Origin of the sequence: Pseudooceanicola nanhaiensis (genome assembly GCF_020171315.1) — a bacterium.
GTDB lineage: Bacteria > Pseudomonadota > Alphaproteobacteria > Rhodobacterales > Rhodobacteraceae > Pseudooceanicola > Pseudooceanicola nanhaiensis_A.
Genome location: NZ_JAIUZP010000010.1, coordinates 1 through 56,567, shown reverse-complemented (window position 1 = coordinate 56,567; position 56,567 = coordinate 1). Strand labels below are relative to the sequence as shown.

Here is a 56,567-nt window from a genome sequence, read left to right as displayed (position 1 = left end):
CCTGTCGATGGAGGGCGCGGCCACCCTCGACGGGTTCATCGACGAGGCGCTCGCCGATGAGGCTGTGAAGGGCATCGTCATCACCTCCGCCAAGGACAGCTTCGCGGCCGGGATGGACCTGAACATCCTCGCTGACTTCCAGAAGAACGGCGCCGAGGGCGTCTTCGAGGGGATCATGTCGCTGCACAAGATCCTGCGGAAGATCGAGCGCGCGGGCATGGACCCCAAGACCCTGAAGGGCGGCAAGCCGATCGCGGCCGCCCTGCCCGGCACCGGGCTTGGCATCGGGTTCGAGCTGCCGCTGGCCTGCCACCGCATCTTTGTGGCCGACAACCCCAAGGCCAAGTTCGGCCTGCCCGAGATCAAGGTCGGCATCTTCCCCGGCGCGGGCGGCACCACCCGTGTCGTGCGCAAGCTGGGCGTGATGATGGCCGCGCCCTTCCTGCTGCAGGGCCAGCTGGTGGACCCGAAGAAGGCCAAGGGCGCCGGTCTGGTGGATGAGATCGCCGCCGATCCGGTGGCCGCGGCGAAGGAATGGGTGCTGGGCGCCAAGGACGCGGATATCGTCAAGCCGTGGGACGCCAAGGGCTACAAGATGCCCGGCGGCGCGCCCTATCACCCGGCGGGCTTCCAGACCATGGTGGGCGCCAACGCGATGATCATGGCCGAGACGTGGGGCGCCTACCCCGCGCCCAAGGCGATGCTCTCGGCGATCTACGAGGGCGCGCAGGTGCCCTTCGACACCGCGCTGAAGATCGAGGCGCGCTGGTTCACCCATATCATCATGAACCCCTCCTCGGGCGCGATGATCCGCTCGCTCTTCCTGAACAAGGAAGCGCTGGAGAAGGGCGCGAACCGGCCCGAGGCACCGGATCAGCGGGTGAAGAAGCTGGGCGTCATGGGCGCGGGCATGATGGGCGCGGGCATCGCGCTCGTCTCGGCGCAGGCCGGGATCGAGGTGGTGCTGATCGACCAGAAGCAGGAGGCCGCGGACAAGGGCAAAGCCTATACCGAGGCCTATCTCGACAAGGGCATCGCCCGGAAGAAGACCACGCCCGAGCAGAAGGAGGCCGTGCTGTCGCGCATCACCGCGACCACGGATTACGACGCGCTCAAGGACGCGGACCTGATCATCGAGGCGGTCTTCGAGGACCCGGGCGTGAAGGCCGAGGTCACCAAGAACGTCGAGGCGGTGATCCCGGCGGATTGCATCTATGCCTCCAACACCTCGACCCTGCCGATCTCGGGGCTGGCCAAGGCCTCCTCGCGGCCCGAGCAGTTCATCGGCATCCACTTCTTCTCGCCGGTCGAGAAAATGCTGCTGGTGGAGATCATCAAGGGCAAGCAGACCGGGGACCGGGCCGTGGCCAAGGCGCTCGACTACGTGCGCCAGATCCGCAAGACGCCTATCGTGGTGAACGACGCGCGCTTCTTCTATGCCAACCGCTGCATCATTCCCTACCTCAACGAGGGCGCGCGGATGGTCAGCGAAGGCATCAGCCCGGCGCTGGTGGAACATGCCGCCCGGATGCTGGGGATGCCCGTGGGCCCGCTGCAGCTGATCGACGAGACCTCCATCGACCTCGCGGTGAAGATCGCCAAGGCGACCAAGCAGGCCATGGGCGATGCCTATCCGGCCGATGCCAAGGGCGTCGATGACCTGATGTTCTGGCTCTACGACGAGGGCCGCCTGGGGCGGAAGGCCAAGGCGGGCTTCTATGCCTATGACGACAAGGGCAAGCGCGCCGGTCTCTGGGAGGGTCTGGCGGCGAAATACCCGCTGGCAGAAGACCAGCCCGACGTGATCGAGGTGCAGCACCGCCTGATGTTCGCGCAGGTGCTGGAGGCGGTCCGCGCGCTGGAGGAAGGCGTGCTGGAGGACATCCGCGAAGGCGACGTGGGCGCGATCCTCGGCTGGGGCTTTGCGCCGTGGTCGGGCGGTCCGTTCAGCTGGCTCGACATCGTGGGCACGCCCTTCGCGGCGGAAACCTGCGACCGGCTGGCCGAGACCTATGGCCCGCGCTTCGCCACGCCCGCGCTGCTGCGCGACATGGCCGAGGGGAACGAGAGCTTCTACAAGCGCTTCGGCCCGCAGGCCAAGGCGGCCTAAGCCACCGGCCCTGCCGCTGCCCGGCCCCGGTCAGGCACCGGCCGGGCGGCCTCTCTTCCAGAGTGACGACAAAAGCAAAGGCGCGGGGCCTTAGGGACCCGCGCCTTTTCCCCTCTCCTCCCCGAGGGGGGAAGGGGGCGGCGGCGCAACCGGGCTGCGGGCGACCATCCACTCCCTTCCGTTCAGCCCGCCGCATCAGCCGGGCTGAAACCTGTCAGCTCTCCGCGCGGCGGCTGGCAAGCCGCCTGTGCCACTGGGTGACCAGCTCGTCGCGGATGTTCTCGATCATGGCGCCATCGGTTTCGCCCGACAGCAGGCGATAGGCCGGTGCCTCGTCGAAGGCGCGGTGCACCATGTCCCCGGCCGCCGGGCAGACGCACATCGCGCCCGAGGCGGCAAAGAGGATCTCGTCATTGTCGAATTGCAGCATGTAGACCGCCACCGGCGTGTCGGGCAGCACGCGCTCGATGCCGCAGATACCGTCCAGCAGATGCACGGGCATCAGGGCAAAGGGATCGCCGTACTGCGCCTCGGAGACATCGCTTTCGACCATGACACCCTGCTGCGGCAGCGCGAGGAGTTCGTCGCTGTTGCCGATGGCGCCTGCGGGCACATGCAGCGGGCAGAAGCGGTCGGGGCAGTCATGGCTGCCGGACCAGAGCGGATCGGCATAGACCGCGCGCACCGTCTGAAGGCCGTTGTCGAAGGTCAGCACCGCATCCCCGGCGCGGATCGTCTCGATCCGCTGCCAGCCCACGGCGGTGGCCACCCGCGTGCCTTCGGTCAATCCGGTGGTGACGCCCGTCACCTCTTGCGCCGCGTCGGGGCCGGTGGTCAGGAAATCCGCATTCCGTGACCTGTCAGCGCCCCGCATCCATCCCTGCAGCATCATGTGTCCTTAGTCTTTCCCGTGATCGGGGCGTGTTGCCCCAGCTCTCCGATTTTCCCCTATCGGGAGAGTCGGGTCATCAATTGCGGCCCATTGCGGCAGGAACATGGCAGAAGGCCCGTTAGGTGATTATTAATGTATACTTTTCTGCAATCCCGCATCTACCCCTTGCAATGCGCATAGTCCTTGCGCAGGGCAGCGCGCCTTTCGGGGCGGATCAGGCCGTGAAGGGCTGTTCCCCGCGAGCGTCGCGAATCTCCCTAGGGTTGACCGAAGCGATAGCCGAACCGCGCGATATCCTCGGCGCAGTGCCGCGCCAGCAGGCCGGCATCCTCGGGGGTGTAATACTGGCGGTAGTCGGCGTCGCGCTCTGACGCATTGGCGCGCGGCAGTGCCAGTTCGAAGCCCAGATGATCCCACAGGCGCTGCGCATCCTGCTCCAGATGCTCGATACGGATGTAGAGCGAGGCCCGTTCGATCCCGTCCGGCCCGCGCATGTAGGCCCGCGCCGGGTTATCGGCAAAGCCGCGCGCGATGACCGGATGGCGCAGGAAGGCGGGGAAGGAGAGCGTCTGCGCCAGCGTCACCGCGGGGTGATCGAAGCTCTGGCCCTGCAACCAGTGATAGTAGCTCACCGCGCGGTCCCACGGGTTCCGCACGAGGGTGAAGGTGAAGAAGCGCGCGATCTCCTCGTCGGTGGCAAGGCCGCGGATGTCCGAGAGGGTGGAGTGTTTCCAGAGCCGCCCGGCCGTGGCCTGCCCCTTCACCCGGTGGCGGCGCTTGCGGGCCTTGGGGGTGTCGCCCAGCAGGATGTCATCCTTCATCGCCCGGTCTTCCAGCGCCAGCGCCATGGCCGTGCCGCCGGTCTTGGGGATGTGGATGAAGATATAGCGGCGGCCGCGCGACAGGATCATGGGCGGACGCTAGCCGATCGCCCGCGCCCGATCCAGAGGTCCCGTGGTGGCTTGTACCAGCCGCCTGCCCCCCCTTTTCCAACCCGATCCAGCCCCCTGCCCTGCCACGGAAAACCCCTGCGCGAAACGCCGCGTCCCTGCGGCAGGCTGGCTCTTGTGGCATGCCGCGCGGCGGCATACCGTTGCCCCCGAGGAACAAAGGAGGAGGCGCCCATGGGCTGGCTGAAGGACGAGACGGGACTCGAGCGGACACAGGCGAACCACGTACCCCTGACCCCGCTTTCCTGGCTGATCCGCGCGCGGGAGATCTGGCCGAACCACATGGCGGTCGTCTATGGCCCGCACCGCAAGACCTATGCCGAATACCACGCCCGCGTCACGCGGCTGGCCTCGGCACTTGCGAAGGCGGGGGTCGAGCCGGGCGACGTGGTCTCGACCCTGCTGCCCAACATCCCGGCCCAGGCCGAGGCGCATTTCGGCGTGCCCGCCTGTGGCGCGGTGCTGAACACGATCAACACCCGGCTCGAGGCGGACACGCTGTCCTATATCCTCGACCATGCCGACACCAAGGTCGTGCTCTGCGATCCGCAGTTCATCCCGGTGCTGGTGGCCGCGATGGAGGACATGGAGAACGAGCCGCCCCTCGTGATCGAGGTGGCCGATCCCCATGCCGGCGTGAACGCCTATGGCGATTACATGGAATACGAGGCCTTCCTCGACACCGGCGATCCCGATTTCGACTGGATCATGCCCGAGGACGAGTGGGAGAGCATCGCGCTCAACTACACCTCCGGCACCACCGGGCGGCCCAAGGGCGTGGTCTACCACCACCGCGGGGCCTATCTGAACGCCATGGGGCAGGTGATCTCGTGGCGGATGGTCCTGCATCCGCGCTACCTGACGATCGTGCCGCTCTTCCACTGCAACGGCTGGTGCCACACCTGGATGATGCCGCTTCTGGGCGGGACCGAGATCTGCTGCCGCGACATCACGCCCAAGGCGATCTTCGATGCCATCGCGGATGAGAAGGCGACCCATTTCGGCGGCGCGCCCATCGTGCTGAACCTGCTGGTGAATGCGCCCGAAGACCAGAAGCGCGACTTCGACCACGTGGTCGAGGTCTTCACCGCCGGGGCCCCGCCCGCCCCTGCCACGCTGGCCGCGATCGAGCCCATGGGCTTCAACGTCACGCAGGTCTATGGCCTGACCGAGACCTATGGCCCGGCCACGGAATGCTACTGGGACGAGAGCCGCTGGTCCGGCCTCGAAGGCGAGGCCCGCGCCGCGGTCAAGGCCCGGCAGGGCGTGCCCATGCCCGGCTGCGAGAACGTCGTCGTGATGGACGAGGGGCTGGCCCCGGTGCCCCGCGATGGCGCCACGGCGGGCGAGATCATGATGCGCGGCAACGGCGTGATGAAGGGCTACCTCAAGAACCCGCGCGCCACGCGCGAGGCCTTCAAGGGCGGCTATTTCCACTCCGGCGACATCGCCGTGCAGCATGACGACAGCTGGATCCAGATCTCCGACCGGGCCAAGGACATCATCATCTCGGGCGGCGAGAACATCTCCTCGGTCGAGGTCGAGGGCGTGCTCATGGGCCACCCCGACGTGATGCTCTGCGCCGTGGTGGCCAAGCCGGACGAGAAATGGGGCGAAGTGCCCTGCGCCTTCGTCGAGATGAAGGACGGCCATTCGGCAGGTGAAGAGGAGCTGATCGCCTTCGCCCGCGCGCGCCTTGCCGGCTTCAAGACGCCCAAGAAGGTGGTCTTTGCCGAGCTGCCCAAGACCTCCACCGGCAAGATCCAGAAGTTCGAACTTCGCAAGCTCGCCAAGGAGCTCTGACCCGTCAGCAGACAGTGAAAGGGGGGCACACCGCCCCCCTTCATCTTTCCCGAAATACTCCGGGGGAATTGGCCCCACAGGGGCCAAGGGGGCAGCGCCCCACCCCGGATTTTTCGAAAAATCCGGTCCGGAAAATGCGCATTTTCCGGTCCCCGCGCGCCTCACGGCGCCCGCTCCCGGTCGGGCACCCAAAATTCTTCGAAGAATTTTGGCAAGAATTTTCGAAAATTCTTGCTCGTCCCCCGCGCGTGCAGCCCCCGATCAGGCGGGCAGTTCGCTCCGCCACGGCGGGTTCGCCCCCGCCCGCGAGACGGTGACCGAGGCCGCCGCGATCCCCAGGCTCAGCGCCGCCTCCAGCGCCGCGTCGGATGCGCCGCGCACCGCATCGCGCCCGCGCAGGCCTTGCGCCTGAAGACTCGCCAGCACGCCCGCGTTGAAGGTGTCGCCCGCGCCCACGGTGTCGGCCACGATCACCGCCCGGGCGGGCACATGCAGCCTGCCGCGCGCGGTCACGGCCTCGGCCCCCTCCGCACCCCGGGTCAGGCAGAGCACGGCAGGCCCCTGCGCGAGGATATCCGCAGGCGCCGCCCCGGGACCGGCCAGCCAGAGCAGGTCTTCATCCGACAGCTTCACGATATCCGCCACCGCCATCATCCGCGCCAGCCGGGCGCGGTAGGCGGCCTCGTCCGCGATGAAACCGGGACGGATGTTGGGATCGAGGAAGATCGGTACGTCCTTGGCCGCCAGCGAGAGGCAGAGCGCCTCGAAGGCCGCGCCGCAGGGCTCCGCCATCAGCGAGATGCCCCCGAAGACCGCCATCTCGGGCAGCGGTTCGGGCGCTGTCAGCTCTGCCCCGGTCAGATCGTTCATCGCCGTGCCGCGCATGTAGAAGGCATAGCTGGCCTGCCCGCCGGTCAGCGTGACCATGGCCAGTGTCGTGGGCCGGTTCACCCGCGGAGAGGGTGCGCAATCCACGCCGGAAGCGGCGGCGACCTCTTCCAGCAGGGCCCCGAAGGCATCGGTGGAGAGCCCCGTCGCCAGCGAGACCTGCGCCCCCAACCGGCCCAGGGCGACCGCGGTGTTGTAGACCGCGCCCCCCGCCCGGGGCACGTAACCCGTTTCCCCGCCGGTGGTTTCCGCCGGAATCATGTCGATCAATGCCTCGCCTGCGCAGAGGATCATGGGCCCCTCCCTCGATGTTTGCGCTATCGTCCGTTTGGCCGCGCGCATAAAGGCTTCTCCGCCGCGCTGTCCAGAAGATTTCTGCACGTCACGCGCAGCAGCCATGCCGCCCACAGCCTTGACAGGGTCGGCCCTGCGCGGGGACATTGGGCGCCGCCGCGGGGTTTCCTGCGCCCAGCAGGAGGACGACCATGGACATGCCCGACCGCGCCACCAAGCGGCTTGACGATGCGGCGCGGGCGGCGTGGCTCTACTACATCGCGGGCAAGACGCAGGACGAGGTCGCGGGCATCCTCGGCGTCTCGCGCCAGTCGGCGCAGCGGATGGTCTCGCTCGCCATGTCCTCGGGCCTCGTGAAGGTGCGGATCGACCATCCCATCGGGCAGTGCATGTCGCTGGCCGCAGCCCTCAGCGAACGCTTCGGCCTCTCGCTCTGCGAGGTGGTGCCCAGCCTGCCGGGCAGCGACGCCTCGCTGCCGGTGGCCCATGCCACGGCGGATGTGATCGAACGCTGGCTCCTGCGGCCCGAGGCCGGCGTCATGGGTCTGGGGACCGGGCGCACCCTGCGTGCGGCGATCGAGGCCCTGCCCCGGATCGACTGCCCGCAGCACCGGATCGTCTCGCTCACCGGGAACATCGCGCCCGACGGCTCCACCGCCTTCTACAACGTGCTCTTCTCGATCTCCGACAAGGTGACCGCGCCGACCTATCCGCTGCCCATGCCCGTCATCGCGGCCAGCGCCGAGGAACGCGACATGCTCTTGACCCAGAAGACCATCGCCGCCGCCCGCGACCTTGCCGCGCGGGCCGATCTTGCCGTGGTCGGCGTGGGCCAGATGGACGCCGCCGCGCCGCTGCTGCTGGACGGGTTCATCACCCGGGCCGAGCTGGACGAGTTGCGCGCCGCCGGGGCCGTGGGCGAGATCCTCGGCTGGGCCTTTGATGCGCAGGGCAAGGTGATCGCGGGCCTGATGAACGACCGCGTCTCGGCCGCCGATCTCTGGGCGGGCGGGGCCGAGGGGCGCCAGATCCTCGGCGTGGCAGGCGGCGCGGGCAAGCTGCCCGCGATCCGCGGCGCGCTGGAGGGCGGTCTGCTCAACGGGCTCGTCACCGACGAGGAGACGGCCACCGCCCTGCTGGCCTGAGCCTTCTGGCCTGAGACTGCAGGACTGCGGCGGGCACCCCCACCCTTCAGGCCTGACGGTTCTGGCCCGATCCGCACGCATTGATTCGCCAGTCAACAACCCGCAGGCCCGCCGGGTTGCTGCGGCGCGGCGCGAAAACCACCGCCAATCCCCCGCGAAATCCCCCGATTTCCGGCAATTCCCCCGGTCGCGACACCAGCCGCCGACGCTGCGCCGCGGCGCAACCCCGGCTGCGACACGGCAATTAAACAACGATTAATCAATCCCTTAAAAAGATACATCTGCAGTTCTGCACTGCGGCTAGGCGCTTGGCTGTTGACTTGGCACAGCTCAATGTGAACATTTGCCCAAGCAATTAGCCATTGCTCAAATACTTCGGGAGGAGTTCCATGAACAAGCTGACCCGCGCCCTTCTGGGCGCCACTGCCACCTGCGCCCTCGCCGCGGCGGCCCATGCCGAGACGCTCACCATCGCCACCGTGAACAACGGCGACATGATCCGCATGCAGGGCCTGACCGAGGACTTCACCGCGTCCCATCCGGATATCGAACTGGAGTGGGTGACCCTTGAAGAGAACGTCCTGCGCCAGCGTGTCACCACCGACATCGCCACCAAGGGCGGCCAGTACGACGTCATGACCATCGGCAACTACGAAGTGCCGATCTGGGCCAAGCAGGGCTGGCTCGTCCCCCTGACCGACATGGGCGACGACTACGACGCGAATGACCTGCTGCCCGCCATCGCAGGCGGCCTCTCGGTCGACGGCACGCTCTACGCCGCGCCCTTCTATGGCGAAAGCGCCATGGTCATGTACCGCAAGGACCTTGTCGAGAAGGCCGGCGTGACGATCTCCGACGCCTCGACCTGGGCCGAGATCAAGGCCGCCGCCGAGGCGATGACCGACAAGGACGCGGGCGTCTACGGCATCTGCCTGCGCGGCAAGGCGGGCTGGGGCGAGAACATGGCCTTCATCTCCGCCATGGCGAACTCCTACGGCGCACGCTGGTTCGACATGGACTGGAAGCCCGAGTTCACCGGCCCGGAATGGACCGCGGCCCTGACCGACTACCTCGACCTGATGACCAACTACGGCCCGCCGGGTGCCTCCTCGAATGGCTTCAACGAGAACCTCGCGCTGTTCCAGCAGGGCAAGTGCGGCATGTGGATCGACGCCACCGTGGCGGCCTCCTTCGTGACCGATCCGAAAGATTCGACCGTCGCCGACAGCGTGGGCTTTGCCCAGTTCCCGGCCAAGGACGGCATGGACAACCGCGGCCACTGGCTGTGGTCGTGGAACCTGGCCGTGCCCGCGGGCACCAAGAACGAAGAGGCGGCCAAGGCTTTCGTGGCCTGGGCGACCTCCAAGCACTACACCGAAATCGTGGCCGAGGAAGAAGGCTGGCGCGCAGCGCCTCCCGGCACCCGCACCTCGCTCTATGAAAACAGCGATTACCAGGCCGCCGCGCCCTTCGCGGAAATGACGCTGAACTCGATCAACGCGGTCGACACCTCGGCGCCCTCGGTCAAGGAAATCCCCTACACCGGTGCACAATTCGTCTCGATCCCCGAATTCCAGGGCATCGGCACCGCGGTGGGTCAGCAATTCTCGGCGGCCCTCGCCGGGACCGTGTCGGGCGAACAGGCCCTGCAAAGCGCACAGGCTCTGACCGAGCGTGAGATGCGCAAGAGCGGTTACATCAAGTAAGCGCCGCCTTGCGGGGGCCAGCACCCACTCCACCGTGAGCCGGGCCCCCGCATTTCGTTAGTCCCTTTCAAACACCCGGGGCCGGCCGCCCGCGCGCGACCGGCCCCGTCCTTCCCCGCCTTGCAGGAGGTCCCGATGGCGACCGCCCATTCCAAAACCGCAGCCCGCCTGATGATCTCGCCCGCAGTCCTGCTGCTTCTGGGCTGGATGCTCGTGCCGCTCGGCATGACGATCTACTTCTCGCTGCTGCGTTACAACCTGCTGATGCCGGGGATGGAGAGCTTTACCGGGCTCGACAACTACCGCTATTTCCTGACCGATCCGGCGTTCTACGCCGCCTTCAAGAACACGCTGCTGCTGGTGGGCGGGGTCCTCCTGATCACCACCGTGGGCGGGGTGCTGCTGGCGCTGCTGCTGGATCAGGACTTCTGGGGCCAGGGCATCGTGCGCATCCTGACGATCGCGCCCTTCTTCGTCATGCCGACCGTCTCGGCACTGGTGTGGAAGAACATGTTCATGAACCCCGTGAACGGCCTCTTCGCCTATCTCTTCCAGGCCCTCGGGCTTGAACCCTATGACTGGCTGGGCAGTGCGCCGCTCTTCTCCATCATCTGGATGGTCAGCTGGACATGGCTGCCCTTCGCCACGCTGATCCTGCTGACCGCGCTGCAATCGCTCGACCGCGAGCAGATCGAGGCGGCCGAGATGGACGGCGCAGGCGCGCTTGCCCGCTTCTTCTACATCACCGTGCCGCACCTGAGCCGCGCCGCCACCGTCGTCGTGCTGATCGAGACGATCTTCCTGCTCTCGGTCTTTGCCGAGATCCTCGTCACCACCAACGGCGGCCCGGGCTATGCCTCGACCAACATCACCTACCTCGTCTATGCGCAGTCGCTGCTTCAGTTCGACGTGGGCGGGGGGGCCGCGGGCGGCATCGTCGCGGTGGTGCTGGCCAATATCGTCGCGATCTTCCTGATGCGGATGATCGGCAAGAACCTGGACGCATGATCATGCAGGCGCCTTCCATGACTTCTCTGACGATGACCTCTCTGACGATCCATATCGCCGGGATCGGCTTCCTGTCGGCTACGCTGGGCAGACCTGCGGACCTCCTCCGCACGGCTGCCGCCGCAGGGGCACAGGCCCGGCACCACGGGGGCGCCGCTGCGCCGACTGCTGGGGAAGACCCGGCGCATTCGGGAACACGATCGACACTCCAGTCGGGGGCATGGCCCCGTTCCGCGGCGTCCCCCGTCCAATTCTCGCTGATCGAGGGAGACCGCTGATGTCCCGCCGCAGCTCGACCCGCCGCAAGGCGCTGATGACCGTCCTGGCCTGGGCCGTGGGGCTTCTGCTCTTCTTCCCGATCCTCTGGACCGTGCTGACCTCCTTCAAGACCGAGGCCGTCGCGATCGCCGATCCGCCGGTCTGGTTCAACTTCGACTGGACGCTGGAAAACTACGCCACCGTGCAGGAGCGCTCCAACTACGGGCGGCATTTCTGGAACTCGGTCGTGGTCTCGGTCGGCTCCACCCTGCTGGGCGTGATCATCGCCGTGCCCGCCGCATGGGCCATGGCCTTCGTGCCCGGCAAGCGGACGCGCGACATCCTGATGTGGATGCTCTCCACCAAGATGCTGCCGCCCGTCGGCGTGCTGATCCCGATCTACCTGATCTTCCGCAACCTCGGCCTGCTCGACACCCGCATCGGCCTTGTCATCGTGCTGATGCTGATCAACCTGCCGATCATCGTCTGGATGCTCTACACCTACTTCAAGGAAATCCCCGGCGAGATCCTCGAGGCCAGCCGGATGGACGGCGCGGGCCTGCGCGAGGAAATCCTCTACGTTCTGACGCCGATGGCGGTGCCGGGCATCGCCTCGACCCTGCTACTGAACGTCATCCTCGCCTGGAACGAGGCCTTCTGGACGCTGAACCTGACCGCCGCCAAGGCGGCGCCGCTGACGGCCTTCATCGCCTCCTATTCCTCGCCAGAGGGGCTCTTCTACGCCAAGCTCTCGGCCGCCTCCACCATGGCCATCGCGCCGATCATGATCCTTGGCTGGTTCAGCCAGAAACAGCTGGTCCGGGGCCTGACCTTCGGCGCCGTGAAATAAGGACACCTGTCATGGGCAGCATCACCCTTTCCAAGATCACCAAGACCTTCGGTCCCAAGGAAGTCATCCCGCCGCTGGACCTGCAGATCAACGAGGGCGAATTCGTCGTCTTCGTCGGCCCCTCGGGCTGCGGCAAGTCCACCCTGCTGCGGCTGATCGCCGGGCTGGAGGACGTGACCTCGGGCCAGATCAGCATCAACGGCGAGGAGGTCACCCTCGCCCCGCCCGCCAAGCGCGGCCTTGCGATGGTGTTCCAGTCCTACGCGCTCTACCCGCATATGTCGGTGAAGAAGAACATCGCCTTCCCGCTGAAGATGGCCAAGAAGAGCCAGTCCGAAATCGACGAGAAGGTCACCAACGCCGCCAAGGTGCTGAACCTGACCGAGTACCTCGACCACCGGCCCGGCCAGCTGTCCGGCGGTCAGCGTCAGCGGGTCGCCATCGGGCGGGCCATCGTGCGCGAACCGGCGGCCTTCCTCTTCGACGAGCCGCTCTCGAACCTCGACGCCGCGCTGCGCGTCAACATGCGGGCCGAGATCAGCGACCTGCACCGCCAGCTGGAAACCACCATGATCTACGTGACCCACGATCAGGTCGAGGCCATGACCATGGCCGACAAGATCGTGGTGCTTCAGGCGGGCCGGATCGAACAGGTCGGCGCCCCGCTGGAGCTTTACGAGACCCCGCGCAACAAGTTCGTGGCGGGCTTCATCGGCAGCCCGCGGATGAACTTCATCGAAGGCCATGAGGCGGCCAAGCATGACGCCCACACCATCGGCATCCGGCCCGAACACCTGACCATTTCGACCGAGAGCGGCGCGTGGCAGGGCAAGGTCGGGCTGGCCGAACACCTCGGCTCGGACACCTTCCTGCGGGTCGATGCGGGCCCCCTGGGGGAGCTGACCGTGCGCGCCATCGGCGACGTGAAGGTCAAATACGGCGACACCGTCTTCCTCAGCCCCGATCCCTCCAAGATCCACCGTTTCGATGCCGGGGGGCTGGCGCTGCGCTGACGCGCGCCTGCCCCTGATCCCGCCCCCGCGACAGACCCCGTCCAAGGACCAATTCCATGGCAACCGAGCTTTCCCTTTCCACTCTCGCCGACCTGCCCGCCGCGGTCGCCCGTCCGGGCTACGCCCGCGAGGACCTTACCGCCGGCATCCTGCATTTCGGCGTTGGCAACTTCCACCGGGCGCATCAGGCGGTCTACCTCGACCGGCTCTTCACCCAAGGAGAAGGCCGCGACTTCGCCATCGTCGGTGCGGGTGTCATGCCAGGCGATGCCAAGGCGCGTGAGATCCTCAAGGCGCAGGACTACCTGACCACCGTGGTGGAACAGGAGGCGACGCTGTCCACCGCCCGCGTCACCGGCGCGATGATCGACTACATCGCCCCCGGTGACATCGACCAGCTCACCGCCACGATGGCCGATCCCGCGATCCGCATCGTCTCGCTGACGATCACCGAGGGCGGCTATTTTCTCGACAGCGACGACAACTTCGACCCGACGCATCCGGCCATCGTGGCCGATGCCGCCGCACCGGATGCGCCCAAGACGGTCTTCGGCCTGCTCCTCAAGGGGCTGCGGGCACGGCGCGACGCGGGGCACGCGCCTTTCACCATCATGTGCTGCGACAACATCCCCCACAACGGGTCGGTGACGAAACGCACGCTGACCGGGCTGGCGCGGCTCTCGGACCCGGCGCTTGCGGACTGGGTGTCGGAGACTGTCGCCTTCCCCAACGCCATGGTGGACCGGATCACCCCCGCCACCTCGGACCGCGAACGCGGCATCGCGCGGGACGAGTTCGGCGTGGCCGATCAATGGCCGGTCTTCTGCGAGAATTTCATCCAGTGGGTGCTGGAGGACAATTTCCCCGCAGGCCGCCCGGCGCTGGAACAGGTCGGCGTGCAGTTCGTCCCCGACGTGACGCCCTACGAACTGATGAAGCTGCGCATCCTGAACGGCGGCCATGCGGTCATCGCCTACCCGGGCGGGCTGATGGACATCCACTTCGTCCACGAGGCGATGGAACATCCGCTGATCCGCGCCTTCCTCGACAAGATCGAGCGGGAGGAGATCATCCCCGGCGTGCCGCCGGTGCCCGATACGGATACCTCGGCCTATTACGACCTGATCGCCTCGCGCTTCGCCAACCCCAAGATCGGCGACACGATCCGCAGGCTCTGCCTCGACGGGTCCAACCGCCAGCCCAAGTTCATCATCCCCTCCATCGCGGATGCGCTGAAGCGGAAGGGCAAGATCACCGGGCTGGCGCTGGAAAGCGCGCTCTGGTGCCGCTACTGCGCCGGGGTTTCCGACAGCGGGGCCGAGATCGCGCCGAACGATCCCAACTGGGACCGGCTGCAGCCGGTGGCGCAGGAGGCCAAGACACGTCCGCAGGTCTGGCTTGAGATGCGCGACATCTACGGCGATCTGGGCAGTGATCCGGTCTTTGCCGCCGCCTTCGCCAATGCGCTGACCGCGCTCTGGTCCGAGGGCACCGCCGCCGTGCTGACCCGCTATGTCGAGGACACGCTCTGACATGGCTTGGCCGGGGCTGGTGATCTTCGATTGTGACGGCGTCCTCGTCGACAGCGAGCCGATCTCGACCGAGGTCCTCGCCGAGGTGCTGGCCGAGGCCGGTTGCCCGATCGACGCCGCCACGATCTATGATCGCTTCCTCGGCCGGTCGCTGGCCAGCACCCTGCAGGTGCTGCGCGACGATTTCGCCATGGAGCTGACCGAGGCCCACCTCGCGCAGATGCGCGAGAGGCTCCATGCCCGGTTCCGCAGCGACCTGCGACCGATCGAGGGCGTGGCAGAGGCGATCCGCGCCCTGCCCTGCAAGGTCTGCGTCGCCTCCTCGTCGCAGCCCGACCGCATCCGCCTCTCGCTGGAACTGACCGGGCTGGCGCCGCTCTTCGGGCCGCATGTCTTCTCGGCCACGATGGTGGAGCGCGGCAAACCCTTCCCCGATCTCTTCCTGCACGCCGCGCGTGAAATGGGTGTTGCGCCCGAAGCCTGCGCCGTGGTGGAGGACAGCCTCGCCGGGGTCAGCGCGGCGCAGGCGGCAGGCATGCCCGTCTTCGCCTTCACCGGCGGGGGCCATGCCGGGCCTGCCCGGCTGGCCGACCGCATCCGCCCGCTGGGCCCCGCCGCCCTGCTGGACAAGATGCGCGACTTGCCCGACAGTCTGCAGGCGCAGTTCTGATCCGGGAGCCCCAAATGGATCGCTATGTCTGTGCCGTCGATGTCGGGACGCGCTCTGCACGGGCGGGCGTGTTCACGACGGACGGAACGGCCCTCTCCCACCATGTCCGCCCCATCGCGCTCTGGGAAAAACCCGGCGGCGGCGGCGAACATGCCTCCGAGGATATCTGGCGCGCGGTCTGCGCGGCGGTCCGCGATGCGGTGACTGGCGCGCGGGTGGACCCGGCGGCGATCTGCGCCATCGGTTTCGACGCGACCTGCTCGCTGGTGCTGCAGGACCGGGACGGCGCCCCGCTGCCGCTTGGCGACGAGGGGCAGGACACCATCGCCTGGTTCGATCACCGCGCCGTGGCGCAGGCCGCGCGCTGCACCGCCTCGGGCCACCGGGTGCTGGACCACATCGGAGGCGCCATGTCGCCCGAGATGCAGACGCCCAAGCTGATGTGGCTGAAAGAGGTCCGGCCCGATCTCTGGTCCCGCCTCGGCGCGGCCCGGGACCTGACGGATTTTCTGACCTGGCGGGCCAGCGGCAGCAACGCCCGCTCGCTCTGCACGCTGACGGCGAAATGGACCTACCTCGCCCATGACGGCGGCTGGCAGGCGGATTTCCTCGACGCCATGGGCCTCGAAGACCTGCGCTCCCGCGCCGCCCTGCCCGATGCGGGCACGCCGGTGGGGGCCTCGCTGGGCCCGCTCACGGCACAGGCGGCGGCGGAACTGGGGCTAAGCGAGACCTGCCAGGTGGCCAGCGGCATGATCGACGCCTTCGCCGGGGCGCTCGGGGTGCTGGGCAGCCAGCCTGCGGGCTCGGGCGATCTGGCGCTGATCGCCGGCACCTCCTCCTGCATCATGGCGCTGACGCCCGAGCCCTGGCAGGCCCCCGGCATCTGGGGCCCCTACCACGAGGCGATCCTGCCCGGCGCATGGGTGGCCGAGGGCGGGCAATCCGCCACCGGCGCCCTGCTGGACCACGTGCTGCGGGTCTTTGCCCCGGACAAGACCCCTGACAAGGCCACCACGATCTCGGCCCACAACCGGGTCATGGCGCAGCTGACCGAGACGCTGGCGCGCGAGGGCGCCGGTTTCGCCCGTGACCTCCACGTGCTGCCCGATTTCAATGGCAACCGGACACCGCTGGCGGACCCGCTGCTGCGCGGCGTGATCAGCGGCCTGTCGCTGGACACCACGGGGCACGAATTGCTCCGCGTCTACTGGCGCGCCTCGGTGGCCATCGCCCTCGGCCTGCGCCAGATCATCGAGCAGATGGAGGGCGCGGGCACGCCCGTGCACCGGCTGATGATCACCGGCGGGCACACCCGCTCGCCCCTGTTGCTGCAACTCTATGCCGATGTGACAGGCCGCGAGGTGCACCTGCGCGATGCGCCCGACGGGGTCCTCCTCGGCAGTGCCATCGCCGCCGCCATGGCCGGCGGGCTGGCGCCCGATCTCTCCACCGCGGCACGGGCCATGCAGGGCCACTGCCGCAGCCTCTCGCCCGATCCGGGGCGGCAGGCGATCTACGACCGTGACTATGCCATCTTCCGGCGGATGCAGGCGCATCGGGCGGAGCTGGCGCAGATGAATTGAGACCTCCCATGTATCTTGGCATCGACCTCGGAACCTCGGGCGTGAAGGCGCTCCTGATCGACGACGCGCAACGCGCCGTCGCCTCGCGCACCGCGCCGCTCGACGTCTCGCGGCCCCATGACGGCTGGTCGGAGCAGGACCCCGCCGCCTGGATCGTCGCCTGCGAGGTCGCGCTGGATGGGTTGAAGGCCGAGGCGCCCGAGGCCCTGTCGGCCGTCACGGGCATCGGCCTCTCGGGCCAGATGCACGGGGCGACGCTGGTGGATGCGGCGGATCAGGTGCTGCGGCCCTGTATCCTGTGGAACGACACCCGCGCCCATGCGGAGGCCGCGGCGCTGGACGCCGATCCGCTCTTCCACAAGGTCTCGGGCAACCTCGTCTTCCCCGGCTTCACCGCGCCCAAGCTGGTCTGGCTGAAGGCCCATGAGCCCGACATCTTCGGCCGCGTCGCCAAGGTGCTGCTGCCCAAGGATTACCTGCGTCTCTGGCTGACGGGCGAGCATGTCTCGGAGATGTCGGATGCCTCGGGCACCAGCTGGCTCGACGTGGGCGCGCGGGACTGGTCGGATGATCTGCTGGCGGCCAGCGGCATGGACCGCGCCCAGATGCCCGCGCTGGTCGAGGGCTCCGCCCCCTCCGGCGGTCTCAGGGCCGAGCTGGCGGGCCGCTGGGGCATGGCGCCCGGCACCGTCGTGGCCGGGGGTGCGGGCGACAATGCGGCGGCGGGTGTCGGCACGGGCATCGTGACGCCGGGCCATGGCTTCGTCTCGCTGGGGACCTCGGGTGTGATCTTTGCCGCCTCCGACGGTTTCGCCCCCCTGCCCGAAAGCGCGGTCCATGCCTTCTGCCACGCCCTGCCTGACAGCTGGCACCAGATGGGCGTGATCCTTTCGGCCGCCTCGGCGATCACGTGGTACGCGGGGCTGGTCGGCCAGTCGCCCGAGGCGCTGACCGGGGACCTCGGCGCTGCGCTTCAGGCGCCCGGGCCGGTGACCTTCCTGCCCTATCTCTCGGGCGAGCGGACGCCGCACAACGACGCCGCCCTGCGCGGGTCGTTCCACGGGCTGTCGCATTCCACCGATCGCGCCGCGCTGACCCGCGCGGTGCTGGAGGGCGTGACCTTCGCGCTTGCGGACAACCAGCGGGCGCTGCGGCAGGCGGGGACCGAGCTGACCTCGCTCACCGCGGTGGGGGGAGGCAGCCGGTCGCGCTACTGGCTGGAGATGATCGCCACGGTGCTGGACCTGCCGGTCGAGATCCCGGCGGACGGGGACTATGGCGCGGCCTTCGGGGCGGCGCGGCTGGGGGCGATGGCGGCGGGTCGCAGCGTGGAGGAGGTCTGCACCCGGCCCGCCACGGCCGAGGTGATCGCGCCTGTTACGGCGGTGCAGCCGGCGTTCGCGGAGGCCTTGGAGCTGTTCCGCGGGTTGCGGTGAGCCGGGTGACGCGGTGAACGGCGGGGACTTGGAGCGGGGACTTGCCGCTTGGGAGCGCACTCAAGGGGCTTTCCCTGTACGATCTGCCTTACGATCACGCGTCGGAAAGGTTGCCGACCGACAAAGAACAGAGCTCCAAGAAGCATCCCATCCGTCTGTCACATAGGGCTGCGCCGTCCCGCGGGGTGGCGCAATAGCGCCGCCCCAGGGGGGCGGGTCGGCGCTGCCCGGCCTCTCGGCCGGGCGGGTGGTAGAAGGATGGCACACCGCGTCCTGGCGCTGATCTAGGCGAGTGGAGAGCCGATAGCCTGGCACGCCGCGCAACTTGATTAACGCCCGCAGCCATGCGGCATTTGGCAATCGCTGCACCTTACACGGCGGTGCAAGGTAACGGGGACATCCCCACGCCGCCCCCTTTGCGCATCCACCACCGACCTCGCCGAGATCGCCCTCCCACAGCCCTCCCCCCACGTCGTCCCCCCCGCTCAAAAGGTCGCTCCCAGCCTTGCACCCACAGGCCCGATCTGCGCCTGATGGGGCCAACTGCTCCCCGGAGGCCCCGCATGTTCCTCTCCGTTTTCGACGTCTTCAAGATCGGCGTCGGCCCCTCCTCCTCGCACACCATGGGCCCCATGGTCGCCGCCGCGCGCTTCCTCGACCGGCTCCGCGCCGCGCCCTTCAGCGCGAAGGGCCTCAAGGTCCGGCTGCACGGCTCACTTGCCTTCACCGGCAAGGGCCATGCCACGGACCGGGCCTCGATCCTCGGCCTCGCGGGGTTCACGCCGCTGGCCTATGACGCGGAAGAGGCGGAGAAGGCCCTCGCCCTCATCACAGAGACCCGGCAAGTCCGGCCGGAGGGTCTGGGCGTGCTTTCCTTCGATCCCAACAACGATCTGGTCTTCGACTTCGGCCCCGCCCTGCCCGGTCATGCCAATGGCATGGTGCTGATGGCCACCGACGCGCAGGGCGACGTGATCCTGCAGGAAACCTATTATTCCATCGGCGGCGGCTTCGTCATGACCGAGGCCGAACTGGCCGCCGGCAAGGACACCGACGAGGGCACGCCGGTGCCCTACCCGTTCAAATCCGCAGCCGAAATGCTGGAGATGTCGGCCCATTCCGGCCTGACCATCGCCCAGATGAAACGCGCCAACGAGGTGGCCCGGGGCGCGCGCGACCTCGACGCCGGTATCCAGCGGGTCTGGCACGTGATGCGCGACTGCATCAACCGCGGCTTCGAGGGCGAGGGCATTCTGCCCGGCGGGCTGGGCGTGAAGCGCCGCGCGCGCGGCATCCACGAGTCCCTGCTGGCCGAGCGCGGCATGAACCTCTCGGCGCCCCATGTGGTGAATGACTGGCTCTCGGCCTATGCCATGGCGGTGAACGAGGAAAACGCCGCCGGCGGGCAGGTCGTGACCGCCCCCACCAACGGCGCGGCGGGCGTGGTGCCCGCGGTGATCCGCTACTGGCTGGACCACGTCCCCGGCGCGACCGAGACGCGCGTGCCCGAGTTCCTGCTGACGGCCGCGGCCATCGGTGGGCTGGTGAAGTTCAACGCCTCGATCTCGGGGGCCGAGGCAGGCTGTCAGGCCGAGGTCGGCTCGGCCGCGGCCATGGCGGCGGCGGGCTTCTGCGCCGTGCTGGGCGGCTCGCCCGCGCAGATCGAGAATGCGGCGGAGATCGCCTTGGAGCATCACCTTGGCATGACCTGCGACCCGGTGAAGGGGCTGGTGCAGGTGCCCTGCATCGAGCGCAACGGGCTGGGGGCGATCAAGGCAGTCTCCGCCGCGAGCCTCTCGATGCGCGGCGACGGCACGCATTTCGTGCCGCTGGATGCCGCGATCGAGACCATGCGTCAGACCGGCCAGGACATGCACGAGAAGTACAAGGAGACCTCCCTTGGCGGTCTCGCGGTGAACGTGCCGAACTGCTGAGCCGCTGAGCCGCTGAGCCGCTGAACCGCTGAACCGCTGAACCGCTGAACCGCTGAACCGCTGAACCGCTGAACCGCTGAACGCGCAGCCCCTAATGCCGCCAACAGGGCAATCCCCCACGAAGCTCAGCGCCTGCCGGGGGGGCAGGCAGGCGCTGCCCGGCCTGAGGCCGGGCGGGAGGCATCTGGAAAGCGCAGCGTGGTTGGTGAGGCTTGTGGCGTGAGGGCCCGTCGCCTCTGCCGCACGGATCATTCCGCCGCGCCAGAACCCCGCCGCCGGGGCGCCTCGCAAGGATCGAAACCCGCCGTCAGGGGTCAGCGTCCCTGACGGCAGTTCCTCCCCTATCCTGCCCTTGTCCTGCCCCTATCCCGCCGGGAACATCAGCTCCAGCCGCTCGCGCCAGAGCTTGCCCGTGGTCCAGCCTTCGAGGTCATGGCCCGACAGCTCCTCCCACGGCTTGCACTGTACGCAGCCCCAGACCAGCGCCACGTTGCAGGAGACCGAGGGGATCAGCCCCTCCTCCGCCCCGGCGATCATCGGGTAGAGCGTGGCCATGCCGGTCCCCAGCATCAGCACCGCATCCGCGCCGCTGCGCGACAGCTCGCGGTAGGCCTGCAACACGCCCGGGCCGGTCATGGCATAGATCGGGTGGAAGGCCTCGGTCTCCAGCGCGGGACCGGACTTGGCCACCACCTCGAAGCCGAAGCTCTCCCAGTAGGGCGTGGACTTCTCGTTGAGGCTCTCGGGGTACGGCGTCAGCAGGGCGATCTTCTTTGCCCCCATCTCGCGCAGCGCCGCGACCGAGGCGAGCGCTGCCGTCAGGAAGGGCAGCCCCCGGGCGGTCTGGACCTCGTCGACACGCTTGGCCTCTTCCGCCCCGCCGATCAGGTAGGACGCCCCGGTGCAGGCCGCGGCCAGCACGTCGACCGGCGCATTGGCGAACTGGCCCGAGGTCTCGGTGAACTTGGTGGTGTAATCCACCAGCCGCTTCTCGATCGTGTCCTTGTCCGAGGTCAGCCGCGCGTTCAGCATCGACCAGTGGGCCGGCAGCAGGGACCAGAGCTCGGGCTCGACCGTGGTATTGGCCTGCGGGGTCAGGACCCCGATGGTGCCCGCGTTACCGTATTCTCTCACAGCCATCCCATTGCTCCCGGAAGCCAGAGGCTGAGCGCCGGGAAGGTGATCAGGACCACCAGACGCGCGACGTCAGCGAAGATGAAGGGCACCACGCCCCGGAAGATCGTGCTGAGCGGCAGGTCCTTGGCCATGCCGTGCAGGACGAAGACGTTGATCCCGATGGGCGGGGTGATCATGCCCAGTTCGATCACCACGATGTTGATCACGCCCCACCAGACCGGATCGTAGCCGAGGCCGAGGATCAGCGGGTAGACGAAGGGCAGCGTCAGCACCATGGCGGCGATCGTGTCGAAGATCGCGCCGAGGATCAGGTAGAAGAGCATCAGCAGCATCAGCACGAGGAAGGGCGGCAGGCCGAGGCCCTGGATCCAGCTCACCGTTGCCGCGGGCAGGCCCGACAGCGTGGCGAAGTAGGAAAAGACCGAGGCGCCGATGATCATGACGAAGATCATGCCGGTGTTGGCCGCCGTGTCGCCAAGCGCCGCGAGGAAGTTCTTCACCGTCAGGCGGCGCCGGAAGATCGCCAGCAGCAGCGCGACGGAGGCCCCGACCGAGGCCGCCTCGGACACGGTGAAGATGCCGGAGTAGATGCCGCCCGACACCATGACCGCCAGCAGGACCACGGCCCAGCTCTGGATCGTCACCCGGCGGCGTTCAGCCCAAGGGGCCTTCTCGCCCACGGGGGCGGCCTCGGGGTTGCGGCGCACGACGATGAAGACGGCGATGAAATAGAAGACCACCGCGATGACGCCCGGCACGATGGCCGCGAGGAAGAGCGCGATGATCGAGTTCTCGGTCAGGATGCCGTAGAGGATCATCACCACCGAAGGCGGCACGATCATGCCCAGCGTCCCGCCGGCAGCGATGGAGCCCGCGGCCAGCGACTTGGCATAGCCGCGTTCCAGCATCTCGGGCAGCGCGATGCGCGCCATGGTCGCCGCCGTCGCCACGGAGGAGCCGCAGATCGCGCCGAAGCCCGCGCAGGCCCCCACCGTGGCAAAGACGAGGCCGCCGCGCAGGTGGCCGAGGTAGACATAGGCGAGCTTGTAGAGTTCGCGCGAGAGGCCGCCCACATGGGCGAAGTTGCCCATCAGCAGGAACATGGCGATCACGGCATAGCCCTCGGAGGACATGGCCGAGGAGGGCTCGGTCGCCAGCAGGGTCAGCGCGGGGCCGAAGCCGATGATCAGGCCGCAGCCCACCACGCCGGTCAGCCCCATGGCGATGCCCACGGGCACCTGCAGGACGATCAGCGCGAACATGGCGGCCAGCCCGAGCAGGCCGGTCACGAATGGATCGGAAAACATGAGGGCTTATCCTTCGAAATCGGCGAGGTCTTCTTCGGCATCGCGCAGGGCGGCGATGTCGGGCGTGTCCCCGCGCAGCGCGGCCTTGATCCACGACCAGGCCACGTAGACCTGCACCGGGACACAGACGGCCATGATGGCGGTGACGACGTACCAGTAGGGTGCCAGCGGCAGGCCGATGGTGCGGGTCGTGCGCCCGCCGCTTTCGAACTGGCCGGTGAGGCGGATGAACTGCCAGGTCAGCAGGCCAAAGAAGGCCAGCGTCAGCAGCGCGCCGAAGGCTTCCAGCGCGGCGTGCAGGCGCGGCCCGCCCAGCGTGCCGAAGACCCGGACGGTGACGTTGGTCTGGCGCAGCAGACCGGCCGGGAAGCAGCTTGCGATGACGATGGGGAAGACGACCTCCCCATAGTCCGAGAAGCCCGAGATCCGGGGCAGCCACAGGTAGCGTGCCGCCCCGTCCCAGGTGATGAGAAGCGCCATGACCACGAGCCCGGAAAAGCCGATGACGGCCGCGTTCTGGGTGATCCGGTCGATCTTCTGAGCGGTGTTCATGACGCCCTCTCTCAGCTTTCGCCGCGCATGTCGGCCAGCAGCTTGACCGCCGCGTCATAGACCGCCTGCCCGTTGGGGGTGCTGGCGATCCATTCGTCGTGGATCGGCTTGGCGGCCTCTTCGTACTTGGCCAGCTCTTCGTCGCTCAGCTCCATGATCGCGATCCGGCCCTCGGCCTTGACCTCTTCACGGATCGCGGCCCCGGCCGAGGCATAGGCCTCACCACCGGCCTCGGCGAAGGCCATGCCGCCGTGCTTCATGACGATCTCCTGCAGCTCGGGCGTCAGGCCTTCCCACTTGCGTTCGTTCATCAGCAGCAGGAAGGGGATCGCGCCGGCGGGGGCTTCGATCGCCTGATCGACCAGCGGCAGCGACTTGAAGGTCTTCATGCCGGTCCAGCCCTGGATCGCGCCATCGACCGTCCCGCGCGAGATGCCCTCGTTGAACTCGGCCGAGCTCAGCGTCTGGGGTGCCGCGCCGAGGCTTTCCAGCCACTTGGCCTGGATCGCACCGGCCGAGCGGACCTTGAGGTTGGCCAGCCCGTCGAGGCTCTCGACCGTGGTCTTCATGAAGATCGCGTTGGGTTCGGCGGCGAAGAAGCCGACGACATGCACGCCGTCAAAGCCGGTCAGCAGGCCCATCTCGTTCAGCTTCCAGCCGACGGTCGAGGCTTCCTGCGCGGTGCGGAAGAAGAAGGGCAGCTCGAAGAGGCCCATTTCCGGGAACTGGCCTGCGGTGTAGCCGGGCAGCACCCAGGTCACGTCAGCCACGCCGTTCTGCACCAGCTCGAACTGCTTGAACGGGTCCTTGCCCAGGGTGCCGCCCCAGAAGGGCTGCATCTTGACGGTGTCGCCCGCCTCGGCCTGCACGGCTTCGAGCCAGGGCTTGATGACCTTGGCCACGCCGGTGGATTGCTCGGGCACGAAGGCACCGACCTTGATCATGTCGGCGGCGACGGCGGGCGTGGACATGGCCGCGACCGCAAGGGCGACAGAGCCCGCGAAGGTTTTGAAGTAAGACATGTTTCGTTTCCCTGTTGGTTATTTATGAGGTCTTCCGATCAGGCCCAGATTGAGGCCCACATTCAGGCCCCGAAGCGTCGCAGCGCCGGCGGGATCGTCGGAATGGTCGTGGTCTTTTCTTCTGTATAGAACGCCTCGCACGAAGCGCCGCCCTCACGGCCCACGCCGGAGGTCTTGTAGCCGCCGAAGGGTGCGCGCAGCTCGCGCATCATCGGCGTGTTGACCCAGACCACGCCGGAGCGCAGGCGCGGGGTCGTCGCCATGACCGTCGGCAGGTGATCCGACCAGACATAGCTGACCAGCCCGAAGGCCGTGTCATTGGCAATCGCCACGGCCTCGTCCGCCGTGTCGAAGGGAATGAAGGTGGCGAAGGGGCCAAAGATCTCGTCCTGCGCGCAGCGGTCGGCGTTGGAATTCGCCAGCACCGCCGTGGGGGAGATGAAATAGCCCTCGCCCAGATCCTCGCGCCGGGCGCCACCCACCAGCAGCTGGCCACCGTCCTCGCGCGCCTTGTCGACGAAGCCCAGCACCCGGTTCATATGCGCCAGCGACGCCAGCGGCCCGACCTCGGTATCCCCGGCCAGCGGATCGCCGACACGGACCTTGGCCGCCCGTTCCCGGAACCGGCCCACGAAATCGTCGAAGATCGTGCGTTCCACCAGCACGCGGGAGCCGGCGAGGCACTGCTGCCCGTTGTTGGAGAAGATGCCCTGAAGCGCGCCGTCCAGCGCGCGCTCCTGATCGGCGGAGGCGAAGATGATGTTGGCCGACTTGCCGCCCAGCTCCATCGTGCAGGGCACGAGGTTGCGCCCGGCGGAGGACATGATCGCCCGGCCCGTTTCCGTCCCGCCGGTGAAGCTGACGAGGTCGACGCCGGGATGCGCGACCAGCGCGGCACCGGTCACGGCCCCGCGCCCGTTGACGATGTTCAGCACGCCCTCGGGCAGGACCTCCTGCAGCAGCTCGACCAGACGGGCTAGTGCCATCGGCGTCTGCTCGGAGGGTTTCAGCACGGCCGTGTTCCCGAAGGCGAGGGAGGCGGCGATCTTCATCGTGGCCAGTGCCACCGGCGCGTTCCACGGGGCGATCAGGGCGGCGACGCCGACCGGCTCGCGGGTCACGGTCGTCAGGTAACCCTCGGTCTGGGTATAGCTCTGCCCCGCCGACTGGCTGATGTATTCGGCGAAGAAGCGGAAGTTGTAGGCCGCCCGCGTCATGTGGCGCGCCCGCAGCTCTTCAAGGACGAGGCCGGTGGCAGCGCATTCGAGGCGGGCGAGTTCGTCCACGTTGGCGAGGATCACGGCGCGGCAGGCTTCCAGCGCCTCGATCCGCTTGGCCGTGCTCAGGCCCGGCCAGGGGCCCTTGTCGAAGGCGGCGCGGGCCGCTTCCACCGCGCGGGCGACGGAGGTTTCGTCATCCTCGGTCAGCGTGGCGATCTGGGCCCCGGTGGCCGGGTAGAAGACCGGCAGGTCGATCCCGCCGCCGAGGCTGGCCGTCCCGTTCACGAGGCCGGTGATGCGTTCGGGCGGCTGGATGGGAAGGTCAAAACTCATGTCAGGTCTTTCATGGCATGTAGGCGCCGCCGTTGATGTGCAGGATCTGGCCCGTGATGTAGCCAGCCGCATCCGACAGCAGGAAGAGAATGGGTTGAGTGATGTCCGCGGGCTGCGCGATGCGGCCCATGGGAATGTTCGCGCCGTAGGCCTTGGTGTCGAACCGGCTGGGCGCCGCCTCGTCCGAGCGGCCCGTGCCGCCGGTGAGGAAGGCGGTTTCCACCGCCGAGGGCGCGACGCAATTGACCCGCACGTCGGGGGCCAGTTCCAGCGCCAGTTGCTTGGTCAGCATGGCGACGCCCGCCTTGGAAAGCGCATAGGGCCCGTAGCCCGGGCGCGCGAAGTGACCGAGGCCAGAGCCCGTCATCACCAGCGCGCCGCCCGGCGCGATATGGGGCACCAGCGCCTTGGCCGCGAGGAAGGCCGAGTGCAGGTTGCCCTCCATCGCCGCGGCCCAGTCGGCGGCGTCGTGGTCCATCACCGGCAGCGCCTCGGTCACGTAGCCACAGAGGTTCACGACCCCGGCCAGCTGAGGCAGCTGCGCGGCGGCGGCGGCGAGGCTGTCCTCGCTGGTGGCATCGACGGCGATGCAGGTGACGCCCTCCAGCGGGTGGGCCTCGATCGAACGCGGCAGGTCCAGCACGATGGGCGTGTAGCCTGCCGCCTGTGCGTCGCGCACCAGCTGGCGGCCGATGCCGCCGCAGCCGCCAAGGATGGCCAATGCGCGGGTCATGCCAGCTCTGCCATGCGGCGCAGCCCGCTGATCATGGAGGAGCGCAGCAGGAACTCCCGCGCCTTCGCCGGGTCGGCCGAGATGCCCTGAAGCCGGCGCAGGTGGTTGAGGCGCTCTTCCGGGTCGGTGGTGTTCATGCGGCGGCGGTTCTCGTCCGCCTGCGCGAGGATGTCATCCCGGGCGATCGGGCGGCGCTGCGCCTCGTAGAGGTCGAGCAGCGCGTCGCTCTCGCCCGCCGCCACGGCGGCCAGCTTCTCGGCGAGGTTGAAGGCGTCATGCACGCCGCCGTTCAGCCCCATGCCGCCCTTGGGGCTGTTGAGGTGCGCCGCATCCCCGCAGAGGAACATCATCCCCTTGCGGTAGGTCGATGCGACGCGACGATGGACGCGGTAGACGCGTTTCTCCTCGATATCGATGTCCCCGGCCTCGGGCACCACGGCGCGGGTCTGGGCGCGGATGGATGCGTCGGACAGCGCGTCCTCGACGTCCTGCCCCTCCTGCGGATGCAGCGAGACGCGCCAGAGATCGGGCAGACGCAGCAGCGAATAGGTGCCGCCCGGCTTCCAGATGTAGTTCACGCCCGACAGCCCTTCGAGGTGTTCTTCGAAGGGGAAATGCGTGGTCACGAGGATCGTGCTTTCCGGGTAGGTCGTACCTTCGAACTCGGCCCCCACGGCCTTGCGCACGAGGCTGCGCGCCCCGTCACAGCCGACGATGGCCCAACCGCGATGCTCCTCGCCATTGGCCACCAGCCGCACGCCCGAGGCATCCTGCGACACTTCCGTCACCTCGGCGCCGAACTGCACCGTGCCTTCGGGTAGCAGGGCGTAGACGGCGCGGCTCAGCTCGGCCTGGCGGCACTGCAGGCGATAGGGATGGTCGGTGTCATCCTTCAACACGGCAAGATCGAATTCCGCCTTCTCGCCGGTGGACTGCATGCGGATCTGCCAGGTCGGCGTGATCCGCCCCTTGTCGATCAGCTTTTGCGTGATTCCCGCGGGCGCCAGCATGTCCAGCGTCGGCGGATGGAAGGTGGAGGCCCGGAGCTGGTCGGAAATCTCGGCATCTGCCTCGAAAACCTTCACGTCGAGCCCGGCCTCGACCAGACGCCATGCAAGGGTCAGCCCCACCGGCCCTGCGCCCACGATCAGGATTGTCTTCTGCGCCAAGGGCCTCTTTCCTCTAATTTTCAGGCATCCGGCTGGGCCGGCACCAGTTTGTCATAATGTTATGCCAATAAGCCATTTCATTTGGTCTATAGATATATCATTATGTCAACGATAAAGATGAGACAGGCAGACAGCTTCAGCAGGGACAGATCGTGACAGCCCAAAATAGCGCCACCCTCGATCCGGGCTCTCCGGTCCCGCTCTACCAGCAGCTCTACCTCCTGCTGCGCAGCCAGATACATGGCGGCGCCCTGCAGCCCGGCGACAAGATCATGGGCGAGGCGGAGCTCTGCGAGGCCTATGACGTGTCGCGGATCACGGCCAAGCGGGCGCTCAACGAGCTGGCCGATACCGGGCTGGTGATCCGCAAGCGCGGCAGCGGCACGCGGGTGACCGACCGGCTGCCGCCGCAGCCGCTGAAGGCCAGTATCGACGGGCTGCTGGAAAAGGTGGGCGAGATGGGGCGCAACACCGCCGTGCGCGTCCTCTCCTCTGCCCTGATGCCTGCCCCGCCTGAAATCCGCGCGGCGCTCAACCTGCCCGAGGGCGCGCGCGCCCTGCAATCGCGCCGCGTCCGCTCGCTGAACGATCAGAGCGTCTCCTTCCTCGAGGCCTGGATCCCCGAGGATGTGGCCGAGGGCGCCGCGCTGGAGGCCGAAAGCCCCACGCCGATGCTGTTGCAGTTGGAGCGCGCGGGGATTTCCGTCAGCTCCGCCACCCAGACGATCACCGCCACGCTGGCCGACGCGCTGAGTGCCGCCGCGCTGGATGTGCCCATGGGTGCGCCGCTCATCGACACGCGGCGCGTGGTCTTCGATGCGCAGGACCGCCCGGTGGAATTCATCCGCGTCCTCTACCGGCCCGAGCTCTACCAGATCGAAGTGGCGATGCGCCGGGTGCAGGGCGACAACGGCGCCGCCTGGGTGCCCCGCCCCACCGGACGCCCGGAAGGACGCCCCGACCGCCCCGGCGCGCCCGCGGCAAAGGCCCCTAAGACGCCATAACCCGGTCCGCGCCGGGGGGCGTCGCGTCTTCCGGGCGCAGCGCCACGACGCGCGGCCACGAAAAACGCCTCTCCCAACAAGGACCCCGACCATGAGCCACGCCATCGACCCGGCCCGCACCGCGGTGCTGACCATCGACCTGCAGAACGATTTCCTCCACCCCGAGGGGGCCTATGGCCGCGGCGGCCAGAGCGCGCCCGAGATCGCGGCCCTGCCCGACCGGGTGAAGCCGGTGATCGACGCGCTGCGGGCCAAGGGGGGCAGCTATGTCTCGGCCCAGTTCACGCTGGTGCCGCACCACGGGCGCGAGCCGCTGATCGCCCCGCACCTGAAGGCGCTGCGCCCCTTCCTCGGCCGCGGCGATTTCGAGCCGGGCAGTTTTGGCCATGACCTCGTCGACAGCCTGAAGCCCGCCGATTTCACGGTCGAGAAGATCAACTACTCCGCCTTCTACCAGACCCGGCTGGAATACGTGCTGAAGGCCATCGGGGTGGACACGCTGATCGTCGGCGGGATCGTCACCAACGGCGGCGTCGCCTCCACCCTGCGCGATGCGCACCTGCGCGGCATTCACACCGTACTGCTGTCGGATGGCTGCGCGGCGTTCTCGCAGAAGGTCCACGACGCGACGCTGGTCTCGCTGGGGTCGGTCACCGACGTGATGACCTGCGCCGAGGCGGTCGAGAAGATCACCGCCGCCTGACACTGCCCCAAATGGCCGGGGCTCCACGCGAGGCCTCGTCCCGCCGCAGCAGGGGGCATCGACCGGAGCGCCGGGCCGGGTACCCTGCCCCTAGGATGCGCATTGCCAAAGCTCTGCGCCCTGCCTAGCGTCCCGGCCATGCGCCAAGCCCCCGCCCACACCGAAGACCGCCCCCTGCTCGGCATCCTGCTGATGCTGGGCTTCTGCATCACCGCGCCGCTCGGCGATGCGCTTGCCAAGATCCTCGGCGCCTATGCGCCGCTCTGGCCGCTGGTCTTCCTGCGGTTCTTCCTGCAGGCGGTCTTCCTGACGCCCGTGGTGCTGATCACCGGGCGCGACTGGCGCTATCGCGGGCGGCTGCTGAAGCTCTCGGTGTTGCGGACGCTGCTGCATATCGTGGGCATCACCATGATGTTCACGGCCCTGCGCTACATGCCGCTGGCCGATACGATCGCGATTGCCTTCGTCATGCCCTTCATCCTGCTGCTGCTCGGCAAGGTCTTCCTGAACGAGGAAGTCGGGCCGCGCCGCCTGATCGCCTGCGCCGTGGGCTTTGCCGGCACGCTGCTGGTGATCCAGCCCAGCTTTGCCGAGGTCGGGCTGATCGCCCTGCTGCCGCTGGGGGTCGCGGTGAGCTTTGCGCTCTTCATGCTGGTGACGCGGCAGGTGGCGAAACAGACCGACGCGGTGACGCTGCAGGTCGTCTCGGGCTGGATCGCCTGCCTCGTGACGCTGCCGCCGGTGCTTGCGGGAAGCGTCTTTGGCGTCGAGTCGCTGGCGCTGCCGATGCCCGACCTGACGACCGGCGCCCTGATCCTGCTGCTGGGGCTACTGGGCACCGGCGGGCACCTGCTGATGACCAGCTCGCTCAAGTTCGCCCCGGCCGCCACGCTGGCGCCGATGCAGTACCTCGAGATCCCGATGGCGACGCTCTACGGGCTGATCCTCTTCAGCGACCTGCCGGACGGGCGGGCCGCCGTCGGCATCGCGATCACCGTGGGCGCCGGCCTCTATGTCATCTGGCGCGAGCGGGCCATTGCGCAGGCGCGGCCATCAGCGCCCGGGCCGATCCCGCCAGCGCCGCCCGCGGCCTGATCAGCAGCATCAGGGGTGCGTCGACCTCGATCACCACGCGCCCTGCCGTCACCCGGTTCGAGGTGCCGCCGCGCCCGGCGGGCGTCATGGCGATGCCGTCGATGGGCCATTCCAGCCCCTCCGAGCGGCCCATTACCGGCCCCAGCGGAAACAGTGAAAGGAACTCGCCCGGGGTCGCCTCCAGCTCCAGCCGGGGGGGCATCAGGCAGACGCAATCCTCGGGCCCGGCCAGCAGGCAGCGCCGGTCCGCGTGGCGCGCCAGCACGGTAAACGCGGCCAGCTGGTGATCCATCCGCGCTCCATGAAATCCGACACCGATGATCAGCGGCGCCGCGATGCTGCGCAGGGCCTTGTCGAAGTCCGTGGTCTCCTGCTCGGTGATTCCGTGAATCGATCCGGGCGGAATTGCGGCACGTCCGGCGGCACTTAGGCTGTCCATGTCGCCGATGACCGCCTGCGGCACGACCCCGTGGGCCAGCGCCACGTCGGCCCCGCCATCGGCGGCGGCCACCGGACCGCAGAGCGCCAGAACGTCATTAACCACGGTTTTTTCGGCACCGGCGCCGCCGAAAAGAGCCACGGGCCGGTCAGAAGTCACGATCGCGTTGGGCATGGCCCTTCCTGCCCTCAATGGACTCGAAACACAATATCGTCACAAAATGACACCGGATGCACCATAGATTCGGGCAGGTTGGACAGCATTGTCCTCGCTATCGAAACCGGACGTTGAAGTCGCGGATTGTTCCAAGAAACGCATTAGAAGCGAGATTGAACAGTGGTAGAGTCAAACAAGATCCTCACGGTGTCGTATGGCACGTTCTCGTGCACCCTCGAGGGGTTTGACGACGCCTTCGACATGATGAAATCCATCGCGGAATACTTCCGTGATCTGGCAGCGGACGACCGGTATTTCGGTGCGGAACCGCCGACCCCCGACCCCGAGCTGATCGCCCGTATCGCCGCCCGTGACGGCCACCGCGTCGAAGCCCGCGCCCAGGAAGGCGGCATCCTGCTGCGTCCCGGCCTGGCCGCTGCGGCTCCGGTGGCTGAACCGGCGGCAGAGGCCCCCGTGTCTCAGGCACCCGTGTCTCAGGCCCCGGTTTCGCAGCCTGCCCCCGCCCAACCTGCCGCAGAGCCCGTGGCGGAGGCCCCGGCCGAAGCCGAGGTTGCCGAGGCCGAGGTGGTCACCGAGGTCGCCACTGTCGCGGAGATCGCCGAAGAGGCCATCGCGGAGGACATCGCCGAGGCGCTGATCGAAGAGGTCACCGAAGAGACCGCCGAAGCAGACGATCTGCCCGAAGTGCCCGAGGAAGACGTCGTCGCAGAGGCCGCCATCGCCGATGCGCAGGAAGACGTCCTCGAAGACACCGCGCAGGACGACGCGATCTTCAGCGCCGCCATCGAAAGCGCCCTGTCCGAAAGCACCGACAACCTCTGGGATGACGCCCTCGCCCACAGCGCCGAGGACGACACCGCCGAGGAAGAAGACTTCGACGCCCTCGATGCCGAGGACGACCTGCTCTTCGGCGACGATGACGAAGAGGAGAACGTGCTTGCCGCGGCGCTCGAGGAAGAGGCCGCCCCGGCCCCGGCCATCGACAATTCCGTCGCCGCCAAGCTGCAGCGCATCCGCGCCGTGGTGGCCCGTCAGCCCGCCGAGATCACCGAGGCCGAAGCCTATATCGAGGACGAGGACGCCGAGGAGATCGAGGACGAGGTCGCCGTTGCCGCCATGCAGGCCGCCGAGACGATGGACATGGTCGAGGCCGAGGAGGAGATCCTCTCCGTCGAGACCGAAGAGGTGATCGAAGAGGACGACCTCGAGGAGGCCGAACTGGCCGGTGACGACGGCTTCTTCGACGAGGACGACTACGAAGAGATCGACGCCGAAGCCGACTACGAGGAAGACATCGCCGCTGCCGAGGAAGCCCCGGCACCGGACGAGGATCCCGCCACCGGCTGGGCCCGCGTGATGAAGGTCAAGCGCAGCGATCTGGAAGGCGGCGCTCCGCGTGCCAGCCGCCCCGTCGTCGTGCCCGCCGTCGCCGCCCCGGTTGTCGAGGAAACGATCGAAGAGCCGGTCGCCGAGGAGATGATCGCCGAGGCAGTCGCCGAGGAACTGGTCGCTGAAGAGATGATCGCCGAGGAAGAGGTGCTGGCCGATGAGGCCCCCGTCTTCGCGGAAGAGATGACCGAGGTCGACGCCGTCGAGGAGGCGCCCGAGGCGCTGCCCGAAACGCTTGAGGCCGAGGAAGAGGTCGAAGCCGCCTTCGACGACGAAGCCGAAGACGAGGATGCGTTCGAAGGCTACGACGCCGAGATCAGCACCCTCTCCTCCGAGGACGAGGCCGAGCTGCGCGAAGCCCTGCGTCACATCCACGAAGACTCGCTGGCCGCCGAGACCCCCGACCTGGTCGAGGAAGAGCTCTACGCCGAGGACCTCGAGGAAGACGACGCCTACGCCGAGGACGAGATCGTCGCGGAAGACGAGAACGCGGATGAGGCCGTCGCAGAGGAAGTCGCAGAGGAAGAAGCCTACGACGACACGCCCTTCGTGGCGACGCAGGACAGCCGCATCGACGCATGGGCCGAGGAAGACGAAGCCTACGATGAGGCTGACGCGGACTATGACGACGAGGATGACCTTGCCGCCGAGGCTGAGGACGACATCGAGGCCGAAGCACCGCTTGCCGCGGAGGCAGAGCCCGAGGAGGCCCTCGAAGAGGACGCCCCCGTGGCCGAGGAGCCCGTGGCCGAAGAAGAGCTGGCACCCGTGTCCCCGCGCCGTCCGGTTCTGGCCCGTCGCGCCCGTCTCAGCGAAGCCGCCACCGACGGCGACATGGATCGTATCCTCGCCGAGACCAACAACCAGCTGGGCGAGAGCGAAGGCAACCGCCGTCGCAGCGCCATCGCCCACCTGCGGGCGGCCGTCGCCGCGACCCGCGCCGAGAAGCAGGCCGGTTCCGATCTGGCCGCCGCGCCGAAGAAGACCGACGCCTACCGCGATGACCTCGCCCAGGTCGTGCGCCCCCGCCGCGCCCGTCCCACCGGCCAGACGCCCACGCGCCGCGCCGAGGACCGTCCCGCGCCGCTCAAGCTGGTGGCCGAGCAGCGCATCGACACGCTGGATGCCTCCCAGAAGGCCCCGGTGCGTCCGCGCCGTGTGACCATCGCCGACCTCGCCCGCCGGGTCGAGGAAGAGAACGAGGCCGAGCGTCACGAGGACGTCTCCGTCGAAGCGGCACAGGCCGGCTCCTTCTCGGAGTTCGCGGAGACCATGGGCGCCGTCGCCCTGCCCGACGTGCTGGAGGCCGCAGCCTCCTACCTGTCTTTCATCGAAGGGCGGGACCAGTTCTCGCGTCCGCAGCTGATGACCAAGGTGCGTCAGGTGGAAATGGAGGGCTTCTCCCGCGAGGACGGCCTGCGCTCCTTCGGCCAGCTGCTGCGCGAAGGCAAGATCCGCAAGGTCAAGGGCGGCCGGTTCACGGTCTCCGACCGGATCAGCTTCCGCCCGGATCAGCGCGCCGCGGGCTGAACCCCCCGATCCTTGCGAAAGGGCGCGTCCTGACGGGCGCGCCCTTTCGCATTTCCGGCTATAGCAGTCGGGCCTGCCGCAGTCTCGGCGCCAGCAATCTCTGCGGCCCTTCCGGGCAACAGCCGCCGCAGGACCGTGTCACCCCCGCAGCGACGCCATTCCCCAAGGAAAGGGCGGGCGAACAGCCGCTATCCGAACACCGGCGCGCGCCCGGCCATGTTGGCCGCGACGACCTCGCGCTGGTCACTGCCGCCAATCAGGCCAACCTGCGCGCGGCTCTCTTCCAGCAGAACCTCCTCCATCCCGGCGCCGCTCTCGGCATAGCCGATCAGCGCCTTGGCCGCGCGGATCGCGGAGGGGCTGCGCCCGGCGATGCCCTCGGCCATGGCGCGGGCGGCGGCCAGCGGGTCCTCGGCCAGCTCGGTCACAAGCCCCATGGCGAGGCCCTGCTCTGCGCTCACCGGATCGGCCGTGTAGGTCAGGCGGCGGATCACGTCGGAGCGGCAGAGCCGCGGCAGCAGGACCATGCCGCCCATGTCGGGCACGAGGCCCCATTTCATCTCCATCACGGCCAGCTTGCAGGCCGGATGGGCGATGCGGATATCCGCGCCGAGCGCCAGCTGGAAGCCCGCCCCGAAGGCCACGCCCTGAAGCGCCGCGATCACCGGCACCGGCATCTCGTGCCAGACCATCGCCACCCGCTGCATCAGGTTCGAGGCACCGTGGCTGCGCGGCATCAGCCAGTCGGAACTGTCCCGCATCAGCGCCGCCCCGAAGGAGGCCACGTCGAGCCCGGCACAGAAGGCCCGCCCCTCACCCGAAAGCACCACGGCGCGGATGTCGTCGCGCGGCAACAGCGCCTCTCCGGCCTCGACGATGGCCTCGGCCATGGCACTGTCGACGGCATTCATCTTGTCGCCCCGGGTCAGGGTGACATGGGCGACGTGATCGGTGATCTCGACGGAAACGCGGGTCATCTGGGTCCTCCTCCCGATGGGCTCAACTTGGGCGGAGCCTGTCACGGGCACCGCCGGGCGGTCCACCGGGACGTGACGGCAGAACGGTTTGTTGCAGAATGTGAACATGCCGGGGGACGAATCCGCTTGCCCGGAACGGACCTTCGGGCGTATCGCGCCTGCCATGTCTGGACCTCGTTATACCGATCTGGTTGCCGCTCTGCCCGCTTCCGTGCCCTTCGTGGGACCGGAGGAGATGGAACGCCTGCGCGGCGCGCCCTTCACCGCCCGTCTGGGCGCGAACGAGAACGTCTTCGGCCCCTCGCCCAAGGCGATTGCCGCGATGCAGGCGACCTCGGGCGAGATTTGGATGTACGGCGATCCGCTGTCGTGGGAGCTGCGTCAGGCACTGGCCGCGCACATCGGCTGCGGGGTCGAGAATATCGTCGTGGGCGAAGGCATCGACGCGCTGCTGGGCTACCTCGTGCGGCTGCTGGTGGGCCCAGGCGACGTGGTCGTCACCTCGCAGGGCGCCTATCCGACCTTCAACTACCACGTCACCGGCTTTGGCGGGACACTGGAGATGGTGCCCTACCTCGGCGACAGCGAAGACCTGCGCGCCCTGATCGCGCGCGGTGCCGAGGTGAAGGCCAAGCTGGTCTATTTCGCCAACCCCGACAACCCGATGGGCAGCTACCTGCCCGGCGCGGAGATTGCCGAGGCGCTCTCGGCCCTGCCCGAGGACACACTGCTGATCCTCGACGAGGCCTATGGTGAGTTCGCCCCCGAGGATGCCGCCCTGCCCCTGCCGATCGACGATCCGCGGGTGATCCGCATGCGGACCTTCTCCAAGGCCTATGGGATGGCCGGCGCGCGGGTGGGCTATGCCCTCGGCGCGGCGGAGCTGATCCGCAGCTTCGACAAGATCCGCAACCATTTCGGCATGAACCGGGCCGCGCAGGCCGGGGCCCTCGCGGCCCTTCAGGATGCCGACTGGCTGGCGCAGACCCGCGCTTCCGTCGCCGCGTCCCGGACGCGTATCGGCGAGATCGCCGCGGCAAACGGGCTGAGTGCCCTGCCCTCGGCCACGAACTTCGTCGCGGTGGACTGCGGCGCGGACGGGGCCTTTGCCAAGGCCGTGCTGGACGCGCTGGTTGCGCAGGGGGTCTTCGTGCGGATGCCCTTCGTGGCGCCGCAGAACCGCTGCATCCGGATTTCCTGTGGCACGCCCGCCCAGATGGACCTGCTGGCCGAGGCCCTGCCCGGCGCGCTGGACACCGCCCGCCATGCGCGGGCCGCAGAACGGACCTGAGCGATCAGCGCAGCCCCGGCACTTGATCCGGGGCCGCCTGCGGGCTTCAATCGGGCTCTCCCCTCGAAAGTCCGACCATGCACGATTCCTCCCACGCATCCGCCCCCGATTACACCACCGCGACCCTCTGGATGGGGTTCATCAACCTGCTCTGGATGCTCGGCGTCGTCTCTGCGCTCTGGGGTCTGCCGGGGCTGCTGCTGGCCGGTCTGGGGCTGAACCACCTCATCACCCTGCTGGACCGCCGCCGGTCCGCGCGCGACTGAGGCCTGCGCCACCAAGAATTTTCGAAAATTCTTGGGAAAAGTCTTCGAAGAGTTTTCTGCGCTTGCGGTACGTGATGCGCCCCTGGCGGGGGTCTCCGGAAAATGCGCATTTTCCGGTCCGGAATTTTGAAAATTTCCGGGGGCTCTGCCCCCTTGCTCCGCAGGGCGGCGTACTTCCCCGGAGTATCTGACGAAAGATGAAGGGGGGCGGCGTGCCCCCCTCTATGCTGTCAGCCCGCGGCGATGACCTTGGCGGCGGCACTCAGCGCGCCTGCGCCATGGGGGATGTCGAGCGCGGTGAGACCCGCCTCGATCGTGCCCAGCGTGCCCAGCATCACGTGGGCGTTCAGGTGCCCCATATGGCCGATGCGGAAGAAGCCCGCCGCCTCGGCGCTGCCGCGCGGGGCCATGCCAAGGCCGATGCCGAGCGTCAGGCCCGCCTCCTCCGCGCACCATTTGCGCAGCCGTTCGCCCTTGTCACCGCCCAGCGACAGCGCGGTCACCGCGCGGGAGCGGTGCGCGGGATCGGCCACGTTCATGGTGAGCGGGCCACCCTGGCCCCAGGCATCGCAGGCGGCCCAGAGGGCGCGGGCAAGGCTGTCGTGGCGGGCCCAAACGTTCTCCATCCCCTCGCCATGCATGATGTCGAGCGCGGCGCGCAGGCCGAAGAGGTGGTGGGTGGGCGAGGTGCCGCCGAAGTATTCGGCCACGTAGGCCGGCTCGGAGCGCGGCTTCCAGTCCCAGTAAAGCGACACGCGCTCGACTTTCTCGCGTGCTTCCTTGGCCTTGGGGCCGAAGAAGACGAAGCCGAGGCCCGGGGGCACCATGAGGCCCTTCTGGGACCCGGTGATCGCGATATCCACGCCCCAGGCGTCCATTTCGAACCGGTCGCAGGCCATGGAGGCGATGCAATCGGCCATCAGCAGCGCCGGGTGGCCAGCGGCGTCGATGGCGGCGCGGACCGAGGGCACATCGTTCAGGATCGAGGTGGCGGTGTCCACGTGGTTCACCAGCACGGCCTTGATCTCGTGGTTGGTGTCGGCGCGCAGGGCATCCTCGATCTTCTGGGCGTCGAGCGGCGCCTTGAGCCCGAAGTCGAGCACCTGCACATCGGCCCCCACGCCTGCCGCCTGCCCGGCCCAGCCGTGGCCGAAACGGCCCGTGGCCGCCACCAGCACCTTGTCACCGGGGTTGATGACGTTGACGAGCGAGGCTTCCCAGACCGCGTGACCGTTGCCGATATAGATCGTCGCCGCGTGTTCCGTGCGGGCCACCTTGCGCAGGTCGGGGATCAGCCCTTCGACGAGGGTGACAATATCGCCTTCGTAGATGTTGGGCGCGGCGCGGTGCATGGCCTGCAGCACTGCATCGGGCATGATCGAGGGACCCGGGATGGCAAGATGCGTGCGGCCGTTGGCAAGAGACATTTCAACCTCGTGGAAATCATGGAGCGCGGACACCATTAGCCCGAAGCGGCGCCGCGTCAATCGCCCGCGCCATGCTTGCCATGCAGGGCAGCCTTCCTTAGATGGATGCAGCCCGTCAGAGGGCAGAAGCAGCCACGGGACTCAAAATGAACCCCTTCGCCAGATTGCAACGCTGGGAGAAGGAGCTGCGACGCTCCTACAACACCGATCTGTCGACCCCCGAGAACCGCCGCAAGGCGGAGATCTACAATCTCTGGTTCGATCACGCGGTCCTGCGGTGCGTCTGGACGAACTTCTTCGAGATCGCCCCGGGCGTCTGGCGGTCGAACCACCCGACGCGGAAGCGGTTCGAGAAGATGAAGGCCATGGGGATCCGTACGGTGCTGAACCTGCGCGGCTCCGGCACGCAGGCGCATTACCTGACCGAGGCGGAAACCTGCGAGCAGCTCGGGCTGACGCTCGTCTCCTCCCGGCTCTACGCGCGCAAGGCGGCCTCACGCGAGGAAATCCTCGGGCTGATCGACGTGCTGAAGCGGATCGAGCCGCCCTTCGTGATGCACTGCAAATCGGGGGCGGATCGTGCGGGCTTTGCCTCGGCGGTCTATCTCATGGTGGTGAAGGGCGTCCCTGTTGAGCAGGCCCGCCGAATGCTTTCGGTGAAATACGTCCATTTCCGCTGGACCAAGACCGGCGTGCTCGATCACATCCTCGACCTCTATGCCACGCGCAACGCCGAGGCCCCCATCGGTTTCGAGGAGTGGATCGCCACGGAATACGATCAGGAGGCCGCGCAGGTCTCCTTCGACGCCGCGCCGAAGAAGCTGTTCTGATGACGACGCCCGAGAAGACCCCGGCTGCCGCGCCCGCCTCACAGTCGCCCGCCCCGGCCACGCCTGCCGCAGCGACGCCTCCGGCTCCGGCTCCGGCGCTCGCATCGGATCACGCCAAGGGGCTTCTGACCTGGCTCTGGCAGGGCTACCTGCGTCACCACATCCTGCTTCTCGTCCTCGCGGTGGTCTTCATGGCGCTGGAGGGCTCCATGCTGGGCGCGCTCAGCTGGATGATGAAGCCGATGTTCGACAACGTCTTCCTTGAAGGCAACTCCGGCGCGATGACCGGCGTGGCGCTGGCGATCCTCGCGATCTTCCTGACCCGGGCCTTCGCCTCGGTCGCGCAGAAGGGCCTGCTGGCGACGATCTCGCAGAAGTCCTCGGCCAAGATGCGGCGTGATCTGCTCGACGGGCTGATGACGCAGGACGGCTCCTTCCACCAGAGCCACCCGCCCGGCTTCCTGATCCAGCGGGTGCAGAGCGACGTGCAGCAGATCAACAACGTCTGGTCCTCGGTGCTGACCGGGGCGGGCCGTGACGCGGTGGCGCTGGTGATCCTGATGGGTGTGGCCGTCTCGGTCGACTGGCGCTGGACGCTGATCGCCTGCATTGGCGCGCCCGTCATGGTGGCCCCTTCGGCGGTGGTGCAGAAATTCGTGCGCCGCCGGGCGCGGGAAGCCCGCGATCTGGGCGCCAAGCTGGCCACCCGGCTGGACGAGGTGTTCCACGGCATTGTCCCGGTGAAGCTGAACCGGCTGGAACGCTACCAGTCCGAACGCTACGGCGCGCTGACCGATCAACTGGTGCGGGCCGAGGTGCGCGCCACGCTGGGCGCCGCCTCGATCCCCGGGCTGATCGACATCATGGCCGGTGTCGGCTTCGTCGGCGTGCTGATCTTCGGCGGCGGCGAGATCATCGCGGGCGAGAAGACCGTGGGCCAGTTCATGTCCTTCTTCACCGCCATCGGCTTTGCCTTCGAGCCGCTGCGCCGCCTCGGGGCGGTCAGCGGCCAGTGGCAGGTGGCGGCCGCCGCGATGGAACGGCTGCGCGAACTGCTGGAGACCAAGCCCTCCATCGTCTCGCCCACCAAGCCGGTGCAGGCCCCAACTGGCGTGCCGGGCGTAGTGCTGGAGGATGTGCGCCTCTCCTACGGTGAGACGGAAGTGCTGCGCGGCGCGAGTTTCACTGCGGAGCCGGGCCAGACCACGGCACTTGTGGGCGCGTCCGGTGCGGGGAAATCGACGATCTTCAACCTGCTGACGCGGCTGGTGGACCCGGCCTCGGGCAAGGTGGCACTGGGCGGCGTGCCCGTCTCGGCCATGGCGCTTGGCGATCTGCGCGACCGCTTCTCGGTCGTGTCGCAGGATGCCGCGCTCTTCGACGAGACGCTGCGTGAGAACATCCTACTGGGGCGCACCGATGTCCCCGAGGCGCGCTTGAAAGAGGTGCTGGAGGCCGCCCACGTGGCCGATTTTGTGGCCAAGCTGCCGCTGGGGCTGGAAACGCCCGTGGGCCCGCGCGGCTCGGCGCTGTCCGGTGGGCAACGGCAGCGGGTGGCGATCGCGCGGGCGCTGCTGCGCGACACGCCGGTGCTGCTGCTGGACGAGGCGACCTCGGCGCTGGACGCGCAGAGCGAGGCCGTGGTGCAGGGCGCGTTGGAGAAGCTGGCCAAGGGCCGCACGACGCTGGTGATCGCGCACCGCCTCTCGACCGTGCGCAGCGCGGACAAGATCGTGGTAATGGACCGCGGACAGGTGGTGGATCAGGGCCGCCACGAGGAGTTGCTGGCGCGGGGCGGCATCTATGCCAAGCTGCATGACCTGCAGTTCCGCACCGACGGGCCCTCGGCCGATGCCATGGCGCGGGACAAGGCCGCGCGGGCCCGTGCCGCGAAGGAGGCCGCGGGCGACCGGGCCGAGGCAGGGTTCTGGCGTCGGCTGGCAACAGGCGTCTTCGGACGGCGCGGCTGAGCGACAGCGGTCAGCCGGTCACGCGGATCTCCGCAGGCAGGCTGCCCACCCCCGTCACCCGGCGAAAGAGCCCGGCCATGGGATCGCGGCCCCCGGGCACACCGGCCTTTTCCACCACCCGGCGGGGCGCCAGCAGGCCCTGAAGCGGCACGGCCCGTCCCGTCAGCCCACTGCGCAGGTTGGTGAGCGATGCAGAGAGCCGCACCCCCAGCCCCGGCGCGTCATGCACGATGCGGAAATGCGCAGGCCGCTGCCCGGCGGAGAGGTGATCGGCCACCGGCACCGTCCAGCCCCGCGCCAGCCGCGTCTCGGGCCGCAGGAGGAGCAGCCACTGCCCCTTGGCCTGCGCCACCGCATCGCCAAGCGCCTGGGGCCCGCGCACGGCCTCGCCGCCCATGGCGTCTGCGATCCGCAGGCTGTCATCCTCGCTCCCCATGTCGGCCACCAGCAACTCGCGCAGCAGGCCTTCCTCCAGCCCCTCCATGAGCGCGGCACAGCAGCCCGGCAGGCTGCGGGCGGCATTGCCCACGGGAATGATGACGCTGATGGCTGCTGGCATGATCGGCCCCTGTTGTCCCTGCGCCCCAACCCTATATTACGGTGCGAAGCAGGAAAGGAAGACGACATGACGCGCAGCATCCTCCGCCTCACCGGACCCGACACCCGGGACTTCCTTCAGGGGCTGGTCACCAATGACATCGCGGGCCTCGACCGGGGCGCGGTCTATGCCGCGCTGCTGACGCCGCAGGGCAAGTACCTCGCGGATTTCTTCCTCGTGGCCGAGGGCGAGGCCGTGCTGCTGGACGTGGACAGCGCACTGGCCCCCGGGCTGCTGCAACGGCTGAAGATGTACAAGCTGCGCGCCAAGGTCGAGATCGAGGAGACCGACCTGCAGGTGAAACGCGGCACCGGCCCGGCACCCGAGGGCGCGGTGGCCGATCCCCGGCACGACGCGCTCGGCTGGCGGCTCTACGGTGCCGAGGGCGGCGATGACGGCAGCGACTGGGACGCGATCCGCGTGGCCCATTGCATCCCCGAGACCGGGATCGAACTGACGCCGGAGAGCTATATCCTCGAAAACGGTTTCGAGCGGCTGCACGGCGTGGATTTCCGCAAGGGCTGCTACGTGGGGCAGGAGGTCACCGCGCGGATGAAGCACAAGACGGAACTGCGCAAGGGCCTGGCCCTCGTGACCGTCGAGGGCCCCGCCGAACCGGGCACCGAGATCACCGCGGGCGACAAGGTGGCGGGCGTCCTGATGACCCGTTCAGGCGATCGCGCCATCGCCTGGCTGCGTTTCGACCGGGCCGAGGGCGCCATGCAGGCGGGCGATGCAGTGGTCGCGAAGGCTGAGTGAGGCCCGCGCCCCCTGCCCCATCGGTCACGTCTGCGTGACATGAAAAAGGCCGGGTCACGAGGACCCGGCCTTTTCGATTCCCGTGACGCAGCGTCAGGCGCGTTCGGAATATTCCATGGTTTCGGTGTTGACGATGATGTCCTCGTCCTGACCGATGAAGGGGGGCACCATGACCTTGACGCCGTTGTCGAGGGTCGCGGGCTTGAAGGAGTTGGCAGCCGTCTGCCCCTTCACCACCGGCTCGGTCTCGACGATCTTGCAGGTGACCTTCTGCGGCAGGGTCGCGTTGAGCGCCTCGCTGTCGTAGAATTCCACCACGATGGTCATGCCGTCCTGCAGGAACGGGCGACGCTCGCCCAGAAGATCTGCAGGAAGTTCAATCTGTTCGTAGGTTTCGGTGTCCATGAACACCAGCATCCCGTCGGTCTCGTAGAGGAATTGCTGGTCTTTCTGTTCAAGGCGCACGCGCTCGACCTTGTCCGCGGAACGGAAGCGTTCGTTCAGCTTCGAGCCGTTGCGCAGGTTCTTCATCTCGACCTGCGCGAAAGCGCCGCCCTTGCCGGGCTTCACGTGGTCGACCTTCACCGCGGCCCAGAGGCCGCCATTATGCTCCAGCACGTTGCCGGGGCGAATCTCATTGCCGTTGATCTTGGGCATGACGGAGTCCGCTGCTCTGGTTGATAGAAAATTCGTGCCCCCTATATATGCGGGCAGAGCGGCTGGCAAGGAGACCGGAGATATGCGACGCCCCTCCCGTGCCATGCAAATAAAGCATGACGGACTTGCGTGAGAACGCTATCCGAATCGCATCTAATTCGCCATAAAGCGCGTCGCCCCAGAAGCACAAGAGCAAAAACAAAAGGACGAATCATGAAAGATTTCGTTGACGGCACGGCCTTCAATAATGAGCAGGGCAACCGTGCACGTAAACTGTTCGCAGCCGTTGTACTGGCTGCACTCGACGACGCCATCGCGGATGACAAGAAATACGGCAACGGTCCTGAGCAGATCGCTCGTTGGGCCCGGTCGCGCGATGGTCGGGAAGTTCTAAGCTGCGCCGGTATCGATCCCAATGAACGGGTCGTGTCCGGTCTCATGGAATTCGTGTCCAAAGGTGTCCGTACCTCCGTGGCTCTCTCGCGCGAGGAAAGCGAACGCCGGCACGCCGCCGAGCAGGCCGAAGCGGCCTGATCCGAACAGACGAAAAGCCCTCCGACAAAAACGCGCCCCCTTGCGGGGCGCGTTTTTTCTTGGCCGTCGCTTCGCGTTGGAGGCGCCCTGCGGAAATTGCCATTGCGCCGCGCCCCCTGCCCCGCCAAGACGGGGGACAGGAGGATGACCATGGCCCGCGCACTCATGATCCAGGGGACTGGCTCCAACGCCGGCAAGTCGATGATCGTCGCGGGGCTGGCCCGGGCCTTTGCCAACCGCGGCCTGCGGGTCCGGCCCTTCAAGCCGCAGAACATGTCCAACAACGCCGCCGTCACCCCCGAGGGCGGAGAGATCGGCCGCGCGCAGGCCCTGCAGGCCCGCGCCGCCCGCGTGGCATCCCACGTGGACATGAACCCCGTGCTCCTGAAACCCGAGAGCGAGACCGGCGCACAGATCATCCTGCACGGCAAGCGGCTGGCCCAGTGGGAGGCGCGCGACTTCACCGGCAAACGGCAGAGCCTGCTGCCGCAGGTGCTGGATAGCTTTCACAGGCTGGCGGCCGGGGCCGACCTCGTGCTCGTCGAGGGGGCGGGCAGCCCGGCAGAGGTGAACCTGCGCGCAGGCGACATCGCCAACATGGGCTTTGCCCGGGCCGCAGACGTGCCGGTGATCCTTCTGGGGGACATCGACCGGGGCGGCGTCATCGCGCAGCTGGTCGGCACGCAGGTCGTGCTGGAGCCCGGCGACAGCGCGATGATCGCGGGCTTTGCCGTGAACAAGTTCCGGGGCGATCCGCGCCTCTTCGAGGACGGTGTGCGCATCGTGGAGACGGCGACCCGCTGGCCCTCACTTGGCGTGATCCCGTGGTTCGATGCGGCCTGGCGGCTGCCGGCGGAGGATGTGCTGGACCTCGCGCAGCGCCCGGGCGGCCCGGTCAGGATCGCGGTGCCCTGCCTGCCGCGGATTGCGAATTTCGATGACCTCGACCCGCTGGTCGCGGAGCCGGAGGTGGAGGTTCAGCTGATCCGGCGCGGCCGGCCCCTGCCCGGCGATGCCGCGCTTGTCCTGATCCCGGGCAGCAAGTCCACCATCGCCGATCTGGCCGCCTTCCGGGCCGAGGGTTGGGACATCGACCTTGCCGCCCACGTCCGGCGCGGCGGCCATGTGCTGGGCCTCTGTGGCGGCTACCAGATGCTTGGGCGGCGGATCTCGGACCCCGAGGGGCTGGAGGGCGCCCCGGCGCAGGTGGAGGGGCTGGGCCTTCTGGACGTGGAGACGATCCTGCGGCCCGCCAAGCGGCTGGGGCTGGTGGAGGCGCATCACCCCGAGAGCGGATCGGAGCTGACGGGATATGAGATCCACCTGGGCGAGACCACGGGGGCCGACGCGGAACGCCCCTGGCTGACGGTGGCCGGGCTGCCCGAGGGCGCATCCTCGGACACCGGTCAGGTGCGGGGCAGCTACCTGCACGGGCTCTTCGCCGCGGACGGCTTCCGCGCGGCCTACCTCGCAGGGATTGGGGCTGCGTCCCGAACGGGCTACGACGCGGGCGTGGAGGACACGCTGGAGGCCCTCGCCGCCCATCTGGAGGCCCATCTCGACCTTGATCGCCTGCTGGACTTGGCCCGGGAGGTTGGCCCCCTCTGATCCTTCGGTTTCGGCGGAGATGCGGGGCTTCACCGCGCGGCCTTTGCGGCACGCCAACAGGCCGCCAGACTGTCGCGTCCGGCATGCAGGGGTGAGTTCTTGCGCCCGCCATCGGCGGGCGCGGCCTGTCAGATGAGGTCTTGCGACATCAGCGCGCGGTGGATTTCCCGCCGCACCAGCTTGCGCACGTTGCGCGTGATCCGTTCTCCGAGCGCGCCCTGAAGCTCCTGACGCACGATCTCGCTGACGAGCGCGCGCAGTTCTTCACGGTCGATCGCGCCGTTGAGCATCAGGGGCTCTTCGGCAGGCTCCGTGCCCGCGACCATCGGTTGCAGCCCGCTCTCCACAGCGTCGACCGTGGCGCTGTAGGCAGCGGCGAAGGCTGCAGCGGCGGCGTCCGTCTCAAGGCTCCGGGTGGCGGGCTCTTCCGCCGGCCATGCCTCGGTGTCGGGCAGGTCCTGCGCATCTTCCCAGTCAACCGCGCCAAAGGCCGCCTCGGGGGTCACATCCTCCCAGGCGTCTTCCTCGGGCGCATCTTCCCACGTCTCGGCTTCGGCGGTCTCGTCCCAGTCGGCAGCCTCGATCTCCTCGGCGTCGGCCGCGTCGTCATAGGCGGCGTCCTCGGCCAGCCCTGCCGTGTCCTCGTCCTCCGCCACGTCCTGCGCGGCGGCCTCGCGGGCGGCTTCGGCGAGGATGGCATCGGGGTCGAACTGGCTGCTCCAGGGCAGGACATCGTCGCCCTCCCCCTCGGTGCCGTCCGGCTCCCACTCGTCATCGCGGTGGGCGACGGCGGCCTCCAGCTCGGCGATGCGCGCCTCGAGGGAGCTGCTGCGCCCCCGTTCGGCGACGCTCAGAACCTCGGCGGTGTCCTCGTCATCCTCGCGGATGGCGGTGTCACCGTCCCAGAAATCCTCGTCGTAATCGTCCGCCTCGGCAGAGCTCTCGGCCACGATCTCGGGCGCTTCCTCCGCGACCACCGGCTCTTCGACCGGCGGCGGGGTCGCCTTGCGGCGGGCGGCGGGTGCGGCGGCCAGCGGCGCGACGGTGGCAGAGAGACGGCGCAGTTCTTCCTGCGCGCGCTGCAGCGGGTCCTTCGCCTCGGTCACCTTGTCCTGCGTCACCGCGTCGAGTGCGGAGCGGGCGGCGTTCAGCAGGGACATGATGTCGGTGACGACGGCCTCTTCGGCGGCATTGGCCGCGGCTTCGGCGGCGTCCTCCTCGGGGTCAATCGACGGGAAGAGCGGCGAGCGCTCGGCCTTGGCCGGGGCCTTAGCGGGCGCCTTGGCAGGGGCCTTCGCGCGCAATGCGGTCTCTTCTTCCTCGTCCTGCGCGGCGAAGGCTGCGGCGATATCCCCGGCGAGGCGGTCTTCTTCGTCTTCGTCCACCTCCCCGTCGAAGTCGTCGTCTTCGACATGCATGAAATCGGCTTCGTCGTCGTCTGCCTCTTCAACGCGCAACGAGGGCGTCAGCAGCAGGCGATCCGGCGCGGCAACAGCCGCCGCGGCGACACCACCCTGAGATGTATGCGCCACATCCGATTCGCCCGACGGCTCTGCCGCGTCGGTGCTAAGTCGCGCTTCGGCCCGGTTATTCTCGGACACAAGCTTGCGGATAGAGGACAATACATCCTCGATCTGAAGATTCGTAACGGGATCGGGCATAATTCTCGCACTGCTTTTGGCCTCGCGGTTGAGTGTACCGCGAGGCCAGCAATCACACAACGGATAGGCGGGCTTTTACTGTTTTCCGATCGAGCGAAGGACGCGATCGAGGCTGCGGCCCTGCGCGGAAATCGCGGCGGGGGCGCCCTTCACCATGTTGTAGTAGTCGGTGGGATCATAGAGCGTGACCGGCAGGTTCAGGTCCTTGGCGGTCAGCTTGCCCATGGCCGAGAGCAGCGAGTAGCCGGCCAGCCGCTGGTTCACTTCAGCCGAGATCTGGTTGGCGCGGGCATCCAGCAGGTCCTGCTCAGAGTCGAGCACTTCCAGCGTGGTCCGGGCCCCGAGCGAGGCTTCCTCGCGGACGCCCTCGAAGGCGACCTGCGCGGCGCGTACCGCTTCGGCGCTGGCCGAGCGGGAGGCGGCGGTGACGGAGATCTGCGAATAGGCGGAGCCTGCGGCTTCGCGGATGTCGTCGCTGACCTGCAGCAGGTTCGCGCGGGCCGCGTCGCGGCTCTGCATCGCCTGACGTTGCAGCGAGGCGATCTGGCCGCCGTAGTAGATCGGGCCCGAAACGCTGAGGCCGATGGTGGCCGAGTTCGAGCGCGCATCGCTGTTCAGCGTGTTCGAGGCCCCGAGCGACCCGTTCAGCGACACGGTCGGCTGGACGGAACGACGGGCGATCTCGACCTGAAGTTCGGCGATGGTGACCGACTTCTGCGCCTGGATCAGCGAGGGATGCGCGGCAAGAGCGACCTGGATCGCCTGATCCACGTTGCTGGGCAGCATCGGCGCGGCGTTCACGTTGGCAAGGGCGCCCGGCGCGTGGCCGACGACATTGATGTAGGTCAGGCGCGCATCGGTCAGGTCACCCTGCGCCAGCGTCAGCGAGGCCCGGGCCTGCGCGAGATAGGATTCCGCCTGCGCCACGTCGGTGCGCGTCACCTCGCCCACCTCGAACCGGTCGTTCGCGGCGCGCAGTTCCTCGCCCAGCACGCGGACGTTGTTCTGGCGCAGCTTCACGATTTCCTGGTTCAGCTGCACGTTCAGGTAGGCGGTGATGGCATTCAGCAGCACCGACTGTTCGACCGCGATCAGGGACTGGCGGGTCGACAGCACGGTTTCCTTGGCCACATCCACGCCAAGGCGGGTCTGACCGGCATCATAGACCAGCAGCTGCGCCGACAGGCCGATGGAGGCCGAGGTCGAATCCGAGTTCGTCATCCGGTAGCTGTTGGAGGCCGTCGCGGCGCGGGCGGCGCTGTGCGTGATGTCCGCGGACCAGCCGATGATCGGGCGGAGCTGAGACAGCGCCTGCGCCACATCCTCGTCGGCGGCGCGCAGCAGGGCGCGGTTCTGCTCCAGCAGGCCGGAGGTCTCATAGGCGCTGACAAGCGCATCCGTGAGAGTTTCCGCGCTTGCGGGGCTGAGGCTGAAGACGCCCAGACCTGCCGCAAGGGCGATGCGTTTCGTCGTTCCAGCGAATGCCTTCATGCTCGTCACCTCGTGTGCCCTCTGCGCCTCGGGCGACGGGGGTCATTTTTGTCGTCAAGCCCCGGCATCGCCCGGAGCTGTATCGGATTACAACGTGAAGGCCGTGTGACGTTCGAAGCCCGGCAGCACCGGCGCACCGGCGTTGAAGGCGAACCGCCAGCTCATCTTCCCGTCGATCTTGTAGCCCACCTTCACGGTGCCAAGGGCGCCTTCCGCGAAGAGCACGGCCATCCGGCCGCCGTCCTTCAGCTGATCGGTCAGCGCGTCGGGCAGGGTTTCCACCGCGCCCTCCAGAATGATCACGTCATAGGGGCCGTGTTCCGGCGCGCCGGCGGTCAGATCGCCGACCTGCACGACCACGTTGTCCGCGCCGACCTCGGACAGCGTCGCCTCGGCGTCGCCCAGCATGTCCTCGCTGTCGACGGCGATCACCGCTTCGGCCAGGCAGGAGATCACGGCCGCCGAATAGCCCAGGGCACAGCCCAGATCGAGCACCAGTTCGTCCGGCTGGATGTCGAGCGCGTCGAGCATCTTTGCCAGCGTCCGGGGTTCGAGCATGACGCGCGACCCGCCGAGCGGGATGTTGTCGCCAAGATAGGCGGCTTCGCGTTTCTCGCCGGGAACGAAGACTTCCCTCGGAACGGCAAGCATCGCCTCGATGATCGGGAACTTGGTCACATCTGCGGGGCGAACCTGCGCATCGACCATCATGGTGCGGCGGGAGGCGAAGTCGGTCATACTAAACTCGTGAGTTCGGATTCCTTGCCTGAGGTTGTGCCACAATTGATTTCGCCCGGCAACGGCCCAGCCACCGCTTTTTCCGGCGGGGGCGCGATGGGGCCCGCAGTTGCTGGCAAATTCGACGTTCTGCCGGCGGGAAAAACACGCCGGCAGGACAGGATCACGCGGCCTTGCCTGCGGCCTCCGGCACCTCTGCGGTGGCGTCGAGCAACCATTGCGGCGGACGCAGGGCGGACGGATCGAGCGCCTCGGGCTGCGGCTTGGAGCGCACGAAGACCCGCGACAGCATCCCGAGGCTGACGTTGAGCGCCCAGCGTTTCGACATCGGGTTTTCCAGCCCCGTCGTGAACAGCAGGCGGATCAACTCGTCCCGCCGCGCTTCGCCGGTCAATTCGAAGACAAGCCGCAACTCGGCGTCGTCCTGCTTGACGACCCGCCCCGCGACCGGCCCGACACCGGGAATGTTGAGTTCGACCCAGCGAAGGTTATGCCCGATGCGGTCCAGCTCCAGCAGGGCAACCCCAGCCGCAGAGAGCGACAGCCAGTCGAGCCGCGCCGCGACCGAGTTGCTGGGACGGTTGCCCACGCGGCAAGGCATCTCGAGGTGGAACCGCTCCTCGCGCTGCGGCCGGCCCGTCGAGACGGCGACGACCTGCACCACCAGCAGGATCACCATGCTGTAGGCGGCCCAGAAGGCCATCAGCGGCAGGTGGTCCGTCGAGGCCATCACCCGCGTGTTCAGGTTCGCGTTCACCACGAAGCCGAGGGCGGTCACAAGCATCAGCGCCGCCGGGGCAAAGATCATGACGCGATCCCGCGCGGCCCCTGCCGCACTGCCCTTGGGCGTGACCTTGAAGGCATGGCCATGGGGCTGGATCAGCGTGGTGATCACGGTCGGCAGGATGCGCGGCGCCTGAAGCGCGGCGTGCACCGAGGAGGCCAGCGGGAAGAACCCGTCCGGCGCAAGCAGGCGCAGCGCCCCGAGCGTCGCCAGGATCACCGGCAGCTGGAAGCTGACCAGATCGCGCACGGGGACATTCGGCATCGGGGACCAGCCGGTCCAGAGGCAAATCGCCGGGACGGAGAGCGCCGAGAGGATCATCAGCGGCTGAAGCAGCCAGTGCATCGGCAGGAAGAGCAGCCGGTGCTGAAGCGACAGACCGGGGCCCAGCGGCCCCTCCTTGAGGAAGAGCATCTGGATCGCGCCCCGGGCCCAGCGGGCACGCTGCACGTACATCGCCATCAGGGATTCCGGCGCCAGACCAATGGCCAGCCGTTCGTTCAGGTAGCGGGTCACGTAACCCTTCCGCAGCATGACCAGCGTCAGCAGCATGTCCTCGGTGATCGAGCCCGTGGGCAGCCCGTTGCCCACCGCCTCGATCGCGGTGCGACGGGTGATCGAATTGGAGCCACAGCAGAAGGCCGCATCCCAGCCATCGCGCCCGGCCATGATCTGGCCGAAGAAGAGCCGCTGGTCATCCGGCAGCGTGTGCCGCATCCGCAGGTTCGTCTGCATCGGGTCCGCGTTGTAGAAGGAATGCGGGATCTGCACGATCCCCACCTTCGGATCCTCGAAGAGCCCCATGGCCCGGAACAGGAAGTTGTGCTGCGGCACGAAGTCGGCGTCGAGGACCATGAAATATTCGCCATCGGTCCGCTGGATCGCCGCGTTGATGTTGCCTGCCTTGGCATGGGCGTTATCGGCCCGGGTGAAGTAATCCGCCCCCTTGGCCGCGCAGAAGTCCTTCAGCCAGCCGCGCTTGCCGTCATCCAGCACGATCACGCGCAGACGGTCCGCCGGCCAGTCCAGCGCGAGCGCCCCGACGATGGTCTTCTCGAGGACTTCGAGTTCCTCGTTGTAGGTCGCAATGAAGACATCGACGGTGGGCAGATCCGCGGGGGCCATCCCGCGCAGCCGCGCCTCGCCCTCATCCGCCGCGGCCGAATTGTCCCGGCGGCGGGACAGCGTCGCAAAGAGGATCGAGGTATCCACCCAGACCGCCATTTCCAGCAGGAAGAGCGCCCAGGCGAAGGCCGCCTCGCCCAGCCCCGTCCCCGGGGCGGGCAGGGTCTCGGTCGCGCGCCAGTAGAGATAGCGCGCCCCCAGCAGACCGACGAGCAGCAGCAGACCGGCCACGATCACGTTGTTGGTACGGGGCCCTGCCAGCCGGCTCTGCGGCGCGAGGAGGATGACGATGGCGACGAGGGCAAGGGGAATGAAATGCTCTGACATGCCCGCGCGCCCCTCAGTTCGTGACGGTCCGGCCGGCCCCGCCAGACGCCTGACCATCAAGGGCCACCGCATCCGGGAACAGCCCCGTCACATCCCGCACCCGCTGGACCAGCCCAGCGACGTTGGTCTCGTACTTGCCCTGGAACCGGACCTCGGCAGAGCGGCCCACATCGCAGAAGCCCCGCGCAACGTTGACATCGGAGACGTCGACCGGCGGCATCCGCACGATGACGCGCAGGCCATCGCGGTTGTCGAGCCGCGGCTGAGCCGCCTGCATCTTGAGGTTGGGACGGGCACCGCCCCCGTAGACTGCCGAGATCTCGGCCTCGAAGGTCTCGTCCGAGCCCTTCAGCTGCACCGACACCGGCGTTCCGGGCGTGATCGCCTCGAAGTACCGCTCGGGGAGGATGAATTCGAGGAAGCGGCGCGAGCAGTCCAGCAGCTGCACCACCTGCTCCCCGGTCGAGACGGTGGCCGTCTGCTGACCGGAGGATTCCCAGATGACGCCCTCTGCGGCGGCGAGGGGGCGGAAGCGCTCGTTGCGCAGCGTCTCGACCTCCAGCGCGTCGATCTCGCGCTTGAGGGCGGCGCGGCGGGACTGCCGGGCCAGCAACTGCGAGTCGAGGTCGGCATCCCGCAGGGCCAGTTCGTCGATCCGGTAGTCGACACGCTCGATGTCGTTGGTGGAGAGGTCGATCACGTCGCCATCCGCAAGGTAGGATTGTTCAATCCTCATCCGCTCCACGACGGCCTTCTCACGCTCCAGTGCCGCGCGGGCCTCGGCCAGATCGGCCTGTGCCTCGATCGCGTCACTCTCGGCCATGCGGCCACGTTCCTGCAGGCGCTGCGCCCGGTCGGCGGCGGCCTCGGCACGGGTCAGCGCGCCCTCGGCGCTGTGGACATCGGCCTGCGCTTCCTGCAGGCGCACCTTGTACCAGGCCACGCGGGCCTCGATCTGGGCATCGCGCCGCTCTTTGAGCTGATGGGACAGCATTTGCAGGCGTTCGCGCTGCATCTGGAGCGCGACGATCTCGCCCGAAATGGTTTCAAGTTCACTGTCCAGCGCCCGGACGGCGCCGTTCTGGCCGCGATCCTTGCGAAGTTCGACGATGGCGTCCCCTGTCTGCACGGCCCGTGCCGGGCCCAGGCTTGGGACTTCGACGATACCGTCAAAGGGCGCGTTCACGCTGACCAGAGGGGCGTTCACAACGGCGTTGGTAGAAATGTAATCAGTCAGATGGGGCACCACAGCTGTAGCGACAGAGGCGACGAGCACAGCGGCAGCAGAAACTCTCAAGACAGTCATAGGCATGACGGCTTCTCCGCAAGTGGGGGTCTGGGATGGGATACACACTTCTGGACCGGGGACATTCGCCGCCACCCGAGCACGCCGTTGCGCTCTTCCGGTCTTAAGCAAACGTAAACCGTAATGAGGGCGAAATTATGGTTGGCGGAAACGAATTGTTCACAGTTTTGAAAGACATAGGAGCCATGCACTGAGGGGGACACTGGGGCGTTTTCCATGGTCTGACGGGCCGGAAAGACCTGTAATGCAGCGAAAAGGGGTCTGAGGCGGCCCCGTTCGGGAGGCAACGTGCCCCCAGGTCACCTACCGCCGCGCAGACCGGCCATGTTTCCGCCATGTCCCTGCCCCAGTCAGCAGGCCAGTCTCCGGGCCAGTCGAGGCGCCCCCGAACCGCGCACAGCGGCCCGGCTGGCGGCGCTAGAGCTCTGGCTGCACCAGCCCGCGGGCGATGGCGTGACGCACCGCCTCGGCCCGGTTCGACGCCCCGATCTTGCGGTAGAGGTGCTTGATGTACTGGTTCACCGTGTGTTCGGAGATGCCGAGTTCGTAGGCGATCGTGGCGGTCCGGGCGCCCTGCCCCAGCTCCCGCAGCACCTGCTCTTCACGGGGCGACAGGTGGATCGCGCAACTGGGCGACGGCGCGGGTCTCCGGGCGGTCAGGCGATCGACAAAGTCCAGCATGTTGCGGACCTTGACCTGCAACAGCTCGAGGTCGATCGGCTTGGTCATGTAGTCGTCGGCCCCGGCCCCGAGCGCATGCAGCCGCGTGTCGCGATCCGACAGGGCCGAAAGGAACAGGAAGGGCACCCGCACGGGCAGCTTACCCGACTTGCGCATCTCGACGAGGAAGTCGATGCCGTTGCGCCCCGGCATGACGATGTCGCACAGGATCAGATCGGGCCGGACCGAGGCCAGCAGATGCTCTGCCTCGTCCGGGCCAGAAACCGTCAACACCGCGTAGCCGAGCCAACCCAACTCCTCGCGCAGCTCTTCGAGGATGTCCGGATCGTCTTCGATGCAGAGGATCACCTGCCGCTTCCGGTCACTGGTCATGCTGGTCTTCCCTGTTCGGCGTGGGCAGAAAAATGCGGAACTCGGTGCCCTGCCCCAGCTCCGAGGTATAGCTGATGCGCCCGCCGTGCAGCCGGACGACCTGTTGCCCGAGGTAGAGGCCGATCCCCATACCCCGGAACAGCCGGGCATTCGGGGCGCGGTAGAACCGGTCGAACACCCGGTCGCCGACTTCGGGCGCAATGCCCACGCCCCGGTCGCGGATGCGGCACTCGACCCCGCCGTCACAGAGCAGGGTGCGCACGGTGACGGCCGCGCCCTTGTCCGAATACTTCAGCGCATTGCCCACAACGTTCTGGATGACCTGCTCCAGCAGGTGCCTGTCCCCGGTGATCATGAGCGGCACCCGCGACACCTCGACATCGAGGGGCACCTCCGGCCGCTCACGCGCAACCCCGGCGAGCCCCTCCTGCACGAGGTCGTTGAAATCGAGCCGCACAAGGCGCGCGGCGAAATCGTCTGCGTCGATGCGGGCGGCCTCCAGCACGGTGGAGAGCAGATCGTTCAGACGCTCCGCCGCGCGGTGTATCTTGGTGAACTTCCGGCGCAGGACTTCCGGGTCGCAGGTCGCGGGGCGCGCCGTCTGCAACTGCCGCGCTGAGATGATGTGGATCACCGACACCGGCGTGCGCAGCTGATGCGAGACCGCCATGATGAAGCTGTAGTAGATTTCCCGCGCGCGGCGTTCGACGGCAAGCGCCTCGCGGAGCTCTGCGCTCCGCCGCTCCACCTGCTGTTCGAGCGTCGCGTTGAGCCGTGCAAGGCTGTCCCGGGCGCTGCGCAGGCGAAGCAGGTTGCGGACGATCACACCGCTCATCGCCGCCCCGAGGCATCCCGCCCCGACGACCGAGATGACCAGCCGGCGCAAGGCCGCGCTGCGGTCCTGCAAGCGCTCGGCCCGCTCCCGACGCTCCAGCAGCATGGTCTGGGTCGCAATGTCGTGCAGCGTTGCCCCGAGATCGGAAGGCAGCGCCCCAAGAACGCGCGCCCCGCCGCCCCCCTCGCCCCCACCGGCGCGATCTACCTGCGCGACGGCCTGCGCGACCGCGTCCAGTGCGCCACCAAGGCCAAGGGCCACGAAATGCTCCCTCTGGGGCGAGGCCAGCATCAGGTCGAGGCGGCTCAGCAGGATCTCGGCCTGCAGGTCGAGGCGCGCGGCCTCCGGCGCAGGCTGTGCCATGAGCAGCAGTCGGTAGAGCTCCCTCTCGGCCTGTGTCGCCGCCCAGAGGTTCCGCTCCCCCCGCTCAAGCGCAAGCTGCCGATCCATCGCGAGGATCTCCCGGTAGGACGAGATGAAGACCGCCCCGAAAAGGCAGATCAGCACCGCGGCGAGGACGTTCAGTCGCGAGGTCATGCCGTGATCTGGATCTCGCAGAGCTGCCATATCCAGCGTTCATCATAGAGGGCCGTTTGCAACTCGCGCCGGTCGTCGCGCGGGTAGACCACCCAGAGCGGGCCCTTGTCGCGCACCCGCATCGGCGCCCCGTCCATCGTCCGGGCCAGGATGACATCGAACTCCCAGGCGTCACGGGCCGGCATGTCGATCCGGAAATCGTTGAGCGCCCGCATCGCGAGGCTTGCCTGTCCGATCTCGGCCGTGTCCGCCACACAGGCCGCGAGGACATCGCGCAGCAGTGGCCCCTCGAAGACCCGCAGCCCCTCGGTCCAGACGGTATGGGTCGCGATCCTGTGCCAGTCGAAACCGGCAAGGTCGTCCTCCGTGAACCGGTGGCGCTGCCCGCCCGGGCCGGTCACCACCAGCAGGTCATCCTGAGAGCGCGCCCCCACCCGGCAGGCGGAGGCTGCCATCGCCCCTGCGAGGAACCAGCGCCTTAACATGGAATGCCCCCCTTTCGTCGCGGAGGACGACGGTCCCATGGCTGCGCGGCAGGCGCAACCCGATTTGAGCAATTTTCGGTCATGAATTGAGGCACGCACGAAATAAAGCTGCGCGGACATGGGGCTGTCCGCGCAGGAGTTGGGGTTCGAGGAGACTGCCCGAGAGTGCAGTCTCGATCCGGGTTGAGCGAGACCGGCCCCCCGGCGGGGGAAGGTTCGGGATGCGTCGCTGCCAGAGGCCCGGGCTCGCCCCATCCTTCCCGCATCCCTGCACGCCGCTCCATTCCCCAAAACTGGGGAAGCGCCTCCCGCACCGGTCGGCCCTGCCCGGCCCCGGGTCGCACCTACCGGAGTGGCAGGCGCCCCCTGCGCGACACTGCGGCCCGCACGGCCTCCCTCACGCGACGCCCGGGGCGCCCTACCCCGCTCCGTCACCGTCACCGGCACGCGGCACAGCGTCGTCCTGCCGCGCGCGCCCTCAAATTCCGCCTTGCAGCCTCTGCGAGCGCCCGCTATATCGCGCGGTACCACACGGGCTTCGGCCCTCCGGCGGCGAGTTGGCGGAGTGGTGACGCAGCGGATTGCAAATCCGTGCACACCGGTTCGATTCCGGTACTCGCCTCCAACGTTTTCAAGGGCTTAACGCGAAGCGCGCCAAGACCCCTGAAAAAGTCTAAGCAAAAGTCTAAACATTCTGTTTTTGTTCTGTTCTCATCCGCTGCGCTTGGATGGCTCTTAGGTGCTGCCGAACCTTCTTGGTGTAGTGCAGCACCATGGCCGGGCTCTGGCCCGTCACGGCGGCGATCAGATCATCTTCGCAGCCCGCTTCCAGAAGCTCGCAGGCCGCGTTGTAGCGCCACGAGTGAATGTCGTAGTCGAGCGCCCCGATCTTCTTGCGGACCTCGCGCACGGCATGTGACGCGCCGCGATAGGACCAAGAGTTGGTCCCCCGCTCATTGGTCACAATGAAGACCGAGTTGCGCTTGGCCACGTCGAGCGCCGCCTGTAGCTCCGGCAGGATCGGCACCCAGAGAACTTTCTTGGTCTTGTTCTGCTGGAGGACGATGGCGCCCTCCTGAATGTCGGACCAGCGCATTTCGAGAACGTCCCCGATCCGCTGGCCGGTACAGACGCAGAGTTCCATCACCAGCCGTTCCCGCGTCCCGAGCGGGCAGGTTTCGCGGAAGGCGTCGAGCAGTTCGCGCGGCCAAGGCTCGCGCTGTTTCACCGTCTCGGACTTCAGCTCTGATACACCCCGCGCCGGGTTGGTCTCTCGCCAGCCCAGATCGACGCAGTGCTCCATGAGGACACGGAGCACGCGCAGCGAGTAGTTGGCGAAGTAGACCTTGTGGGCGTTGCTGTCACGCATGCGGATCACGTCTTTGCGCTTCATCGCCGCCGGGTTGGCGTCCCCCATGATCGA

At 68.0% G+C, this 56,567-nt stretch carries 47 protein-coding genes and 1 tRNA gene (1 of these 48 running past the window's edge); 24 read left to right on the top strand and 24 right to left on the bottom strand.

The genetic code is table 11. The features are described 5' to 3' along the window. Positions 1-2,110: the 3' portion of a 3-hydroxyacyl-CoA dehydrogenase NAD-binding domain-containing protein gene (locus LCM32_RS16825; RefSeq protein ID WP_224822256.1), read on the top strand. It extends 80 nt beyond the left edge of the window; the window shows 2,110 of its 2,190 coding nt (coding positions 81-2,190); the start codon falls outside the window, past its left edge; it ends in the stop codon at positions 2,108-2,110. Between the two features lie 214 nt (positions 2,111-2,324). Here LCM32_RS16825 and LCM32_RS16820 read toward each other — a convergent pair whose 3' ends face one another. Together LCM32_RS16820 and LCM32_RS16815 are read right to left on the bottom strand one after the other, a co-directional pair. Next, complete coding sequence (locus LCM32_RS16820) at positions 2,325-3,002, bottom strand: Hint domain-containing protein (protein ID WP_224822255.1); 678 nt, start codon at positions 3,000-3,002, stop codon at positions 2,325-2,327. A gap of 257 nt (positions 3,003-3,259) precedes the next feature. Continuing rightward, on the bottom strand, positions 3,260-3,913 hold the full coding sequence (locus LCM32_RS16815) for a sulfotransferase family 2 domain-containing protein (protein ID WP_224822254.1): 654 nt from the start codon (positions 3,911-3,913) through the stop codon (positions 3,260-3,262). A 213-nt stretch (positions 3,914-4,126) separates the two neighbouring features. Between LCM32_RS16815 and LCM32_RS16810 the strand changes: the two genes are divergently transcribed. Then, on the top strand, positions 4,127-5,755 hold the full coding sequence (locus LCM32_RS16810) for an AMP-binding protein (protein WP_224822253.1): 1,629 nt from the start codon (positions 4,127-4,129) through the stop codon (positions 5,753-5,755). Between the two features lie 261 nt (positions 5,756-6,016). Here LCM32_RS16810 and LCM32_RS16805 read toward each other — a convergent pair whose 3' ends face one another. After that, positions 6,017-6,937, bottom strand: a complete 921-nt coding sequence (locus tag LCM32_RS16805) for a carbohydrate kinase family protein (protein ID WP_224822252.1) — start codon at positions 6,935-6,937, stop codon at positions 6,017-6,019. 191 nt (positions 6,938-7,128) lie between these two features. Here LCM32_RS16805 and LCM32_RS16800 point away from each other — a divergent pair, with 191 nt between their 5' ends. The 10 genes from LCM32_RS16800 (at position 7,129) to LCM32_RS16755 (ending at position 20,075) form a co-directional block, all read left to right on the top strand. Then, complete coding sequence (locus tag LCM32_RS16800; protein ID WP_224822251.1) at positions 7,129-8,082, top strand: sugar-binding transcriptional regulator; 954 nt, start codon at positions 7,129-7,131, stop codon at positions 8,080-8,082. Positions 8,083-8,471: 389 nt separating this feature from the next. Further along, complete coding sequence (locus LCM32_RS16795; RefSeq protein ID WP_224822250.1) at positions 8,472-9,788, top strand: ABC transporter substrate-binding protein; 1,317 nt, start codon at positions 8,472-8,474, stop codon at positions 9,786-9,788. A 135-nt stretch (positions 9,789-9,923) separates the two neighbouring features. After that, on the top strand, positions 9,924-10,796 hold the full coding sequence (locus LCM32_RS16790; RefSeq protein WP_224822249.1) for a carbohydrate ABC transporter permease: 873 nt from the start codon (positions 9,924-9,926) through the stop codon (positions 10,794-10,796). A gap of 277 nt (positions 10,797-11,073) precedes the next feature. Next, positions 11,074-11,904, top strand: a complete 831-nt coding sequence (locus LCM32_RS16785; RefSeq protein WP_224822248.1) for a carbohydrate ABC transporter permease — start codon at positions 11,074-11,076, stop codon at positions 11,902-11,904. Between the two features lie 11 nt (positions 11,905-11,915). Next, the gene (locus LCM32_RS16780) at positions 11,916-12,917 is read left to right on the top strand and encodes an ABC transporter ATP-binding protein (RefSeq protein ID WP_224822247.1); all 1,002 of its coding nucleotides are present in this window, start codon (positions 11,916-11,918) and stop codon (positions 12,915-12,917) included. Between the two features lie 56 nt (positions 12,918-12,973). Then, complete coding sequence (locus LCM32_RS16775; RefSeq protein WP_224822246.1) at positions 12,974-14,449, top strand: mannitol dehydrogenase family protein; 1,476 nt, start codon at positions 12,974-12,976, stop codon at positions 14,447-14,449. A gap of 1 nt (position 14,450) precedes the next feature. Beyond that, complete coding sequence (locus LCM32_RS16770; RefSeq protein ID WP_224822245.1) at positions 14,451-15,119, top strand: HAD family hydrolase; 669 nt, start codon at positions 14,451-14,453, stop codon at positions 15,117-15,119. A gap of 14 nt (positions 15,120-15,133) precedes the next feature. Continuing rightward, a complete protein-coding gene (locus LCM32_RS16765; RefSeq protein WP_224822244.1) occupies positions 15,134-16,705 on the top strand; it encodes an FGGY-family carbohydrate kinase in 1,572 nt (523 codons plus the stop codon). 8 nt (positions 16,706-16,713) lie between these two features. After that, a complete protein-coding gene (gene xylB / locus LCM32_RS16760; RefSeq protein ID WP_224822243.1) occupies positions 16,714-18,141 on the top strand; it encodes a xylulokinase in 1,428 nt (475 codons plus the stop codon). Positions 18,142-18,704: 563 nt separating this feature from the next. Beyond that, on the top strand, positions 18,705-20,075 hold the full coding sequence (locus tag LCM32_RS16755) for an L-serine ammonia-lyase (protein ID WP_224822242.1): 1,371 nt from the start codon (positions 18,705-18,707) through the stop codon (positions 20,073-20,075). A 363-nt stretch (positions 20,076-20,438) separates the two neighbouring features. Here LCM32_RS16755 and LCM32_RS16750 read toward each other — a convergent pair whose 3' ends face one another. The 7 genes from LCM32_RS16750 to LCM32_RS16720 form a co-directional block, all read right to left on the bottom strand. Further along, positions 20,439-21,215: an aspartate/glutamate racemase family protein gene (locus LCM32_RS16750; protein WP_224822241.1), complete on the bottom strand. Its 777-nt coding sequence runs from the start codon at positions 21,213-21,215 to the stop codon at positions 20,439-20,441. Then, complete coding sequence (locus LCM32_RS16745) at positions 21,206-22,519, bottom strand: TRAP transporter large permease (RefSeq protein WP_224822240.1); 1,314 nt, start codon at positions 22,517-22,519, stop codon at positions 21,206-21,208. Before LCM32_RS16745 ends, LCM32_RS16750 begins: the two co-directional genes overlap by 10 nt. A gap of 6 nt (positions 22,520-22,525) precedes the next feature. Next, positions 22,526-23,071 carry a TRAP transporter small permease gene (locus tag LCM32_RS16740; RefSeq protein ID WP_224822239.1) on the bottom strand — a complete coding sequence of 182 codons (546 nt, stop codon included), beginning with the start codon at positions 23,069-23,071 and terminating at the stop codon, positions 22,526-22,528. A gap of 11 nt (positions 23,072-23,082) precedes the next feature. Beyond that, on the bottom strand, positions 23,083-24,093 hold the full coding sequence (locus LCM32_RS16735) for a TRAP transporter substrate-binding protein (RefSeq protein ID WP_224822238.1): 1,011 nt from the start codon (positions 24,091-24,093) through the stop codon (positions 23,083-23,085). Between the two features lie 62 nt (positions 24,094-24,155). Further along, a complete protein-coding gene (locus tag LCM32_RS16730) occupies positions 24,156-25,646 on the bottom strand; it encodes an aldehyde dehydrogenase (protein ID WP_224822237.1) in 1,491 nt (496 codons plus the stop codon). 10 nt (positions 25,647-25,656) lie between these two features. Further along, complete coding sequence (locus LCM32_RS16725) at positions 25,657-26,379, bottom strand: SDR family NAD(P)-dependent oxidoreductase (protein WP_224822236.1); 723 nt, start codon at positions 26,377-26,379, stop codon at positions 25,657-25,659. Then, positions 26,376-27,548, bottom strand: a complete 1,173-nt coding sequence (locus tag LCM32_RS16720) for an FAD-dependent oxidoreductase (RefSeq protein ID WP_224822235.1) — start codon at positions 27,546-27,548, stop codon at positions 26,376-26,378. The genes LCM32_RS16725 and LCM32_RS16720 overlap by 4 nt, the downstream gene beginning before the upstream one ends. Before the next feature lie 152 nt (positions 27,549-27,700). On the opposite strand from LCM32_RS16720, the gene LCM32_RS22120 reads away from it, so the two are divergent. The 3 genes from LCM32_RS22120 to LCM32_RS16705 all read left to right on the top strand — a co-directional run bounded on the left by LCM32_RS22120 (position 27,701) and on the right by LCM32_RS16705 (position 30,350). Beyond that, positions 27,701-28,552, top strand: coding sequence for a GntR family transcriptional regulator (locus tag LCM32_RS22120; RefSeq protein ID WP_224822234.1), 852 nt, complete (start codon positions 27,701-27,703; stop codon positions 28,550-28,552). Positions 28,553-28,643: 91 nt separating this feature from the next. Continuing rightward, positions 28,644-29,255: a cysteine hydrolase family protein gene (locus LCM32_RS16710; protein ID WP_224822233.1), complete on the top strand. Its 612-nt coding sequence runs from the start codon at positions 28,644-28,646 to the stop codon at positions 29,253-29,255. 138 nt (positions 29,256-29,393) lie between these two features. Next, positions 29,394-30,350, top strand: a complete 957-nt coding sequence (locus LCM32_RS16705) for a DMT family transporter (RefSeq protein WP_224822232.1) — start codon at positions 29,394-29,396, stop codon at positions 30,348-30,350. Here the strand turns inward: LCM32_RS16705 and LCM32_RS16700 are convergent. Next, a complete protein-coding gene (locus LCM32_RS16700; RefSeq protein ID WP_224822231.1) occupies positions 30,271-30,963 on the bottom strand; it encodes a thiamine diphosphokinase in 693 nt (230 codons plus the stop codon). The genes LCM32_RS16705 and LCM32_RS16700 overlap by 80 nt on opposite strands. Positions 30,964-31,152: 189 nt before the next feature. Here LCM32_RS16700 and LCM32_RS16695 point away from each other — a divergent pair, with 189 nt between their 5' ends. Beyond that, positions 31,153-33,885, top strand: a complete 2,733-nt coding sequence (locus tag LCM32_RS16695; RefSeq protein ID WP_224822230.1) for a hypothetical protein — start codon at positions 31,153-31,155, stop codon at positions 33,883-33,885. A 188-nt stretch (positions 33,886-34,073) separates the two neighbouring features. Here the strand turns inward: LCM32_RS16695 and LCM32_RS16690 are convergent, their stop codons facing one another. Continuing rightward, complete coding sequence (locus LCM32_RS16690; RefSeq protein WP_224822229.1) at positions 34,074-34,862, bottom strand: crotonase/enoyl-CoA hydratase family protein; 789 nt, start codon at positions 34,860-34,862, stop codon at positions 34,074-34,076. Positions 34,863-35,025: 163 nt separating this feature from the next. Here LCM32_RS16690 and LCM32_RS16685 point away from each other — a divergent pair, with 163 nt between their 5' ends. After that, complete coding sequence (locus LCM32_RS16685; protein WP_224822228.1) at positions 35,026-36,153, top strand: pyridoxal phosphate-dependent aminotransferase; 1,128 nt, start codon at positions 35,026-35,028, stop codon at positions 36,151-36,153. A gap of 77 nt (positions 36,154-36,230) precedes the next feature. Continuing rightward, positions 36,231-36,419, top strand: a complete 189-nt coding sequence (locus LCM32_RS16680; RefSeq protein WP_224822227.1) for a histidinol phosphate aminotransferase — start codon at positions 36,231-36,233, stop codon at positions 36,417-36,419. Between the two features lie 230 nt (positions 36,420-36,649). Here LCM32_RS16680 and LCM32_RS16675 read toward each other — a convergent pair whose 3' ends face one another. Then, on the bottom strand, positions 36,650-37,846 hold the full coding sequence (locus tag LCM32_RS16675) for a pyridoxal-phosphate-dependent aminotransferase family protein (RefSeq protein ID WP_224822226.1): 1,197 nt from the start codon (positions 37,844-37,846) through the stop codon (positions 36,650-36,652). Positions 37,847-37,992: 146 nt separating this feature from the next. On the opposite strand from LCM32_RS16675, the gene LCM32_RS16670 reads away from it, so the two are divergent. Next, positions 37,993-38,676: a tyrosine-protein phosphatase gene (locus LCM32_RS16670; protein ID WP_224822225.1), complete on the top strand. Its 684-nt coding sequence runs from the start codon at positions 37,993-37,995 to the stop codon at positions 38,674-38,676. Beyond that, entirely contained in the window at positions 38,676-40,646 is a 1,971-nt protein-coding gene (locus LCM32_RS16665) for an ABC transporter ATP-binding protein (RefSeq protein ID WP_224822224.1), read from the top strand. Before LCM32_RS16670 ends, LCM32_RS16665 begins: the two co-directional genes overlap by 1 nt. Positions 40,647-40,656: 10 nt before the next feature. On the opposite strand, the gene LCM32_RS16660 is transcribed toward LCM32_RS16665, so the two are convergent. Further along, positions 40,657-41,205, bottom strand: coding sequence for a glycosyl transferase (locus LCM32_RS16660; RefSeq protein ID WP_224822223.1), 549 nt, complete (start codon positions 41,203-41,205; stop codon positions 40,657-40,659). A 66-nt stretch (positions 41,206-41,271) separates the two neighbouring features. Between LCM32_RS16660 and LCM32_RS16655 the strand changes: the two genes are divergently transcribed. Continuing rightward, entirely contained in the window at positions 41,272-42,003 is a 732-nt protein-coding gene (locus tag LCM32_RS16655) for a YgfZ/GcvT domain-containing protein (RefSeq protein ID WP_224822222.1), read from the top strand. Between the two features lie 93 nt (positions 42,004-42,096). On the opposite strand, the gene efp is transcribed toward LCM32_RS16655, so the two are convergent. After that, entirely contained in the window at positions 42,097-42,660 is a 564-nt protein-coding gene (gene efp, locus LCM32_RS16650) for an elongation factor P (RefSeq protein WP_224822221.1), read from the bottom strand. 213 nt (positions 42,661-42,873) lie between these two features. On the opposite strand from efp, the gene LCM32_RS16645 reads away from it, so the two are divergent. After that, a complete protein-coding gene (locus LCM32_RS16645; RefSeq protein ID WP_028093509.1) occupies positions 42,874-43,194 on the top strand; it encodes a DUF6280 family protein in 321 nt (106 codons plus the stop codon). Positions 43,195-43,344: 150 nt separating this feature from the next. After that, positions 43,345-44,802, top strand: a complete 1,458-nt coding sequence (locus LCM32_RS16640; RefSeq protein ID WP_224822220.1) for a cobyric acid synthase — start codon at positions 43,345-43,347, stop codon at positions 44,800-44,802. Positions 44,803-44,930: 128 nt separating this feature from the next. Here the strand turns inward: LCM32_RS16640 and LCM32_RS16635 are convergent, their stop codons facing one another. From LCM32_RS16635 to LCM32_RS16600, 8 genes are all read right to left on the bottom strand, one after another. Continuing rightward, entirely contained in the window at positions 44,931-46,403 is a 1,473-nt protein-coding gene (locus LCM32_RS16635) for a hypothetical protein (protein WP_224822219.1), read from the bottom strand. A 135-nt stretch (positions 46,404-46,538) separates the two neighbouring features. Then, positions 46,539-47,954, bottom strand: a complete 1,416-nt coding sequence (locus tag LCM32_RS16630) for a TolC family outer membrane protein (protein WP_224822218.1) — start codon at positions 47,952-47,954, stop codon at positions 46,539-46,541. Between the two features lie 87 nt (positions 47,955-48,041). Then, positions 48,042-48,692 (bottom strand): protein-L-isoaspartate O-methyltransferase family protein, encoded by a 651-nt coding sequence (locus LCM32_RS16625; RefSeq protein ID WP_224822217.1) that lies wholly within the window; start codon positions 48,690-48,692, stop codon positions 48,042-48,044. A gap of 163 nt (positions 48,693-48,855) precedes the next feature. Then, positions 48,856-50,928 (bottom strand): glycosyltransferase family 2 protein, encoded by a 2,073-nt coding sequence (locus LCM32_RS16620; protein WP_224822216.1) that lies wholly within the window; start codon positions 50,926-50,928, stop codon positions 48,856-48,858. A gap of 13 nt (positions 50,929-50,941) precedes the next feature. Beyond that, a complete protein-coding gene (locus LCM32_RS22115) occupies positions 50,942-52,135 on the bottom strand; it encodes an HlyD family efflux transporter periplasmic adaptor subunit (RefSeq protein ID WP_224822215.1) in 1,194 nt (397 codons plus the stop codon). Between the two features lie 516 nt (positions 52,136-52,651). After that, on the bottom strand, positions 52,652-53,287 hold the full coding sequence (locus LCM32_RS16610) for a response regulator transcription factor (RefSeq protein WP_224822214.1): 636 nt from the start codon (positions 53,285-53,287) through the stop codon (positions 52,652-52,654). Next, on the bottom strand, positions 53,277-54,659 hold the full coding sequence (locus LCM32_RS16605) for a sensor histidine kinase (RefSeq protein ID WP_224822213.1): 1,383 nt from the start codon (positions 54,657-54,659) through the stop codon (positions 53,277-53,279). The genes LCM32_RS16610 and LCM32_RS16605 overlap by 11 nt, the downstream gene beginning before the upstream one ends. Continuing rightward, complete coding sequence (locus LCM32_RS16600; protein WP_224822212.1) at positions 54,656-55,144, bottom strand: molybdopterin-dependent oxidoreductase; 489 nt, start codon at positions 55,142-55,144, stop codon at positions 54,656-54,658. The genes LCM32_RS16605 and LCM32_RS16600 overlap by 4 nt, the downstream gene beginning before the upstream one ends. A gap of 551 nt (positions 55,145-55,695) precedes the next feature. On the opposite strand from LCM32_RS16600, the gene LCM32_RS16595 reads away from it, so the two are divergent. Continuing rightward, a tRNA-Cys gene (locus LCM32_RS16595) sits at positions 55,696-55,769 on the top strand. A 60-nt stretch (positions 55,770-55,829) separates the two neighbouring features. Here the strand turns inward: LCM32_RS16595 and LCM32_RS16590 are convergent. Beyond that, positions 55,830-56,567, bottom strand: a 738-nt coding sequence (locus LCM32_RS16590) for a tyrosine-type recombinase/integrase (protein WP_224822211.1), incomplete at its 5' end; no start/stop codon positions are given.

What these genes read in the sequence shown, in the direction of transcription:
- LCM32_RS16815 (WP_224822254.1), bottom strand. Translation starts at nt 3,913, where the DNA reads ATGATCCTGTCGCGCGGCCGCCGCTATATCTTCATCCACATCCCCAAG.
- LCM32_RS16640 (WP_224822220.1), top strand. Translation starts at nt 43,345, where the DNA reads ATGGCCCGCGCACTCATGATCCAGGGGACTGGCTCCAACGCCGGCAAG.
- LCM32_RS16755 (WP_224822242.1), top strand. Translation starts at nt 18,705, where the DNA reads ATGTTCCTCTCCGTTTTCGACGTCTTCAAGATCGGCGTCGGCCCCTCC.
- LCM32_RS16660 (WP_224822223.1), bottom strand. Translation starts at nt 41,205, where the DNA reads ATGCCAGCAGCCATCAGCGTCATCATTCCCGTGGGCAATGCCGCCCGC.
- LCM32_RS16680 (WP_224822227.1), top strand. Translation starts at nt 36,231, where the DNA reads ATGCACGATTCCTCCCACGCATCCGCCCCCGATTACACCACCGCGACC.
- LCM32_RS16785 (WP_224822248.1), top strand. Translation starts at nt 11,074, where the DNA reads ATGTCCCGCCGCAGCTCGACCCGCCGCAAGGCGCTGATGACCGTCCTG.
- LCM32_RS16795 (WP_224822250.1), top strand. Translation starts at nt 8,472, where the DNA reads ATGAACAAGCTGACCCGCGCCCTTCTGGGCGCCACTGCCACCTGCGCC.
- LCM32_RS16735 (WP_224822238.1), bottom strand. Translation starts at nt 24,093, where the DNA reads ATGTCTTACTTCAAAACCTTCGCGGGCTCTGTCGCCCTTGCGGTCGCG.
- LCM32_RS16605 (WP_224822213.1), bottom strand. Translation starts at nt 54,659, where the DNA reads ATGACCTCGCGACTGAACGTCCTCGCCGCGGTGCTGATCTGCCTTTTC.
- LCM32_RS16740 (WP_224822239.1), bottom strand. Translation starts at nt 23,071, where the DNA reads ATGAACACCGCTCAGAAGATCGACCGGATCACCCAGAACGCGGCCGTC.
- LCM32_RS16610 (WP_224822214.1), bottom strand. Translation starts at nt 53,287, where the DNA reads ATGACCAGTGACCGGAAGCGGCAGGTGATCCTCTGCATCGAAGACGAT.
- LCM32_RS16730 (WP_224822237.1), bottom strand. Translation starts at nt 25,646, where the DNA reads ATGAGTTTTGACCTTCCCATCCAGCCGCCCGAACGCATCACCGGCCTC.
- efp (WP_224822221.1), bottom strand. Translation starts at nt 42,660, where the DNA reads ATGCCCAAGATCAACGGCAATGAGATTCGCCCCGGCAACGTGCTGGAG.
- LCM32_RS16645 (WP_028093509.1), top strand. Translation starts at nt 42,874, where the DNA reads ATGAAAGATTTCGTTGACGGCACGGCCTTCAATAATGAGCAGGGCAAC.
- LCM32_RS16705 (WP_224822232.1), top strand. Translation starts at nt 29,394, where the DNA reads ATGCGCCAAGCCCCCGCCCACACCGAAGACCGCCCCCTGCTCGGCATC.
- LCM32_RS16765 (WP_224822244.1), top strand. Translation starts at nt 15,134, where the DNA reads ATGGATCGCTATGTCTGTGCCGTCGATGTCGGGACGCGCTCTGCACGG.
- LCM32_RS16665 (WP_224822224.1), top strand. Translation starts at nt 38,676, where the DNA reads ATGACGACGCCCGAGAAGACCCCGGCTGCCGCGCCCGCCTCACAGTCG.
- LCM32_RS16790 (WP_224822249.1), top strand. Translation starts at nt 9,924, where the DNA reads ATGGCGACCGCCCATTCCAAAACCGCAGCCCGCCTGATGATCTCGCCC.
- LCM32_RS16780 (WP_224822247.1), top strand. Translation starts at nt 11,916, where the DNA reads ATGGGCAGCATCACCCTTTCCAAGATCACCAAGACCTTCGGTCCCAAG.
- LCM32_RS16700 (WP_224822231.1), bottom strand. Translation starts at nt 30,963, where the DNA reads ATGCCCAACGCGATCGTGACTTCTGACCGGCCCGTGGCTCTTTTCGGC.
- LCM32_RS16670 (WP_224822225.1), top strand. Translation starts at nt 37,993, where the DNA reads ATGAACCCCTTCGCCAGATTGCAACGCTGGGAGAAGGAGCTGCGACGC.
- LCM32_RS16725 (WP_224822236.1), bottom strand. Translation starts at nt 26,379, where the DNA reads ATGACCCGCGCATTGGCCATCCTTGGCGGCTGCGGCGGCATCGGCCGC.
- LCM32_RS16770 (WP_224822245.1), top strand. Translation starts at nt 14,451, where the DNA reads ATGGCTTGGCCGGGGCTGGTGATCTTCGATTGTGACGGCGTCCTCGTC.
- LCM32_RS16655 (WP_224822222.1), top strand. Translation starts at nt 41,272, where the DNA reads ATGACGCGCAGCATCCTCCGCCTCACCGGACCCGACACCCGGGACTTC.
- LCM32_RS16750 (WP_224822241.1), bottom strand. Translation starts at nt 21,215, where the DNA reads ATGGCTGTGAGAGAATACGGTAACGCGGGCACCATCGGGGTCCTGACC.
- LCM32_RS16820 (WP_224822255.1), bottom strand. Translation starts at nt 3,002, where the DNA reads ATGATGCTGCAGGGATGGATGCGGGGCGCTGACAGGTCACGGAATGCG.
- LCM32_RS16775 (WP_224822246.1), top strand. Translation starts at nt 12,974, where the DNA reads ATGGCAACCGAGCTTTCCCTTTCCACTCTCGCCGACCTGCCCGCCGCG.
- LCM32_RS16600 (WP_224822212.1), bottom strand. Translation starts at nt 55,144, where the DNA reads ATGTTAAGGCGCTGGTTCCTCGCAGGGGCGATGGCAGCCTCCGCCTGC.
- LCM32_RS16810 (WP_224822253.1), top strand. Translation starts at nt 4,127, where the DNA reads ATGGGCTGGCTGAAGGACGAGACGGGACTCGAGCGGACACAGGCGAAC.
- LCM32_RS16620 (WP_224822216.1), bottom strand. Translation starts at nt 50,928, where the DNA reads ATGTCAGAGCATTTCATTCCCCTTGCCCTCGTCGCCATCGTCATCCTC.
- LCM32_RS16685 (WP_224822228.1), top strand. Translation starts at nt 35,026, where the DNA reads ATGTCTGGACCTCGTTATACCGATCTGGTTGCCGCTCTGCCCGCTTCC.
- xylB (WP_224822243.1), top strand. Translation starts at nt 16,714, where the DNA reads ATGTATCTTGGCATCGACCTCGGAACCTCGGGCGTGAAGGCGCTCCTG.
- LCM32_RS16745 (WP_224822240.1), bottom strand. Translation starts at nt 22,519, where the DNA reads ATGTTTTCCGATCCATTCGTGACCGGCCTGCTCGGGCTGGCCGCCATG.
- LCM32_RS16800 (WP_224822251.1), top strand. Translation starts at nt 7,129, where the DNA reads ATGGACATGCCCGACCGCGCCACCAAGCGGCTTGACGATGCGGCGCGG.
- LCM32_RS16625 (WP_224822217.1), bottom strand. Translation starts at nt 48,692, where the DNA reads ATGACCGACTTCGCCTCCCGCCGCACCATGATGGTCGATGCGCAGGTT.
- LCM32_RS16690 (WP_224822229.1), bottom strand. Translation starts at nt 34,862, where the DNA reads ATGACCCGCGTTTCCGTCGAGATCACCGATCACGTCGCCCATGTCACC.
- LCM32_RS16805 (WP_224822252.1), bottom strand. Translation starts at nt 6,937, where the DNA reads ATGATCCTCTGCGCAGGCGAGGCATTGATCGACATGATTCCGGCGGAA.
- LCM32_RS16630 (WP_224822218.1), bottom strand. Translation starts at nt 47,954, where the DNA reads ATGAAGGCATTCGCTGGAACGACGAAACGCATCGCCCTTGCGGCAGGT.
- LCM32_RS16710 (WP_224822233.1), top strand. Translation starts at nt 28,644, where the DNA reads ATGAGCCACGCCATCGACCCGGCCCGCACCGCGGTGCTGACCATCGAC.
- LCM32_RS16675 (WP_224822226.1), bottom strand. Translation starts at nt 37,846, where the DNA reads ATGTCTCTTGCCAACGGCCGCACGCATCTTGCCATCCCGGGTCCCTCG.